Origin of the sequence: Solihabitans fulvus (assembly GCF_008386585.1) — a bacterium.
In the GTDB taxonomy this organism is placed as follows: Bacteria; Actinomycetota; Actinomycetes; order Mycobacteriales; family Pseudonocardiaceae; genus Solihabitans; species Solihabitans fulvus.
This window is the reverse complement of the sequence record NZ_VUOB01000052.1, coordinates 38,643-96,313: the sequence shown is the minus strand read 5'-3', so window position 1 is coordinate 96,313 and position 57,671 is coordinate 38,643. Positions and strand designations below refer to the sequence as shown.

Annotated in this window: 45 protein-coding genes (1 of these 45 only partly in view); 16 read left to right on the top strand and 29 right to left on the bottom strand. The window is 72.1% G+C overall.

Annotation, left to right across the window (positions count from 1 at the left end):
- From F0L68_RS26760 to F0L68_RS26695, 13 genes are all read right to left on the bottom strand, one after another.
- Positions 1–237, bottom strand: partial view of an argininosuccinate synthase gene (locus tag F0L68_RS26760; RefSeq protein WP_149852569.1) — the 5' portion only. Its footprint begins 969 nt before the window's first position; the window shows 237 of its 1,206 coding nt (coding positions 1–237); its start codon is at positions 235–237; the stop codon falls past the left edge of the window.
- 14 nt (positions 238–251) lie between these two features.
- Positions 252–782, bottom strand: coding sequence for an arginine repressor (locus F0L68_RS26755; protein WP_149852568.1), 531 nt, complete (start codon positions 780–782; stop codon positions 252–254).
- Positions 779–1,720 carry an ornithine carbamoyltransferase gene (gene argF / locus F0L68_RS26750; RefSeq protein ID WP_149852567.1) on the bottom strand — a complete coding sequence of 314 codons (942 nt, stop codon included), beginning with the start codon at positions 1,718–1,720 and terminating at the stop codon, positions 779–781. The genes F0L68_RS26755 and argF overlap by 4 nt, the downstream gene beginning before the upstream one ends.
- A gap of 1 nt (position 1,721) precedes the next feature.
- On the bottom strand, positions 1,722–2,957 hold the full coding sequence (locus F0L68_RS26745; protein ID WP_223199160.1) for an acetylornithine transaminase: 1,236 nt from the start codon (positions 2,955–2,957) through the stop codon (positions 1,722–1,724).
- Complete coding sequence (gene argB, locus F0L68_RS26740; RefSeq protein WP_149852566.1) at positions 2,954–3,889, bottom strand: acetylglutamate kinase; 936 nt, start codon at positions 3,887–3,889, stop codon at positions 2,954–2,956. The genes F0L68_RS26745 and argB overlap by 4 nt, the downstream gene beginning before the upstream one ends.
- Entirely contained in the window at positions 3,886–5,103 is a 1,218-nt protein-coding gene (gene argJ, locus F0L68_RS26735; protein ID WP_149852565.1) for a bifunctional glutamate N-acetyltransferase/amino-acid acetyltransferase ArgJ, read from the bottom strand. The genes argB and argJ overlap by 4 nt, the downstream gene beginning before the upstream one ends.
- Positions 5,100–6,128: an N-acetyl-gamma-glutamyl-phosphate reductase gene (gene argC / locus F0L68_RS26730; RefSeq protein WP_149852564.1), complete on the bottom strand. Its 1,029-nt coding sequence runs from the start codon at positions 6,126–6,128 to the stop codon at positions 5,100–5,102. The genes argJ and argC overlap by 4 nt, the downstream gene beginning before the upstream one ends.
- Positions 6,129–6,303: 175 nt before the next feature.
- A complete protein-coding gene (locus F0L68_RS26725) occupies positions 6,304–6,942 on the bottom strand; it encodes a maleylpyruvate isomerase N-terminal domain-containing protein (protein ID WP_149852563.1) in 639 nt (212 codons plus the stop codon).
- Between the two features lie 48 nt (positions 6,943–6,990).
- A complete protein-coding gene (locus F0L68_RS26720; protein WP_149852562.1) occupies positions 6,991–7,638 on the bottom strand; it encodes an O-methyltransferase in 648 nt (215 codons plus the stop codon).
- Positions 7,639–7,889: 251 nt separating this feature from the next.
- Positions 7,890–8,831, bottom strand: a complete 942-nt coding sequence (locus F0L68_RS26710) for a glycoside hydrolase family 16 protein (RefSeq protein ID WP_149852561.1) — start codon at positions 8,829–8,831, stop codon at positions 7,890–7,892.
- Between the two features lie 11 nt (positions 8,832–8,842).
- Positions 8,843–10,957 (bottom strand): acyltransferase family protein, encoded by a 2,115-nt coding sequence (locus tag F0L68_RS26705; protein WP_223199159.1) that lies wholly within the window; start codon positions 10,955–10,957, stop codon positions 8,843–8,845.
- Positions 10,945–11,214 carry a hypothetical protein gene (locus tag F0L68_RS26700; protein ID WP_149852560.1) on the bottom strand — a complete coding sequence of 90 codons (270 nt, stop codon included), beginning with the start codon at positions 11,212–11,214 and terminating at the stop codon, positions 10,945–10,947. The genes F0L68_RS26705 and F0L68_RS26700 overlap by 13 nt, the downstream gene beginning before the upstream one ends.
- Complete coding sequence (locus F0L68_RS26695; protein ID WP_223199158.1) at positions 11,214–12,698, bottom strand: glycosyltransferase family 2 protein; 1,485 nt, start codon at positions 12,696–12,698, stop codon at positions 11,214–11,216. Before F0L68_RS26695 ends, F0L68_RS26700 begins: the two co-directional genes overlap by 1 nt.
- 507 nt (positions 12,699–13,205) lie before the next feature.
- Between F0L68_RS26695 and F0L68_RS26690 the strand changes: the two genes are divergently transcribed.
- A complete protein-coding gene (locus tag F0L68_RS26690; protein WP_223199157.1) occupies positions 13,206–13,919 on the top strand; it encodes a DNA alkylation repair protein in 714 nt (237 codons plus the stop codon).
- A gap of 135 nt (positions 13,920–14,054) precedes the next feature.
- Positions 14,055–14,996 carry a hypothetical protein gene (locus tag F0L68_RS26685; protein ID WP_149852558.1) on the top strand — a complete coding sequence of 314 codons (942 nt, stop codon included), beginning with the start codon at positions 14,055–14,057 and terminating at the stop codon, positions 14,994–14,996.
- A gap of 132 nt (positions 14,997–15,128) precedes the next feature.
- Here F0L68_RS26685 and pheT read toward each other — a convergent pair whose 3' ends face one another.
- Both pheT and pheS read right to left on the bottom strand, forming a co-directional pair.
- Positions 15,129–17,609: a phenylalanine--tRNA ligase subunit beta gene (gene pheT, locus F0L68_RS26680; RefSeq protein ID WP_149852557.1), complete on the bottom strand. Its 2,481-nt coding sequence runs from the start codon at positions 17,607–17,609 to the stop codon at positions 15,129–15,131.
- Between the two features lie 3 nt (positions 17,610–17,612).
- The gene (gene pheS, locus F0L68_RS26675; protein ID WP_149852556.1) at positions 17,613–18,680 is read right to left on the bottom strand and encodes a phenylalanine--tRNA ligase subunit alpha; all 1,068 of its coding nucleotides are present in this window, start codon (positions 18,678–18,680) and stop codon (positions 17,613–17,615) included.
- A gap of 258 nt (positions 18,681–18,938) precedes the next feature.
- Here pheS and F0L68_RS26670 point away from each other — a divergent pair, with 258 nt between their 5' ends.
- Entirely contained in the window at positions 18,939–21,584 is a 2,646-nt protein-coding gene (locus F0L68_RS26670) for a type 1 periplasmic-binding domain-containing protein (RefSeq protein WP_149852555.1), read from the top strand.
- Positions 21,585–21,597: 13 nt separating this feature from the next.
- Here F0L68_RS26670 and F0L68_RS42675 read toward each other — a convergent pair whose 3' ends face one another.
- From F0L68_RS42675 to infC, 5 genes are all read right to left on the bottom strand, one after another.
- Positions 21,598–22,938 (bottom strand): hypothetical protein, encoded by a 1,341-nt coding sequence (locus F0L68_RS42675; RefSeq protein WP_188316847.1) that lies wholly within the window; start codon positions 22,936–22,938, stop codon positions 21,598–21,600.
- A gap of 103 nt (positions 22,939–23,041) precedes the next feature.
- Complete coding sequence (locus F0L68_RS26660; protein ID WP_149852554.1) at positions 23,042–23,890, bottom strand: TrmH family RNA methyltransferase; 849 nt, start codon at positions 23,888–23,890, stop codon at positions 23,042–23,044.
- On the bottom strand, positions 23,887–24,258 hold the full coding sequence (gene rplT / locus F0L68_RS26655) for a 50S ribosomal protein L20 (RefSeq protein WP_149852553.1): 372 nt from the start codon (positions 24,256–24,258) through the stop codon (positions 23,887–23,889). Before rplT ends, F0L68_RS26660 begins: the two co-directional genes overlap by 4 nt.
- A gap of 94 nt (positions 24,259–24,352) precedes the next feature.
- Complete coding sequence (gene rpmI, locus F0L68_RS26650) at positions 24,353–24,547, bottom strand: 50S ribosomal protein L35 (RefSeq protein ID WP_149852552.1); 195 nt, start codon at positions 24,545–24,547, stop codon at positions 24,353–24,355.
- 79 nt (positions 24,548–24,626) lie between these two features.
- The gene (gene infC, locus F0L68_RS26645; protein WP_149852551.1) at positions 24,627–25,241 is read right to left on the bottom strand and encodes a translation initiation factor IF-3; all 615 of its coding nucleotides are present in this window, start codon (positions 25,239–25,241) and stop codon (positions 24,627–24,629) included.
- Positions 25,242–25,557: 316 nt separating this feature from the next.
- Between infC and F0L68_RS26640 the strand changes: the two genes are divergently transcribed.
- Entirely contained in the window at positions 25,558–25,911 is a 354-nt protein-coding gene (locus F0L68_RS26640) for a DUF1844 domain-containing protein (protein WP_149852550.1), read from the top strand.
- A gap of 78 nt (positions 25,912–25,989) precedes the next feature.
- On the opposite strand, the gene F0L68_RS26635 is transcribed toward F0L68_RS26640, so the two are convergent.
- The 5 genes from F0L68_RS26635 to F0L68_RS26615 all read right to left on the bottom strand — a co-directional run bounded on the left by F0L68_RS26635 (position 25,990) and on the right by F0L68_RS26615 (position 30,992).
- Positions 25,990–27,000 carry a glycoside hydrolase family 19 protein gene (locus F0L68_RS26635; RefSeq protein WP_223199156.1) on the bottom strand — a complete coding sequence of 337 codons (1,011 nt, stop codon included), beginning with the start codon at positions 26,998–27,000 and terminating at the stop codon, positions 25,990–25,992.
- Between the two features lie 262 nt (positions 27,001–27,262).
- Entirely contained in the window at positions 27,263–28,651 is a 1,389-nt protein-coding gene (locus tag F0L68_RS26630) for an amino acid permease (protein WP_149852549.1), read from the bottom strand.
- A gap of 56 nt (positions 28,652–28,707) precedes the next feature.
- Positions 28,708–29,091 (bottom strand): RidA family protein, encoded by a 384-nt coding sequence (locus F0L68_RS26625; RefSeq protein ID WP_149852548.1) that lies wholly within the window; start codon positions 29,089–29,091, stop codon positions 28,708–28,710.
- Positions 29,092–29,128: 37 nt separating this feature from the next.
- Entirely contained in the window at positions 29,129–29,887 is a 759-nt protein-coding gene (locus tag F0L68_RS26620; protein ID WP_149852547.1) for an IclR family transcriptional regulator, read from the bottom strand.
- 79 nt (positions 29,888–29,966) lie between these two features.
- Positions 29,967–30,992, bottom strand: a complete 1,026-nt coding sequence (locus F0L68_RS26615; protein WP_149852546.1) for a sugar kinase — start codon at positions 30,990–30,992, stop codon at positions 29,967–29,969.
- Positions 30,993–31,102: 110 nt separating this feature from the next.
- Between F0L68_RS26615 and F0L68_RS26610 the strand changes: the two genes are divergently transcribed.
- The 4 genes from F0L68_RS26610 (at position 31,103) to F0L68_RS26595 (ending at position 38,426) form a co-directional block, all read left to right on the top strand.
- Positions 31,103–32,398 (top strand): amino acid deaminase, encoded by a 1,296-nt coding sequence (locus tag F0L68_RS26610; RefSeq protein WP_149852545.1) that lies wholly within the window; start codon positions 31,103–31,105, stop codon positions 32,396–32,398.
- A gap of 35 nt (positions 32,399–32,433) precedes the next feature.
- On the top strand, positions 32,434–34,041 hold the full coding sequence (locus tag F0L68_RS26605) for an N-acyl-D-amino-acid deacylase family protein (RefSeq protein ID WP_149852544.1): 1,608 nt from the start codon (positions 32,434–32,436) through the stop codon (positions 34,039–34,041).
- 52 nt (positions 34,042–34,093) lie between these two features.
- A complete protein-coding gene (locus F0L68_RS26600) occupies positions 34,094–35,500 on the top strand; it encodes a GntP family permease (protein WP_149852543.1) in 1,407 nt (468 codons plus the stop codon).
- Positions 35,501–35,648: 148 nt separating this feature from the next.
- Positions 35,649–38,426 carry an AfsR/SARP family transcriptional regulator gene (locus tag F0L68_RS26595; protein WP_149852542.1) on the top strand — a complete coding sequence of 926 codons (2,778 nt, stop codon included), beginning with the start codon at positions 35,649–35,651 and terminating at the stop codon, positions 38,424–38,426.
- Between the two features lie 156 nt (positions 38,427–38,582).
- Here F0L68_RS26595 and F0L68_RS26590 read toward each other — a convergent pair whose 3' ends face one another.
- Together F0L68_RS26590 and F0L68_RS26585 are read right to left on the bottom strand one after the other, a co-directional pair.
- Positions 38,583–38,837 (bottom strand): DUF397 domain-containing protein, encoded by a 255-nt coding sequence (locus tag F0L68_RS26590; RefSeq protein WP_149852541.1) that lies wholly within the window; start codon positions 38,835–38,837, stop codon positions 38,583–38,585.
- Complete coding sequence (locus tag F0L68_RS26585; protein ID WP_188316846.1) at positions 38,837–39,703, bottom strand: helix-turn-helix domain-containing protein; 867 nt, start codon at positions 39,701–39,703, stop codon at positions 38,837–38,839. The genes F0L68_RS26590 and F0L68_RS26585 overlap by 1 nt, the downstream gene beginning before the upstream one ends.
- Before the next feature lie 389 nt (positions 39,704–40,092).
- Here F0L68_RS26585 and F0L68_RS26580 point away from each other — a divergent pair, with 389 nt between their 5' ends.
- Together F0L68_RS26580 and F0L68_RS26575 are read left to right on the top strand one after the other, a co-directional pair.
- Positions 40,093–43,095 (top strand): AfsR/SARP family transcriptional regulator, encoded by a 3,003-nt coding sequence (locus F0L68_RS26580; protein ID WP_188316845.1) that lies wholly within the window; start codon positions 40,093–40,095, stop codon positions 43,093–43,095.
- Positions 43,096–43,105: 10 nt separating this feature from the next.
- Positions 43,106–44,284: a class I SAM-dependent methyltransferase gene (locus F0L68_RS26575; protein WP_149852538.1), complete on the top strand. Its 1,179-nt coding sequence runs from the start codon at positions 43,106–43,108 to the stop codon at positions 44,282–44,284.
- A gap of 52 nt (positions 44,285–44,336) precedes the next feature.
- Here the strand turns inward: F0L68_RS26575 and F0L68_RS26570 are convergent, their stop codons facing one another.
- Entirely contained in the window at positions 44,337–45,269 is a 933-nt protein-coding gene (locus tag F0L68_RS26570; protein ID WP_188316849.1) for an LLM class F420-dependent oxidoreductase, read from the bottom strand.
- Positions 45,270–45,433: 164 nt separating this feature from the next.
- Between F0L68_RS26570 and F0L68_RS26565 the strand changes: the two genes are divergently transcribed.
- From F0L68_RS26565 to F0L68_RS26550, 4 genes are all read left to right on the top strand, one after another.
- Positions 45,434–48,217: an AfsR/SARP family transcriptional regulator gene (locus F0L68_RS26565; protein WP_223199155.1), complete on the top strand. Its 2,784-nt coding sequence runs from the start codon at positions 45,434–45,436 to the stop codon at positions 48,215–48,217.
- A 122-nt stretch (positions 48,218–48,339) separates the two neighbouring features.
- Entirely contained in the window at positions 48,340–49,200 is an 861-nt protein-coding gene (locus F0L68_RS26560) for a class I SAM-dependent methyltransferase (protein ID WP_149852535.1), read from the top strand.
- 91 nt (positions 49,201–49,291) lie between these two features.
- Positions 49,292–52,090, top strand: coding sequence for an AfsR/SARP family transcriptional regulator (locus F0L68_RS26555; RefSeq protein WP_149852534.1), 2,799 nt, complete (start codon positions 49,292–49,294; stop codon positions 52,088–52,090).
- Between the two features lie 114 nt (positions 52,091–52,204).
- Positions 52,205–55,216, top strand: coding sequence for an AfsR/SARP family transcriptional regulator (locus F0L68_RS26550; RefSeq protein ID WP_188316844.1), 3,012 nt, complete (start codon positions 52,205–52,207; stop codon positions 55,214–55,216).
- A 123-nt stretch (positions 55,217–55,339) separates the two neighbouring features.
- On the opposite strand, the gene F0L68_RS26545 is transcribed toward F0L68_RS26550, so the two are convergent.
- Positions 55,340–55,906 (bottom strand): hypothetical protein, encoded by a 567-nt coding sequence (locus F0L68_RS26545; protein ID WP_149852532.1) that lies wholly within the window; start codon positions 55,904–55,906, stop codon positions 55,340–55,342.
- Positions 55,907–56,335: 429 nt separating this feature from the next.
- On the opposite strand from F0L68_RS26545, the gene F0L68_RS26540 reads away from it, so the two are divergent.
- Positions 56,336–57,457: a M20 family metallopeptidase gene (locus F0L68_RS26540; protein WP_223199154.1), complete on the top strand. Its 1,122-nt coding sequence runs from the start codon at positions 56,336–56,338 to the stop codon at positions 57,455–57,457.
- A gap of 28 nt (positions 57,458–57,485) precedes the next feature.
- The gene (locus F0L68_RS42670; RefSeq protein ID WP_188316843.1) at positions 57,486–57,635 is read left to right on the top strand and encodes a hypothetical protein; all 150 of its coding nucleotides are present in this window, start codon (positions 57,486–57,488) and stop codon (positions 57,633–57,635) included.
- The last annotated feature ends 36 nt before the right edge of the window (positions 57,636–57,671 follow it).

Here is a 57,671-nt window from a genome sequence, read left to right as displayed (position 1 = left end):
GGCCTGGAGCGCCGGCAGGCAGTACTGCTCGGCGAACTCGTCGCGGGCGTCGGCGACCACGGCGTCGACCGCGCCGCAGTCCAGCGCCCGCTTGCGGATGGTGTCCAGGTCCTCGCCGCCCTGACCGAGGTCGACGGCGACGGCCACTACCTCGGCGCCGGTCTCCTCGGCGATCCAGCCGATGGCGACGGACGTGTCCAGCCCACCCGAGTAGGCGAGGACGACCCGTTCAGTCATGATCGTTCTCCTAGTTAGAACCCGATGTCGATCGGGTGTTGTGCGATGTACTGGTGTCCCGCGGCCAACGCGGTGAGCCGTTCGGCCAGTTCAGCGCCGGTCAGGGGGTCCCTCGCCACGACGAGGATGGTGTCGTCGCCGGCGATGGTGCCGACGATGTCGTGCAGTGCCGCCCTGTCCAGCGCGCTGGCCAGGAAGTGTGCGGCGCCAGGCGGAGTGCGCAGGACCGCCAGATTGGCCGAGTGGTCGGCGGAGACGAGCAGCTCGGCGAGCAGCCTGGCCAGCCGGGACGTGCCGCCCTCGACCGCGCGCACCGGGCTGCCGTCCTCCGGGATCACGTAGACGGGAGCCCCGCCGTCCGCGCCCCGGAGCTTGACCGCGCCGAGCTCGTCGAGATCCCGGGACAGGGTGGCCTGGGTGGTCTCGATGCCCTCGGCGGCCAGCAGCTTGGCGAGCTCGGACTGGCTGCGGATGGCGCGCTGGGAGACGAGCTGCACGATGCGGGCCTGCCGCGCCGCCCTGGTCGCCGCGCCGATGCTGGTCATCGTCGGTCCATCACCCCCTGGGACTGGATCAGCCAGGTGAGCAACGCCTTCTGCGCGTGCAGGCGGTTCTCGGCCTCGTCCCACACGGCGCTGGCCGGGCCGTCCATCACCTCGTCGGTGATCTCCCAGCCTCGGTGGGCCGGCAGGCAGTGCAGCACGGTCGAGGTGGTGCCGGTTGCGGCCAGCAGCTCGCGGTTGATCTGGTAGGGCCGGAACGGGCTGACCCGGTCCTTGCCGTCGTTCTCCTGGCCCATCGAGGTCCACGAGTCGGTGACCAGGACGTCGGAGCCCTCCGCCGCCTGGCGCGGCTCCCGCAGGATCGCCACCGAGCCGCCGGTCTCCGCGGCCCGCTGCTTGGCGGCGTCGAACACCCAGGGCAGCGGGTCGAAGCCCTCCGGCGCGGCGACGCGGACGTGCATGCCGGCGGTGGCGCCGCCCAACAGCAGGGAGTGCGCCATGTTGTTGGCGCCGTCGCCGAAGTAGGTGAGGGTCAGGCCGGCGAGCTTGCCGTGCCGCTCCCGGATGGTCTGGAGATCGGCGAGCACCTGGCACGGGTGGAACTCGTCGGTGAGCGCGTTGATCACGGGCACGCTGGAGGCCGAGGCCATCGCCTCGATCCTGGCGTGCGCGAAGGTGCGCCACACCACGGCGTGCACGTACCGGGACAGCACCCTGGAGGTGTCCGGGATGGTCTCCTCGCGGCCGAGCTGCATGGTGCGGCCGTCGACCACGACGGGGTGGCCGCCGAGCTGGGCGATGCCGATCTCGAAGGACAGCCGGGTGCGGGTCGAGTTCTTCTCGAAGATCACCGCGACGCCCTGGGGGCCGTGCAGCGGCCGCTGGGCGACCGGGTCGGCCTTCATCAGGTCGGCGAGGTCGAGGACGTCGCGCTGCTCGTCGGGGTTGAGGTCGTCGTCGCGCAGGAAGTGCCGTGGCATGTCACGCCTCCGGGTCGGTTGACGCGGCGGTGGCCGCGTCCAGGGCTGCGGGCAGCGCGGCGAGGAAGCCGTGGGCGTCCTCCCGGTCGAGCACGAGGGGCGGGGCCAGCCGGATGGTGTCCGGCTGCACGGGGTTGACGAGGTAGCCGGCCGAGGTCGCGGCGGCGGCCACGGCGGCCGACACCGGCTGGCGCAGGGTCAACCCGATCAGCAGGCCGGTGCCGCGCACGCCGGAGACCAGCGGGTGGTGCAGGTCCTCGACGCCGGTGGCGATCTCCTTGCCGAGCGCGGCGGCGTGGTCGCACAGCCCGTCCTCGGCGATGGTGCGCAGCACGGCTAGGCCGGCGGCGCAGCAGACCGGGTTGCCGCCGAAGGTGGTGCCGTGCTGGCCGGGGTGCAGCAGGTCGGCCGCCGCGCCGACGCCGATGCAGGCGCCGAGCGGCAGGCCGCCGCCGAGGCCCTTGGCGAGCGTGATGACGTCGGGCATGATGCCGGCCTGCTGGAAGGCGAACCACGTGCCGAGCCGGCCGATGCCGGTCTGCACCTCGTCGAGCACCAGCAGCGCGCCCGCCTTGGTGGTGATCTCCCGCGCCGCGTGCAGGTAGCCGTCGGGGGCCGGCACGACGCCGCCCTCGCCGAGCACCGGTTCGAGGAAGACCGCCGCGGTGTCCTGGTCGACGGCCGCCTCCAGCGCGGCGACGTCGCCGAACGGGATGTGCGTGACGCCGGGGACCAGCGGCTCGAACGGGGTGCGCTTGGCCGGCTGGCCGGTGAGCGCGAGCGCGCCCATGGTGCGGCCGTGGAAGGCGCCCTCGCAGGCGACGACCTTGCTGCGGCCGGTCAGCCGCGTCAGCTTGAACGCGGCCTCGTTGGCCTCGGCGCCGGAGTTGGTGAACAGCACCCGGCCGGTGCCGGTCAGGCCGGCAAGGTCGAGCAGCGCCTCGGCCAGCTCGACGGCCGGCTCGCTGATGTAGATGTTGGAGACGTGCCCAATCTTGGCGATCTGCTCGGTGACGGCGCTGACGATGGCGGGGTGGGCGTGGCCGAGCGCGTTGACGGCGATGCCGCCGAGCAGGTCGAGGTAGCGGTTGCCGTCGGCGTCCCAGACGTGCGCGCCCTCGCCGCGGACGAGGGCGATGGGCGGGGTGCCGTAGTTGTCCATCAGCGCGCCCTGCCAGCGTCGGCGACCGTCCGCGTTGGACTGGATGCCGACGCTGCCGACCATGGCCCCGCTCATTGTGTCGCTCCCTCTGGTTTGACCATCGTTCCCACGCCCCGGCTGGTGAAGACCTCCAGCAGCACCGAGTGCGCCAGGCGCCCGTCGATGACGTGCGCGCTCGGCACGCCGCCACGCACGGCCCGCAGGCATGCCTCCATCTTCGGCACCATGCCGCTGGCCAGGCCGGGCAGCATTCGTTCCAGTTCGTCCGCACCGACCTGCTTGAGCAGCGAGGACCGGTCCGGCCAGTCGGCGTAGAGGCCCTCGACGTCGGTGAGCACGACAAGCTTCTCCGCCTTCAGCGCGATCGCCAGCGCGCCTGCCGCGGTGTCCGCGTTCACGTTGTGCACCACGCCGTTGGCGTCCGGCGCGACCGTCGAGACGACCGGGATCCGGCCGGCGGCCACGATGTCCAGGACGGCGTCCGGGTTCACCGCGACGACGTCGCCGACCAGGCCGATGTCCACCGGCTCGCCGTCCACGATGGCCGGCCGCCGCTGGGCGGTGAACAGGTGGGCGTCCTCGCCGGAGATGCCGACGGCGTGCGGCCCGTGCACGTTGATCAGCCCGACCAGCTCGCGGCCGACCTGGCCGACCAGCACCATGCGGACCACGTCCATCGTCTCCGGGGTGGTCACCCGCAGGCCGCCGCGGAACTCGCCGGGGATGCCGAGCCGGTCGAGCATCGCGGTGATCTGCGGGCCGCCGCCGTGCACCACGACGGGCCGCAGCCCGGCCAGCCGCAGGAACACCATGTCCTGGGCGAAGGCGCGCTTGAGGTTCTCGTCGATCATCGCGTTGCCGCCGTACTTCACGACGACGAGCGCGCCGTGGAAGCGTTCGAGCCACGGCAGCGCCTCGACCAGCACCTCCGCCTTGACGATGGCCTCTGCCCGGTCGGCGGCGATGGTCTTGTCGAGGTCGGTGAGGTCGTCGGTCACGTCGGTCATGACGAGTACGCGCTGTTCTCTTCGACGTAGGCGTGCGAGAGGTCCGTGGTGAGAATGGTCGCCTCGGCGTCGCCGACGCGCAGGTCGATCACGATGTCGATGTCCCGGCCGGACAGGTCGGCGGCCGAGCGGTCCTGCGCCCTGGTGCCCCGGTCGAACAGCAGCGCGCCGTTGATCTGGATCGACAGCAGCTCGGCGTCCAGCTTTGCCTTGGCCCTGCCGATGGCCATCGCGATGCGGCCCCAGTTCGGGTCCGAGCCGAACAGCGCCGTCTTGACCAGGTTGTCCTCGGCGACGATGCGGCCGACCTCGACCGCGTCGGCCTCGGTGGCCGCGCCCCGCACGGTGATGGCGATCTCCTTGGTGACGCCCTCGGCGTCGCCCTGCAACTGCCGGACGAGGTCGCCGCTGACGGCCGTGAGCAGCGCGGTGAACTCCTCCCGCGATGGCGTGACACCGGACGCGCCGGAGGACAGGACCAGCACGGTGTCGTTGGTGGAGGTGCCGCCGTCCACGTCGAGGCGGTCGAAGGTGACGGTGGTCGCGGCGCGCAGCGCGGCGTCGAGCTGGTCGCCGTCGATGACCGCGTCGGTGGTCAGCACGCAGAGCATGGTGGCCAGGTTGGGCGCGAGCATGCCGGCGCCCTTGACGAAGCCGCCGACCGACCAGCCGGTCGGATGCGCGGCCCAGGCCTGCTTCGGGCGGCTGTCGGTGGTCAGCACGGCGGTGGCCGCGTCGAGCCCGGCCCGCTGGCCGCCGGCGAGCGCGGCCGCCGCGGTGTCCACACCGGACAGCACCCTGTCCATCGGCAGCCGCTCCCCGATCAGGCCGGTGGAGCAGACCGCGATGTCGACCGCGCCAGCGCCGAGCACCTCGGCGACCTTCTCCGCGGTGGTGTGCGTGTCCTGGAAGCCTTCTGGGCCAGTGCACGCGTTGGCGCCGCCGGAGTTGAGCACGACGGCCTTGAGCCTGCGCTGCTTGATCACCTGCTGGGACCAGAGGACCGGGGCGGCCTTCACCTTGTTGGTGGTGAAGACGCCCGCCGCGTCGTCCCGTGGGCCGTCGTTGACGACGAGGGCGAGGTCGGCCGCGCCGGACACCTTGATGCCGGCGGCGACACCGGCGGCGCGGAATCCGGCCGGCGCGGTGACGCTTCGCTCGCGGTCGACGGCCACCGTGGATCCGGCGGCGACGGAACCTGCTTCGGCGGTCATGGTGCGACTCCCACGGTGGACAGGCCGGTGGTCTCCGGCAGACCGAGTGCGATGTTCATCGACTGCACGGCACCGCCAGCGGTGCCCTTGGTGAGGTTGTCCTCGGCGGCGACCACGACCACGCGCTGCGTGTCGGTGTCGACGGTGACCTGGAGCTGGACCGAGTTGCTGCCGAGCACCGCGCCGGTGGTGGGCCACAGGCCCTCGGGCAGCACGTGCACGAACGGCTCGTCCCGGTACGCGGCGAGGTAGGTCTCGCGGACGGTCGCCGCGTCGACACCGGGCCGGAGCCGGGCGCTGCACGTGGCGAGGATGCCGCGCGGCATGGGCGCGAGCACCGGGGTGAAGGAGACCGCGACGGGTTCGCCTGCGGCGGCGGTGAGGTTCTGGATGATCTCGGGGGTGTGCCGGTGCGCGCCGCCGACGCCGTAGGCGCTGACCGAGCCCATCACCTCCGAGCCGAGCAGGTTGGGCTTGAGGCTCTTGCCGGCGCCCGAGGTGCCGGACACCGCGACGACCACAACCTCGGGCTCGACCAGTCCGGCGGCGACGGCCGGGACCAGCGCGAGCGAGCTGACCGTCGGGTAGCAGCCGGGGACGGCGATCCGCTTGGCGCCGCGCAGCGTCGAGCGCGCGCCGGGCAGCTCCGGCAGGCCGTAGGGCCAGCTGCCGGCGTGCGTGCCGCCGTACCAGCGCTGCCAGTCGGCCGGGTCGACCAGCCGGTGGTCCGCGCCGCAGTCGATCACCAGCGTGTCCGCGCCGAGCTGCGCGGCCAGCTCGGCCGAGTGGCCGTGCGGCAGGGCGAGGAAGACGACGTCGTGGCCGGCGAGCTGCTCCGGGGTGGTCTCGGCGAGCACGCGGTCCGCGAGCGGCAGCAGGTGCGGCTGGAGCTGGCCGAGCAGCGCGCCCGCGTTGCCGCCCGCCGTGAGCGTGCCGATCTCCACGTCGGCGTGCGCCAGCAGCAGCCGGAGGAGCTCTCCCCCGGCGTAGCCACTCGCGCCCGCGACCGCCACCCGAACCGTCATGTGCATGATTATGCACGGCCATGCAAACCCACTCAAGGACGATCACCCGGTCGAGTGCGGCAGGTCACAGGAGCCCTGCCCTGACCGGCGCGACCGGCGTGCTCGTCACGCACGAGCACGCCGGCCACCAGGACTTCACGGGCGGGTCGGCGACGTTCTAGATGGCGGCGACGATCTAGATGGCGGAGATCGAGGCCGGGGCGCGCTCGGCGCGGGTGAGGGCGCGCAGCACGTTGACCGCGCCGTGGCGGCGCAGCGCGATCCGGGACAGCAGATCGACGACGGTCTCGACGGCCTCGGCCGGCAGCTCCGGCGTCGGGACTCCCACGCTGTGGGCCAGATCGTCGCTGTGCACGACGACCTCCAGCAGCCGGCTCGTCACGAAGTCGTCCAGGCTGATCGACCACGGTCCCCAGGTTGGCCGCCGGACCGTCCGCGACGGCGCGGCGGGCAGCACGGTCCGCAACTCCTCCACGGTGGCCGCGACCCTGGCCGCCAGCGCCGCCGCACCGTCCGCCGCATCCTGTTCACCTCCGGTCCGGATCAGCACGTTGAACGGATCGTCGAGGTCGGATCCGATCCAGCTCACCCGCGCGTAGTACTCGTGGATCGAGATGGGCTGCTCGGTCGGCACCGGCTCGGCAAGCATCGCGGGGATGAAGAAGACCTGCCCGGCCAGATGCCCGGCGAGGCCCCGCACGCTGAGCTTCGGCAACGCGCTCGGCTCGTGCCACCTGGCGGCCACCTCCGGGGCGGCGAGCAGTTCCGCCGCCGCTGCGGCCGCGGTGAGGTAGAGATCCCTGGTTTGTGCCATGCCAGATCCAGCCGAGGGGTCTGCCGGGGTATTCCGTCCCCGGCGCGGTCAGCGCTTGCGGGCGAGCGTGACGCCATCGCGGACCGGCAGCATGACCGCGTCGACCCGCTCGTCGCGGACGATGGTCTCGTTCATCTTGCGCATGGCAATGTCGGCCTCGTGGTCGAAGGCCGGGTCGAGAACGCGGCCGCCGCGCAGCACGTTGTCCAGCACGATCAGGCCGCCGGGACGCAGGCGGCTGACCAGCTCCTCGTAGTAGACCGGGTAGCCGACCTTGTCCGCGTCGATGAAGGCGAAGTCGATCACCTGGTCGGTCGGCAGCGCGCGCAGCGTCTCGGTGGCCGGCGCGATGCGCAGCTCGATGCGGTCGGCGACGCCGGCCCTGTCCCAGTAGCGCCTGGCGACGGACGTCCACTCCTCGCTGACGTCGCACGCCAGCAGGTGGCCGTCGGCGGGCAGGCCGCGCGCGATGCAGATGGACGAGTAGCCGGTGAAGACCCCGACCTCGACGGCCCGCTTCGCGCCGACCAGCCGGACCAGCATGGTGAGGAACTCGCCCTCGTCGTGGCTGATCTGCATGCCGGCGGAGTCGCCGGTGGCCGCCCGCGTCTCGGCGGCGAGTTCGCGCAGCAGGTCGTCGGCGGGCGAGCTGTGGGCGAGCACGTACTCGTTGATCTGTGGGTTGACGATGTCCATCGGGTTCCCTCCAGTGCGGATCGACCGAACGAGCCGCCCGGTCGGGCACGATCTTCGCGCAGTCGGCGCGGCGGCGCTGCGCCGGCCGCCGCATCGCGCTGGAGCCGGGAAAAAGCGTTGACCAGCGAAGGCGGGTGCGGGTAAGTGCCGGTCGGCATGATCAGCGGGGCCGAGCTGACCCATCCGGACAAGGGCACCGAGATGTATGTCAACGAGCTGGCCGTCGCCGACAGCCATCAGCGGCGCGGCGGTCAGGTGGCCTTGGTGTACACCGCCACGTGGTCGACGAGCATCGGCCGGCCGGACACCGTTGTTGGGCCCGGTTCGCCGCCGTACGCCTTGGGGAACTGGCCGCCGATCGCGACGTTGAGGATCAGGAAGAAGCCGTGTTGGGTGGCGCGCTGCCAGGTGTCGGCGTCCACCTGGGCCGCCGTCACCGTGTGGAACTGCACGCCGTCGAGGTACCAGCGGACCTGCTGCGGGCTGGTCGAGTAGTCCAGCTCCGCCGCGAAGGTGTGGAAGCCCGGCGGGCTTGGGTGTTCCGGCGAGCCGAGGCCGCCGCCGACCTCCTTGCACGGCCCGTCCGGCAGCGAGCCGCAGTGCATGGCGGCGAACACCGACGGCCGGCCGTTCACGGACTCCATGACGTCCACCTCGCCGATCCCCGGCCAGCCCTGGTAGCCGTCGCGCAGCGCGGCGCCGAGCATCCAGAACGCCGGCCAGTAGCCCGCGCCGTCCGCGCCGACCTCGGGCAGCCGCAGCGCGGCCTCCACGCGAAGCGCGCCGCCGGGTGGCGGCTGGAAGTCGGCGCGGCGCGTCTCGATGCGGCCGGACGTCCAGTGGTCGCCCTCCCGCACCGGGGTGATGGCCAGGTGTCCGTTGCCGTCCATAGCGACGTTGGCGGTCGAGTCGGTCATCGTCTCGATCTCGCCGGTGCCCCACTGCTTGGCCGGGCAGCCCGGGTAGCAGGTGCCGGTGTCGTGGAGCCAGTTGGCGGTCGACGGCGGCGAGCCCGCTGGCCCGTCGAAGTCGTCCCGCCACACCTGGGTCCAGCCGGCGGGCGCCCGCGCGGTGCCGGCGGACGGGGCGGCGGCGGCCGAGCCGGCGGTTGGCGGGGTCGGCGGTGGTTGGGCGGCCGGTGTGGCACAGGACGTCAGGGCGGCGGCGATCAGCAACAGGACCGCGACGCGCATCGGCGAACTCCTCATGGCAGCACCGGAACCAGTCCCTGGACTTCGAGCGATCTGGCCACCCGTTGGGAGAGCAGGGCGGCGGCCGTGTTGGTGAGGTGCGCGTCGTCCCGGTACAGCAGGACTCCGTCGAGCACGGCGGGGCACCGGTCGCCCGGCGGGCACAGCACGTCGGTGACGTCGACCATGCGCAGCGCGGGACGGCGGCCCCACACGACGTCCTCGGCGAGCGGGTCGGCCAGCATGCCGTCCGTGCGTGGGAACGCGCACGCGGACCAGTTCGCCAGCTCGCCGGACAGGCAGGTGGGGATGTCCTTAGCCGCGAACGGCGTGTCCCGCAGGTACACCACGGGCGCCCCGGTGGCGCCGAGGCGGCCGAGCGAGTAGTCCCAGCCCCTGGCCAGCGCGGCGCGGTCGGCGGTGTAGCGGTTGAGCGCGGACATCACGATCAGCTCGGGTCGCGGGCCCGCCGCGACGCGGTCGAGCGCGGCGTCCCGCCAGGTGTCGCACTCGCGGTACTCCCGGCCCAACTGTGGGCTCTGCACGGTGATCCTCGGCAGCGGGCAACCCGACTTGGTGAGCACTTCCAGCGCCCAGCCTCGGCGCTTGGCCACCTCGGCGACGGCCGGGAACCACTGCGCCGCATGGGAGTCGCCGAGCAGCACGATCCGGTGCGCGCTGGTGGTGTCGCCGAACAGGCACTTCGGGCTGCTGATCGCCGGGGGCGGCACCTGGCAGTCGGCCAGTTGCGGGAAGTCCTCGCGCGCCGTGGCCGGTCCGGGGAACACCGGGCCGCCGGTCGCGCCGCCGCCCGGCCCGGCCAGCAGGGTGGGGCCCTCGGCCGCGCCGACCAACGCCTGGCCGACGGTCGTCGGCGAGTCCGTGCCCATCGAGTGGGCGGCGCCGCTGCCGAGCAGCAGGCCGGCCGCGACGGGCAGCATCATCGCCGTGACGCCGGTGGCCAGGCCGCGGCTCGGCCGGGCGGCCACGGCGGCGGAGAACCGCAGCGGGCGTTCGACCAGGCGCATGGTCAGCCAGGCCGGCAGCGCCGAAGCGAGCACCAGGGCCAGCTTTGCGGGCCACGGCAGCGGCCCGAGCCGCGCCTCGGCGAGGATCAGCACCGGCCAGTGCCACAGGTACCAGGCGAAGGACAGCCTGCCGATCGCGCGGATCGGGGCGAGGCCGAGGAACCGGCCGATGCCGGCGGCGTCGGGGCTGGTGTCGCCCGCGGTGCCGGCGAGGATCACCGCGGCCGCGCCGAGTGTCGGGAGCAGGGCCGCGGTGCCGGGAAACGGCGTGCCCGGCCCGAAGGTGACGGTGGACCAGGCGATGGCGGCCGCGCCTGCCCAGCCGAGGACCCGGCGGACCACCAGGCCGGCCGGGCGGGCGAACCGGCCGGCCGCCGCCGGGGCGACGAGCGCGACGGCGGCCCCGACGCCGAACTGCCAGGCCCGCGACGGCGAGCCGAGGTAGGCCAGCGGCCGGCTCTCCCCCGTCCAGTACACCGACAGCGCGAAGGAGCCGAGGGTGATCGCGGCGACCGCGCCGACGACGAGCGGGAACGGCGAGCGGCGCAGCCTGCGAGCCAGCAGCACCAGCCCGAGCAGCAGCGGGGCCCAGAGCAGATAGAACTGTTCCTCGACGCCGAGGGACCAGTAGTGCAGCAGCGGGCTCGGATCGGTGTTCGCGGCGAGATAGTCGGTCTGGTTCGCGACGAACCGCCAGTTCCCGAGATTGAGCGCGGCCGCGATCGTGTCGTAGGCGAGGTCGCGTTGCCGCAGCGGCGGCAACAACAGCAAACCACCAATTGCGGTGACAACCAGCACGACACCGGCGGCCGGCAGAATTCGCCGCGCCCTGCGCGCGTAGAAATCCTTCAACCTGATAACGCCTCGGTCCGCGACCGAGCCGAGCAGCAGTCCGGAGATGAGGAATCCGGAAATGACGAAGAACAGGTCCACGCCGACATAGCCGCCGGTGCAGAACGGGACGGCGGCGTGAAAGCCGAGCACGGTGAGCACGGCGACCGCGCGCAGTCCCTCGATGTCGGGTCGGAAACCGAGCCGGTACCGGCCTTGTCGCGCGATTGGCGCGACCGGTCGGTCGAGCGCGGCGGTCACCGGGTCCACGGCAGCATCGCGTCGACCCAGCCCGAGGCCAGCAGGCCGAGAACGGCGAGGACGGCGGTGAGGGCGAGTGCCTCGGCACGGCCGAGGCTGGCCGGGGAGCGCGGGATCCGGACGGCTAGGTCGACCGGCGCGGTCGCGGAAGCGGTGGCGGCGGCCGGGACGGTCACGTCGGTCGGGGCCGGCGCGGCGGTGTCCGGACCGCCGGCGATCGGGTCGGCGGTGTCGGTCTCGGCGGTGCGGAGGTCCGTTGCGGTCATCAGGCTTGCGCCTCCCTCGGAAGGATCGGTTGGCGGGGCCTGGCCGGCGCGAGCGTGCGCAGCGCGTCGCGCACGAGCGGCAGGCCGAGGTAGGCGTTGGCGAGCACGAATCCCGCAGTGGCCCAGTAGTTCGCGAAGCCGTACCGCGCGACGGCCATAGCGAGGCCGAGCCAGCTCGCGGCGATGGTGAGCGTCAGCGACACCACGGCGAGCCAGCTCACCGTGCGGGCCAGCGGGGACCGGACCGCCGCGGCGCCGGTGGGCACCCAGGTGGCGGCGCGGCGCTGGAAGACGTGCACGATCGCCACGGCGTGCACGAAGCTGTAGAGCAGCTGCGCCCTGGTGACCTCGAACCGCCACCGGGTCCGCGACACCGCCGGCAGCAGCACCAGCCAGATCCAGACCGGCGCGAGGAACGGCAGCATGTGCCACGGCCGCACGTCCTGCGGGTACACGAACAGCATGACGATCAGCGGCAGCGGCACCGTGAAGGCGTTGACCGCGTTGACGAAGTAGCTGACGAAGCCGTTCCAGAAGCCGAGCCGCATCCGCCACGGCAGCTCCATGCGGTGGAACTCGCGGCTGAGCAGCAGTTCGAGATTGCCCATGCACCAGCGGTACTGCTGGTTCACGAACGAGGTCAGCGTGTCCGGCGAGAGGCCCTTGGCCAGCAGCACCGGGACGTAGCGGGTGCGGTACCCGCGCTTGCGCATCTCGATGCCGGTGAACATGTCCTCGCTGTGCGACAGCTTGGGAAAGCCGTCGATGGCGGCGAGCGCGCCGCGCCGGTAGATCGCGTTGGTGCCGCAGCAGATCGCCGCGTCGTCGGCGTCGCGGGAGGGTTGCAGCCAGCGGAAGAACAGCTCCTGCGCGGCCCCGGCGGCACGCTCGACCCAGTTCATCGCCGGCTCGGTGTCGAAGCACTGCGGGCTCTGCACGATGCCGGTGCTCGGATCTTCCAGGTAGGGCACCAGCTGCCGGAGGAAGTCGGGTCGGGGCACGAAGTCCGCGTCCAGGATGGCGATCACGTCGCCGTCGCTCTCGCGGAGCCCGAAGTTGAGGTTGCCGGCCTTCTTGAGGTGGCCCCGGTCGGGACGCGTGCGGTACTCGAAGCCGAACGACTCGGCCAGCGCGCGCACCTCGTCCCGCGCCGAGTCGTCGAGCACCCACACGAGCAGCCGGCCGGACCAGCTCAGCCGGGACACGTGTTCGTAGGTGTTGCGCAGGATGGCGAGCTGTTCGCCCGCGGTCGGCAGGAAGACGTCGACGCTCGGCACGGCCAGCGGCCGCCAGGAGCGGACCAGCAGCTCGTGCGACTGGCGCGTCACGCGGCGCTGCCGCTGCCCGTCGAACAGCGACAACGACCACGCCACGATGTTTATCCCGAGCACGCCGAGAAATATCCACAATGCGGGATGGCGCAGCGAGAACAGAAACAACGTGACCGCGGTCGCGGTGTAGGACAGCGAGACACAGAGCAGCACCCAGCGACGTTGCGGGCCGAAATACCAGTACAACTCGTCTTCGTCGGGCGGTGTCGGCAAATACGGAACGGGATCAGCCTCAACGGACACTGCGGCGGGCAGCATGATTGAACAGAACTCCAGGTGGTAACCAGTGTCAAATACCGGCCCCTACGGGGCCCACCCCGGCAGGCATCGACCACATGGCGGCGCTGCCGTTTCGATGACACAGCGGTGTCTTCTCAAATCTAATCAGTTCGAGGCGAATCCGAAAGGCGAACGGTCAAGATCACATTCGCACTCGGAAAACTTGTTGAAAACTATTCTACCCGAAAGTAGTGGGCCATTCGGCGCGCACCCGTTCGATGGCACAAAAGCGTCAAACGGAGCATTACATCCCAGCCTGTGACGCTGGGCACGGCCATCATCGTCAGGCATGCCCCAAGTTGGTGACCCCGACAGGCGGGCGAATGTCGGTGCGGGGGCATACCGTGCCGCCATGACACTCCCGCTCACGGTGAGCGTGCCGTGATCGACACGGCGTTGGTGGACTCCGCACTCGTCGACGCGGCCCTGGTCCACGCCGCCCGCAACGGGCTCGCCGAGCTGGCCGATCCGGCCAAGGCGCCGCAGATGCAGGCCTACATGAAGTCGACGATGCCGTTCCGGGGCGTGGCCAACCCGGAGCGACGGGCGATGACCCGCAGGCTCTTCGCCGAGCATCCACTGTCCGATGTGGACACTCTGGTCGGCACCGCGCTCGAACTGTGGCGGGGCGCGACCCACCGCGAGGAGCGGTACGTCGCCATCGATCTCACCGGACACCGCGCGTACGCGGCCTGGCAGACCCCGGCCCTGCTGCCGCTGTACGAGGAGATGGTGGTCACCGGCGCGTGGTGGGACTTCGTCGACGAGATCGCCGCGCGGCGGATCGGGCCGCTGCTGCGGGCCAGCCCCGAGGCGCTGACCGAGTCGATGCGGCAGTGGGCGCGCGACGAGGACCGGTGGAAGCGGCGCACGTCGGTGATCTGCCAGCTCGGCGCGAAGGAGGCCACGGACACCGCGCTGCTCGCCGAGTGCGTCACGGCGAACATCGAGGACCAGGACTTCTTCCTGCGCAAGGGCATCGGCTGGGCGCTGCGGCAGCACGCGCGGACCGACCCTCGGTGGGTCCTCGACTTCGTCGCCGCGCATCCCGCGCTGTCGCCGCTGTCGCGCCGGGAGGCGCTCAAGCACCTCTGAGCTCGGATCCGCCGACGACCATCCGCCGGGCGACAGCAAGATGCGGCACACCGCGCTCGCGCGCGAACGGTAGTCGATTACGGTGCCCGGATGAGGTTGTTCCGCCGGCTGAGACCCAGGCGCCAGGTGCCGGAGATGATCATTGATCGCACCTTCCGGGACCCGGTGCTCGACGCGGCCGTCGCCGAGGTTCGCGACGGCCACCTGCGGGCCGCGACGACCGTGCTGGCCGAGTGCCGGGACCAGCCCGAGCTGCGGGCGCTGCGGGCCGAGGTGCTCAGCGACGAGCTCATCGGCCAGGCGCAGAAGATCGCCGCGAGCGCGACGGAGAACGAGGACCCCGACCTCGCGCTGCTGGCCGGGCGCGCGTTCATCGCGGAGGCGTGGGCGGTGCGCGGTGGCGGATGGGCCACCAGCGTCGGCGAGGACCGGTTCAAGGTGTTCCACTCGACGCTGCGGCGGGCGGTGCAGCCGCTGCACGAGGCCGCGGCCCTGCTGCCGCACGATCCGGCGCCGTGGGCGAACCTGCTCGCCGTCGGGATGGGACTTCAGGTGGACCGCGAGCAGATCGACAAGATCTGGCGCGAGGTGACCGACCGGTGCGGCACGTTCTACCCGGCGCACTGGTATTCGGTGCAGATCAGGGCCGCGAAGTGGCACGGGTCCGACGCGGAGATGCTGGCCTTCGCCCGCGAACGGGTCGCCAGGGCGCCGATGGGCCACCCCCTCGCGGCGATGGTGCCGCTGGCGCACTTCGAGATCTTCCTGTCCCGGCGGCAGGAAGCCGCGCAGCGGCACGACCGGCGCGCGGCCGCCCGGTTGGGCGGCAAGTACTTCGGCGAGGTGCACGGCGAGATCGCCGACGCGTCGGACCGCTGGCTGGTCGAGCCGAGGCCGCACCCGAGGAGCCTCCAGGCGCACAACCTGTTCGCGGCCGCGTTCTGCCTGGCCGGCGACGCGGCGCGGGCCCACACCCACCTGCGCGGGATGGGCGATCGGCTGCATTCCGTGCCGTGGGGCTACCTCGGGGAGAACGCGGCTGCGGAGTACCAGCGGGTGGCCGAGCAGTACCACTGAACCCAGCCGCCCCGACCGACCCGACTGGCCCCGCGAACACTTTCGGCCACACGAACACCGTCGAATGCCGCACAAACACCACGGACCCAGCGCGTGGTGCGCCGGGTCCGTGATCCGTTCCAGTAGCCGAGGTCAGGCGCGCAGCGTCGCGCCGTGCCGCTCGCTGGCGGCAGCCACCGCCGTGTCCCTTGCGGCGGTCGCCTCCTCCAGGGTGAGGGTCCGGTCAGGGGCACGGAACCGCAGCGAGTACGCCACCGACCGCTTGCCCTCGCCGACCTGCTCGCCGGTGTAGTCGTCGAACAGCCGGATCTCCTCCAGCAGGTCGCCGCCACCGCCGCGCAGCGTCTCGGTCAGCTCGCCGGCCGGCACCTTCGCGTCCACCACGAGCGCCACGTCCAGCAGCACCGGCGGGTACGGCGACACGACCGGGGCCGGTCGCTGGTCCGACAGCGGCAGGGCGTCCAGGTCCAGCTCCATCACGCAGGTGCGCTTGGGCAGGCCCAACGCCTCGACGACCTTCGGGTGCAGTTCGCCAGCGTGGCCGACGGGCCAGTCACCCACCCGCAGCTCGGCGCAGCGGCCGGGGTGCCACGGCGCCAGGTCCGAGGCCACCACGGTCAGCGTGACGCCGTACGCGGCGGCCGCCGTGCGGGCGGCCTCGACCGCGTCCGCCCAGGTCGCCTGGCGACCCTCGCCCCACCAGCCGGCCTGCTCGCGGTGGCCGGTCAGCAGCGCGGCCGCGTGTAGCGGCTGCTGTGGCAGGGCCGCGAGGGCCGTGGCCAGCTCGGCCTCGGACGGCCGGCCCTCGGTGCCGAGATCGGGCACGGGAACCTGCTGCGCCCTCGGCAGCGTCACCTGGCCGAGGTGGAACAGCGCCAGATCGCGCTGGCCGCGCGAGAGGTTGCGCTGCGCCGCGTCGATGAGGCCGGGCAGCAGCGTGGTGGCCAACTGGTCGCGCTCGGCTTCGAGCGGGTTGAGCACCGTGACCGCGTTGCGCCGGACATCGTCGGCGTCCAGGCCGAACGCGTCCCAGACGGCCGGCGAGGTGAACGGGAACGGCAGCACCTCGACGAACCCGGACTCGGCCAGCGCCCGCGACGCCGTGCGCCTGCGCCGCTGCGTCTCCGTCAGGCCGCGACCGGCCGGGGCGGGCGGCAGCGTGGACGGGATCGAGTCCAGCCCCTCCAGCCGCAGCACCTCCTCGACCAGGTCGGCGGGCTGCACCAGGTCCGAGCGCCAGGTCGGCGGCACGGCCGTGATGAACGTGGTGCCGTCGTCGCCCGTGGTGACCTCGACCCGGCAACCGATCTGGCCGAGCCGCCGCGCCGTTACGCCGCGCGCGTAGTGCACGCCCGCGACGCGGTCGGGCAGGTCGATCGGCATGGACACCGGGCCGGGCAGCTCGGGCAGGCCGACGTCGGTGCGACCGGGCAGGATGCTGCCGTCGCCGTACTGGTGCAGCAGCTTCGCGGCCCGCTCCAGCGCCATCGGCGCCAGCGCGGGGTCGATGGTCCGCTCGAACCGCTTCGCCGCCTCGCTCGGCAGCTTGTGCCGGCGCACGGTCCGCGCGATCGACGCCGGGTCCCAGACCGCGGCCTCGAGCAGGATGTCCGTGCTCTCGCCGGTGATCTCCGTGCTCTCGCCGCCCATGGTGCCGGCGAGCGAGATCGGGCCGGTCTCATCGCAGATGACGATGTCGTCGGGGTCGAGCGCCCGCTCGACGCCGTCCAGCGTGGTCAGCTTCTCCCCCGCCGTCGCCCTGCGCACGACGAGGCCGCCCTTGATGGCGTTCGCGTCGAACGCGTGCAGCGGCTGGCCGAGCTCCAGCATCACGTAGTTGGTGACGTCGACGGCCAGCGAGATCGACCGGACGCCGGCCAGCATCAGCCTGCGCCGCATGAACCACGGCGTCGGCGCGCTGGCGTCCACACCCGTGACGCGCCTGGCCACGAACCGCGAACAGCCGTCGCGGTCCTCGATGTGCACGGGGTGCACCTCGCCCTCGGCCTCGGGCACCTCGGTCGCGAACGCCGGGTCGCCGAAGGGCACGTCGAACGCGCAGGCCAGCTCGCGGCCGAGGCCCCGGACGGAGAAGCAGTAGCCGCGGTCGGGGGTCGGCGTCAGCTCCATGACCGTGTCGTCGAGGCCGAGCAGCGCCATCGCGTCGTCGCCGGGGCTGGCCTCGCCGCCGGGCAGCACCAGGATGCCGGAGTGGTCGTCGCCGAGGCCAAGCTCGCTGGCGGAGCAGATCATGCCGTTGCTGGTGCGGCCGTAGGTCTTGCGCGCCGAGATGGTGAAGTCGCCGGGCAGCACGGCGCCGGGCAGCGCGACGACCACGAGGTCGCCCTCGACGAAGTTCGTCGCGCCGCAGACGATCCCGCTCGGCTCGTCGCCGCCGACCTCGACCTTGCAGTACCGGATCGGCTTCTTGAACTCGGCCAGCTCCTCGATCTCGGCGACGCGGCCGACCACCAGCGGGCCGGTGACGGTGCCGAGCGGACTGACGTCATCGACCTCGATACCGATCCGCACGAACGCGTCGGCGAGCTGGTCGGGTGTTGGCGCCTCGTCGAACTCGAGGTGCTCGGTCAACCAGGTAACCGGGATACGCACGGATCAGGCCTCCGTTCCGAAGGGCAGGGTGAAGCGGACGTCGCCCTCGATCATGTCCCGCATGTCGGACAGGCCGTTGCGGAACTGCAAGGTGCGTTCCAGGCCCATACCGAAGGCGAAGCCCGAGTAGACCTCGGGGTCGACGCCGCAGGCGCGCAGCACGTTGGGGTTGACCATGCCGCAGCCGCCCCATTCCACCCAGCCCGCGCCGCCCTTCTTCTCCGGGAACCACACGTCCACCTCGGCGGACGGCTCGGTGAACGGGAAGAAGTGCGGGCGCAGCCTGGTGCGCGACTGCTCGCCGAACATGGCGCGGGCGAACGCGTCGAGCGTGCCCTTGAGGTGGGCCATGGTGATGCCCTTGTCCACGGCGAGGCCCTCGACCTGGTGGAACACCGGGGTGTGCGTGGCGTCCAGCTCGTCGGTGCGGAAGGTGCGGCCGGGGCAGACCACGTACACGGGCAGGTCGCGGTCCAGCAGCGCGCGCACCTGCACCGGGGAGGTGTGCGTGCGCAGCACCAGCCCGGAGTCCTTCGGCCCGATGTAGAAGGTGTCCGACATCGTGCGGGCCGGGTGGTCCTTGCCGAAGTTCAACGCGTCGAAGTTGAACCACTCGGTCTCCAGCTCGGGACCCTCGGCCACCTCGTAGCCCATGGCCACGAACACGTCGCCGACGCGCTCGGCGAGCGTGGTGATGGGGTGGCGCGCGCCACGCGGGATCCGGTCCCATGGCAGCGTCACGTCGACGGTCTCGTCGCGCAGCACCCGCTCGTCGCGCTCGATCTGGAGCTCGGCTCGCCGCTCGTCGAACACGGACTTGATGGCGTGCTGCGCCTCGTTGACCCGCTTGCCGGCCTCGGCCTTGGCGGCGGGCGGCAGCGCGCCGATCTCGCGGCGCGCGGTCAGCAGCGGCGAACGGTCACCGAGGTGAGCCGGCTTGACGCCGGCCAGCGCGTCGAGGTCGGTCGCGGCTGCGAACGCCTCTCGGGCCTTCCGCACGGCCTCCTGGAGGGCCTCCGGCTTGAGGGCCGCGACCTCCTTGGGGTCGTACACGTCGTTGGCTCCGGACATGGTTGGTGGACAGCTCCCGAGGTGGGCGATGACGTCATGGCAGGCCGCCCGGCGTGTCGGACGGCGGGCATCGGACCGATCCTAGGCGATCGGCCAATCGGACATCAGCCGAGTAACGGTTCGAGGCCCGGGCCTGGCCGGACGCCGCCGGCCAGGACACCGACGCCCCGGCTGATCCAATCCGGTTATGTCGGGTAACTCGCTGTGCCGAGAGGACGACCATACGTGTACCCGAGGCACCGAGGGAGAGCGCCCGCCATGGCCGATGGTCCCGTCCGGCAACCCTTCGAGGGCGCACGCGAGTTCATGCGGCTGTTCGCCGCGCTGGTCGCCCGGCCGCGCAAGGGCGACCGGGACCTGCCGATGCTGCGACTGGTCATGCCGCAGGACGGCGGCGCGCTGCTGGCGGCGCTGGACGACCGGCTGGCGGCCGTGCCGCACGCACTCGTGGACGCGGCGGGAGCCGACGACGTGCAGGAGTTGCTGCGTGCGCTGTGCCAGCAGCTGGCCATGGACCGGTTCCGGCTGCCGCCGCTGCGGTTTCGCCGCTTCCTGCTGGCCGACTGGCTGACCGGCCACGACGACCTGAGCCACCTGGACGGCGTGGCCGCGCGCCGCGAGCTGGCCCGCAGACTGCGCGCCAGGCTGGGCCGCTGGGGCGAGGAGCTGCTCGCGGAGGGCGACCGGCAGCTCACCGGCCCGATGCAGCGGCTCGCGCTGTGGTTGTGGCGGCTGCTGATCCCGACGGCGGTGTTCCGGGCCAGGGTCAGCGGGCGGATTCCCGGTTTCGGGCGGGAGTTCCGCTGGTTTATGCACCAGCAGTACCTCGCGCCCCGGCTGTCGCGGACGTTCATCGGGTTCGCCCAGCGGCTCACCTCGGGACCGCGCGCCAAGGAGAACGCGGAGCAGGTGGACAAGCTGCTGGTGCACGCGTTCCTTGAGGACCTGCGGCGGGCCTACGACCGGCGGCGGCCGTGGCGGCTGCGGGGCTGGCGGCGCACGGTGTACCCGGTCGCGCTGCTGGACGACGTCGGCGCGGCCGGCGCGGGCGAGGAGCTGCTGCGGCTGGTCAACGACGTGCGCAACGGCACCGGCCAGTTCGATCCGCTGCTGATCGTCGCCGCCGGCGCCTCGCCGCCGACGGCGCAGGCCGCGACGGCCGAGGCCCAGGCGCCGGACGCGCTGGCCGTGCTGGCCGCCGACGTGGCGGACTCCGGCCTGCCCACCTGGCGGGCCGCGCTGGCGGCGTCGCGGCTGCGCAGGGACGGCACGACCTGGCAGCTGACGGTCACGGTGCCGGCCGTCACCGGGCCGCACCCGACGGTCGACGAGGCGATCGTGCCGGCCAGGCCGCGCTGGTGGGCGGGCCGCGCCGCCGTTGCCGGCCTCGTGCTGGCGTTGGTGGCCGGCGTCGCGACCGTCGGGGCCGTCGAGGTCGGCGACCATCTGCACTGCTTCGGCGGGCTCACCGGGGAGCGGGTGTCGGTGCGGCTGATCAGCGGCAGCTGCGTCGGGTTCTCCGACAGCCGCGACTACGTGTTCAGCTCGGGCGACGTCCGGCTGCGCGAGGCGCAGGAGCGGATCTTCGACCAGAACCGCAGGGCGGAGCAGCTGCACGACCAGCAGCCAGCGCGGCCGTTCGTCTCGGCGATCTACCTCGGCCAGCTGACCGACCTGCCCTCGTTCACCGCCCAGAGCGAGGACCTCGAGGGCATCGCGGCGGCGCAGCGCGAGCGGCTCAACGAGAACAGCGGGGTCACCACGGCTCCCCTGCTGCGGGTGATCGTGGCCAACGAGGGCCCGCAGATCGTCGAGGGCAGGGACGTGGTGGACATGCTGCGGCCGGTGATCCAGGGCGATTCCGGCGTCGTCGGGGCGATCGGGTTGGACGAGAGCCGGCAGGCGACCGTGGAGGTGATCCAGGAGCTGACCGCCCTCGGGCTGCCGATCCTCGCGCCGAGCCTGTCCGCCGACGAGCTGTTCCAGGCGTCGCCGACGTACTTCCAGATCGCGCCGCCCAACACGCAGCAGGCCCAGCTGATCGCCGCCTACACCAGGACGACGGCGCCCGCGGGCAGCCGGGCCTACCTCTACTACCACCCCGACGACTCCGACCTCTACACGCGGACGCTGTCCGACGACCTCGCGAAGGCGCTGCCCTCGGCCGGGATCTCCGTCGGCTACCAGGGCGAGTGGAACAAACCGGCCGAGTCGGCGGGGTCGATCGCCCGGATGTGCGCGGAGCGGCCGACGCCGACCGTGTTCTACGCGGGCCGGTCGCTCGACTTCGACCCGTTCATCACGATGCTGGAGGAGACCTGCGGGGACGTGGTGCCGACGGTCATCGCGGACGACTCGGTGAACCGGTACATCGCGGACCCGAGGCTGCGGGAGCAGCCGCGCAACAACCGGCCGCTGCTGTACGTGGCGAAGTCGACGCTGGTGTCCTGCCAGAACCGAGGCGGGGCCAACGTCTTCCGGCAGCGCTTCTTCGACCTGATCTCCGCGCGGGACGATCCGTGGCGGCCCTGCGCGCCCGACTCGACGCACCCGCTCGGCGAGCGGGCGGTGCTTGGCTACGACGCGAGCACGGCGCTGCTGCGCGCGGTCGAGCGGCTGGTCGCCGTCGACACCGGGCCGCCGGACCCGAACCACCCGGCGAAGTGGCGGCGACCGGTGCCCGTGACACCCGCCGCCGTGTGGGCGCAGTTGCGCGGGATGCGGTTCGACGGCGTCACCGGGGCGATCGACTTCACCGCGGGGCAGGAGCCGAAGAACAAGCGGCTGGCGATCTTCGGCGTCGGCCGGATCAACAACGTCGACGCCCCGCCCACGATGCGGTTCGTCTGCGGGGCCGCCGCGGACGCCGAGCCGGAGAGCCAGGGATGCCCGCCCGCAGGCTAAGAACGCCTGCGGGCTAAGAAGGTTGGCCCTTGAAGACCCACGCGTCGGCGGCCAGGCCGTGCAGGGCCGCCTCGGTCTCGGTGACCAGGGCGTAGCCGTCGTCGGAGACCGCGACCGGCGAGGTCCGCAGGTCGTGGTCGAGGACCTTGCCGTTGGCGTCCACCGCGGTGGCGTTGGACCCGCTCGCGGAGCCGTAGCACGCCCCGGCGACGGCGATCCTCGGCTTGAAGACCGCGTCCTGTTCGCCCTGCTGCCACAGCGGTTGGCCCGTTTTGAGGTCGAACGTCATGGCGACCGGGACGTGTTTGGCGTTGCTGCCGCTGAAGGTGAGCGCGCCGGTCGTGCGGTCGTAGGTCGGGTTGTCCGGGCGCGGCCAGCTCAACGTCGACGTTGGCCAGTTGTGCACGACGGGGGTGGTGGCCAGCACGCGTCCCGTCGCGAGATCGTGCACGGTGAACTGGACGGGTTCCAGGCCGAAGGCGTCCGTGCCGCCGGGCCGCCAGCCGAGCACGACCTTGTGGTCGAACACGCCGACGAGCCCGGCCGCCGCGGTCAGGCCGGCAGGCGCGACCGTGCCGGCGCGCCAGGCGGGGGCGGTCGGCTTGCTCAGGTCGTACACGTCGACATCGACGCCGCCGCCCGACTGGTCCTGGCCGAGGATCGCGAACCCGCCGACGATGGTCGGCGTGAAGTCCAGCCCCTGCTCCCTGCTGTTCTTCGTCGGCGCGCCGAACAGTTGCTGCCCCTTCGCGTCGAACACAATTTCCTGTGCGTCGGTGCGCTGCGTCCAGAAACCGTTCTGCCACAACAGCGAGTCGGCGTAGTGCGCGACCTTGGGGCGGTCGGTGTGCACGACGGCGACGCCGTGCGCGTCATACCCGTCGTAGCTGTCGACGACCGTGTCCGGGCTCAGCCCGTCGCCCTTGGTGGTCTTCCCGCCGCGCAGGTACAGCACCGGCTTGCCGAGGTACTCGCCGGTGGATGCGGGGGTGGCGAAGGTGGTGGAGCCGCTGTCGAGCGGGTCCGGCACGGTGCCGACGACCTGGCCGGTGGCCGCGGCCCGGAAGGTGTAGGCGTGGCTGCCCGATCTGCCGGTGTGGAAGACGAACGAGTCGCCGACCGCCCACACCGGGATGCTGTGGGCATTCGAATCCACTGTCGGGTCGAGTCCCCACGCGGGTTGACCGGCTAGCCGAGGCAGGGCCTGTCCCTGGTACGGGTGCGGCGGAAGCGCGGCGGCGGACGCACTCTCCGACGCGGCGGTGACCGGCTGCGGCGACGGGCCGCCGCCTGCGCAGCCGGCGAGCGCGAGCAGCGCGACGCCGAGAACCGGGACGAGTAACTGGCGCGACATCCGGGGCCTCCAGTGGATCAAGGAAACCGTCGGATCGTAGGCGGGCCGGTGGCCGCGTGTGGCGACTTTCGACAGGATCGTCCGGACGGACGCCCGGTGCGGGTCAGGCGCGCTGCGCGCGTGCGGTGGCGTAGAGGCAGACGGCGGCGGCGGTCGCCAGGTTCAGGCTCTCCGCGCCCCCGTAGATCGGCACCCGCAGCGCGGTGTCCAGCTCGGCGAGCACCGCGTCGGGCAGGCCGTGCGCCTCGCTGCCGAACACCCACGCGGTCGGCTCGGCGAGGTCGCCGCGCAGCGCGGCGGTGTCCAGGTCGGCCTCGGCGTAGCCGTCGGCCCCGACCAGTCGCAGCCCGGCGGCGCGGCAGGCGGCCAGCACCTCGTCGATCTCGCGGGAGCGGGCCAGCGGCAGGTGGAACACGCTGCCGGTGGACGCGCGCACGCACTTGCCGTTGTGCGGGTCGACGGTGTCGCCTGCGAACAGCACGGCGTCCGCGCCCGCCGCGTCGGCGACCCTGGTGACGGTGCCGGCGTTGCCGGGGTCGGCCACCCCGACCAGCACGGCGACCAACCGGGGCGTGCCGGCCAGCGCGTCGGCGAGCGGCACGTCCAGCGGGTCGCAGGACGCGACGACGCCCTGCGGGCTGACCGTCTCGGACAGGCCCGCGGCGGCCTTCTCGGTGACCTCGTTGACCGGCACACCCGCGTGCACGGCCCGGTCGACCAGCTCGGGGTTGCGGGCCGCGGCGGCCTGGGTGACGAACAGCTCGTGCACGCGACCGTGACCGGCGTCCGCCCAGGCCAGGGCCTCGCGGACGGCCTGAACGCCCTCGGCGAGGAACCGCTCCGCGCGCTCCCGGCCCGCCCGCCTGGTCAGTCGCCGAGCAGCAACGACCCGGGGGGTCCGTTCGGTGAACGGACCGTCCCCGGGTCGTGGTGCGCGAGAGTCGGCGCTCAGGCGTTGTCCTCGGCGGGCACGTTCTGACGCGACAGCTCGACCAGCGCGGCGAACGCGGCCGGGTCGTTGACAGCCAGCTCGGCCATGATCTTGCGGTCGACCTCGACACCGGCGATCTTGAGACCCTGGATGAACCGGTTGTAGGTCATGCCGTTCTGGCGCGCCGCGGCGTTGATGCGGGTGATCCAGAGCTTGCGGAAGTCACCCTTGCGGGCACGGCGGTCCCGGTAGGCGTAGCCGAGCGAGTGGAGCACCTGCTCCTTGGCCTTGCGGTACAGCCGCGAGCGCTGGCCGCGGTAACCGCTCGCCAGCTCAAGGGTCGTGCGGCGCTTCTTTTGGGCGTTGACCGCCCTCTTGACGCGTGCCACGGGTCCGTCCTGTCGATCTCGTGGGGCAAGTGGATCGCCCCTGTGTTCAAGGGATTACGGGGTCGGCAGCCGGCTAGGCGGCGCCTGCGCCGGACTAGAGGCCGAGCAGCTTCTTCATCCGCGGCACGTCGCTCTTGGCGACATCGGTGGTGCCGGCGAGACGACGGGTGAGCGTGCTGGGCTTCACCTCAAGGCGGTGGCGCATGCCGGTCTTCTGACGGACCAGCTTGCCGCTTCCAGTCACCTTGATGCGCTTGGAAGTCCCCTTGTGGGTCTTGTTCTTCGGCATTTCCATCCTCGTCTCGTGCGGCCGCCGGGTGAAGGCGGCGGTGCGTCCTCGGTGCCGGATTCTTAGCCCCGGCCGGGGATCACTCCCCGATCGACTCGTCCGTGCCGGAATCGAGGTCCGAGTCCGACGCGGTCTTCTGCGGACGCGTCTTCGTTGTCTTGTGCGGCGCCAACACCATGATCATGTTGCGGCCGTCCTGCTTCGGGTTGGACTCGACGAAGCCCAGCTCGGCGACGTCTTCGGCCAGTCGCTGCAACAACCGGTACCCCAGCTCGGGACGCGACTGCTCACGACCACGGAACATGATGGTCACCTTGACCTTGTTCCCGTGCGAGAGGAATCGGGCCACGTGGCCCTTCTTCGTCTCGTAGTCGTGCGGGTCGATCTTCGGCCGGAGCTTCTGCTCCTTGATGACCGTGAGCTGCTGGTTGCGGCGTGACTCGCGGGCCTTCTGCGCGCTCTCGTACTTGAACTTGCCGTAGTCCATGAGCTTGCACACCGGCGGACGCGCCTGTGGAGCCACCTCAACGAGGTCCAGATCCGCTTCCTGCGCGAGTCGGAGCGCGTCCTCGATGCGGACGATGCCGACCTGTTCGCCGTTCGGCCCGACCAGGCGGACCTCCGGCACGCGGATGCGGTCGTTGATGCGCGGCTCGGAGCTGACCGGAGCTCCTCGGTTCGAGGGACTTGTCATTCACGTCCTTTGTGGCTCGGTTGCGCCCCAGAAACAGCAAGAGCCCCGGCGTCGTGATGACGCGGGGCCCGCCTCCAACCGATCACCCGACGTGTTGACGTCGAGAACTCCAGAGCATCAGCGAGCTGATCCCTGGGACCGGACCCGGCTACCTTGACGGTGGCTCGGGTGGGAGCGGGGCTCCACTTGCCGCCCCCGCACTCACGGGGGCTGGTCGCGCCATACATCGTAGCAGACCGTTACCGGTGCCCCGCGCAGGACGAGGATCACGCCCCGGCTGGCGGATTGCCCCGGAGGCTCCCGCGATAATGACACCGTGAACGACCCCCAGGTAGCCGAGACCGACGACAGCGTCCGCGAGCTCGGCGAGGTGCCCAGCGTCGAGGTCATCAGCAGGGCCGCGGTGATGCTGATGTCCTCGGCGGCCGAGCGGCTCGGGCTGGCCGACCCCGACCCCGACAGCAGCCCGCTGCGCGACCTGGACGAGGCCCGCCGCCTGATCACCGCGCTCGCCGGCCTGATCACCGCGTCGGTGGAGTACCTCGGCCCGCACGCCGGTCCGCTGCGCGAGGGCCTCCAGGCGCTGCAACGCGCGTTCCGCGAGGCCTCGGCCGTGCCGGACGAGCCCGGTGCCGGACCGGGCGAGAAGTACACCGGCCCCGTCTACTGACGGCTCGCCCGGCGCCAGACACGCGACGGCCGCGTCCCGGGTGCGCACCCGGGGCGCGGCCGTCGGCCGTCGACGCGGTCAGCAGTACAGGTTGCCGCCCGGCGTCGTGCCGAGGATCTGGGTGAACCGCTGGTAGGCGTCGACCCGGCTCTGCACCTGTGCGGGGTTGCCGCCGTTGCACTCCAGGCTGCCGTTGATGCTGCGGATCGTCTCGCCGAACCCGGCGCCGTTGACCATCGCGTTGTGCGGGGTCATCGTGCCGGGGCCGTTCTGCGTGTTCCAGTACCAGAGGCCGGTCTTCCAGGCCACCGCCGGGTCCTGCTCCACCAGGTACGGATTGTCGAGCAGGTCGATGCCGAGCGAGTCGCCCGCGGCCTTGTAGTTGAAGTTCCAGCTCAGCTGGATCGGCCCCCGGCCGTAGTAGGCGGCCGTGCCGGCTGGGCAGCCGTAGGGCTGGCTGGTGTCGCAGTAGTGCGGGTAGTTCGACGTGTTCTGCTCCACCACGTACACCAGCCCGCCGGTCTCGTGGCTGACGTTGGCCAGGAACGCGGCCGCCTCCTGCTTCTGCACCGTGTCGCTGCCGGTGGTGGCGAAACCGGGGTACGCACTGAGCGCCGCGGTCAGGCCGCTGTAGGTGTAGAAGGAACTGCGGCTGGGGAACATCTGGTCGAACTGGGCCTCGCTGACGACGAAGCCCGATCCGCCTCCCGGCGGCGTCGATCCGCAGGTGTACGGGTCCCAGTACCAGGTGCTGATGGTCGGGTCGTAGCCGGGATTGTCGTGCGACGCCTTGTAGTACCCGCCGTTGCTGTACCGGACGATGTCGCCCGCGACGTAGGACCTGCCGGCGACCCAGTCCGGGTAGCTACAGCTCCCGCCTCCGCCGCCACCGCCGGAACCGCAGGCGCCCGCGTCGCCCCACACGCTCGCGACACCGGGGGTTTCGTTCTGGGTCCACCATTTCGCGGACCAGTTGTGACCGTTGTAGGACGCGGACATTCCGCCGGTGTAGACCGCCGACGCGGTCCAGGCGCTCGCGCAGGTGTCCGCCGTGGACACTCCGCCGGACCACGGCGCGAAGATCGCCATCGTGCCGGCGATCGCCGCCGCGGCGACGAGGGCCAGGACTCTCCTCAGGGGACTACGACTCGGGGACCTTCGACTCAGGGACTTTGGACTCAGGGGCATGCGACTGGTGGACATGCGGCAACTCCTTTGGGCAGCAACGAATGCAGGGGCTGTCCCGTTCGCCACGGCCCACCGGGGGCCGGTGACCCTCACCACTCAATCTGATTGGTCTAGTCCAGTCAAGAGGTCACTGCGTTCCGGTGAACGCCTACGCCGGAACGGTCTACCGACGGTTCGCTCGCCGTCGGACGGCCGGATAGGACAGCGCGACCAGCAGCAGGAACGGCACCCCGGCGGCGAGCGCCGGCGCGAACTGCCTGGTGAAGCCCAGGGTCACCAGCACGGCCAGCACGAACGCCATCGCCAGCACCGTCGTCGACGGCGCGCCGGGCAGCCGGATCGGCGACGGCGACAGGCCCTCGGCGGCGCGACTGCGGCGGAACGCGAGCTGCGAGGCGAAGATGAGCAGCCAGGTGACCAGCGCGCCGAACAGCGCGATCCCCACCAGCAGCGCGAAGGCACCGTCCGGGGCGGCCACGGCGAGCACGGCGGCCAGCGTCAGGCCGAGCGCCGAGAGCAGCAGGGCGTTGCGGGGCGTGCCGCGCGCGTCGACCCTGGCCAGGGCCTTCGGCGCGTAGCCGTCCCTGGCCAGCGAGTACGCCATGCGCGCGCTCACGTACAGGTTGGTGCTCATCGCGGACAGCGCGGCGGTGAGCACCACGAAGTTCATGATCCCCGCCGCGGCCGGGACGCCGGCCGCCGTGAACAGCCGCACGAACGGGCTCTGCGCGACGCCGTCCGCCACCGCGGCCTCCGGCCACGGCACGATCGCCACCACCACGGAGATGCCGAGCAGGTAGAACAGCCCGAGCCGGAACACCATCCGGCGGGCGGCCCTCGGCACGTCGCGGGCGGGGTCGCGGGACTCGGCGGCGGTCAGCGCCACCGCCTCGGTGCCGAGGTAGCTGAAGGTGACCACCGTCATCGCCAGCCACAGGCCGGCCACCCCGCCCGGCGCGAAGCCGCCGTGCTCGGTCAGCGCGCCGAGACCGGTCGCCGGGCGGCCGGGCAGGCCGACGGTGACGTAGACGAGGCCGAGCGCGACGAACACCACGATCGTGACGACCTTGATCATCGCGAACCAGTACTCGAACTCGCCGAAGAACCGGACCGACGCCGCGTTCACCAGCAGCATCACCACAGAGAACGCGGTGACCGGCACCCACAGCGGCAGCTGCGACCACCAGAACCGCACGTACAGGCCGGCTGCGGTGACCTCGCTGCCGATGTTCACCACCTGCGCGACCCAGTAAGTCCAGCGCTGTACGAAGCCGGCCAACGGGCCGAGGTAGCGGTGCGCGATGGCCCCGAACCCGCCGGCCTCCGGGTGCACGACCGTCATCTCGGCCAGCGCGTAGGCCAGCGCGAGGGCGAGCACGCCGCCGACCGCGTAGGCGATGATCACCGATGGCCCGGCCAGCGAGATCGCCAGCCCGGAGCCGAGGAACAGGCCGGTGCCGATCGCGCCGCCGATCGCGATCATGCCGATCTGCCGGCCGCTGAGTTCTCGGCGCAGGCCGGGTTCGTCCACTGTGCTCTGTCCTCTTGACACACGAAGGGGGCTTTCGGAGTACCAAGAGATACCCGAAAGCCCCCTTCCCGGCGAAATCAGTCGCCGAGGACGGCCAGCGCGTCGATCTCCACCAGCAGGTCGCCGGGCAGGCCGACGTACACGGTGGTGCGGCCGGGGAACGGCGCGGCGACGAACTCGCTGTAGGCCTCGTTCATCGCGTCGAAGTGCGCCTTGTCGGTGAGGTAGACGCGCATCATCACCACGTCGTCGAAGGTCGCGCCCGCCTCCTTGAGCACGGTCTCGATGTTGCGCATGGTCTGGCGGGTCTGCTCGCCGACACCGCCGGCGACGGTCTCGTCGGTCGCCGCGTCGATGCCGACCTGACCGGCCAGTTGCAGGATGTTGCCCTTGCGGACGGCCTGCGAGTAGGCGGCGACGGGGGCGGGCGCCTTGTCGGTGCTGATGGCGATCTTGGGCATGCTGCCTGTCCTCCAGTGGTGGTTGAGTGTGGTGCGGTCAGGGACGTTCGGTTGGCGGCGACCAGCCGCACTCGACGGACGCGGCGGCCGCGGTGCGCTGGAGATCAGGCACCAGGGCCATCAGGCCGTCGAAGTCGAGCAGCACCTTGGGCACCGACAGCGAGACGGCGGCCAGCGTCTCGCCGCGCGCGCCCCGGATCGGCGCGGCGATGCAGTGGATGAAGTCCTCGTGCTCGGCGTTGTCCATGGCGAACCCGCGCGCCCGCACGCGGTCCAGCTCGGCGAGGTAGTCGGTCGGGTTGGTGATGGTGTTCGCCGTGAGCCTCGGATACTCCATCGACTCGACGATCTGCCGGCACGCGGCCGCCGGCATCGCGGACAGCAGCACCTTGGCGACGGCCGTGCAGTGCAGCGGGGCCCGCCTGCCGATGCGCGAGTACATCCGCATCGGGTGCGTGCTGTCGTACTTGTCGATGTAGATGACCTCGCCGCCCTCGTAGCTGGCGAGGTGCACGGTGTAACCGGTGCGGCCGTTGAGGTCGCGCAGCGCGGCCTCGGCGCTGCGCCGCACGTCGCGGTCCTCCAGCGCCCGGTTGGCCAAGTCGAACAGGGCGGTGCCGAGGCGGTAGTAGCGGACGCCGTCGCGCTGCACGAACCGGTGCGACTCCAGGGTGCGCAGCAGGCGGAGGGCGGTCGACTTGTGCACGTCGACCGTGCCGGCGAGCTGGTCGAGCGTTTTGGGGCCCTCGGAGAGGCCGGCCAACATCGTCAGCGCGCGGTCCAGACTCTGGCTCATGCCGTCTCCTCGCTGACGCTCATCGAGGGCATGAGCCGGCGGTGCGGCGCTGTGTCGAATGATTCGCTCGCACGCTCGCTCACACCGTCTCTCCTTCCGCTAGGGACACAATGATTCCTGACGTGGAAAGGTGCGCCGTCGACCAGGTCAGTTGATCGGCGTCGATCAACGCGGCGGTCACCTCGGCCGGCAGGGGCGTGCCGACGTCCTCGCTGGTGAGCAGGGTGGCGGCGGCCTGGAGGTGTCCGGCGCGCAGTCGTTGCCGCGCCGACGCGCCGGCCAGGGTTGCGGCGAGGAAGCCGGCCGCGAACGCGTCGCCCGCGCCGACGGGCTCCACCACGTCGACGCGCAGCGCCGGCTCGAACACGCGGGTGCCGGCCTCGTCCAGGGTCGCGCCGCGCTCGCCCTGCTTGACCACGATGGTGGCCGGGTTGGGCAGCAGCTCGCGCAGGGCGTCGGGCTCGCCGGTGCCCCAGACGGCCTCGGCCTCGTCGGAGCCGACCAGCACGAGGTCCGCGCTGTCGGCCAGGTCGCGCAGCACGCCGGAGTCCCTGTCGCGCCACAGGGTCGGCCGCCAGTTGAGGTCGAAGGAGACCAGGCGGCCCCGCCTCGGGGCGGCGAGCAGGGCGCGGAGCAGGGCAAGGCAGTTGTCCGATAGGGCGGCGGTGATGCCGCTCAGGTGCACCAGCCGGATGCCGGTGAGGTCGAGGTCGGCGAGCAGCTCGGGCCCCATGGCCGAGGCCGCCGAGCCCTCCCGGTAGTAGCGGGCCGGGCTGCCGGCCGCGTTGGCCTCCTTGACGTAGAGGCCGGTCGGCCGGGCCGGGTCGAACCGCACGGCCGAGACGTCCACCCCGGCGGCGCGGATGTCGGCGAGCACCGCGCGGCCGAAGGCGTCCCGGCCGAGCGCGCTCACCCACCTGCTCGGCACGCCGAGGCGGGCGAGGTGGCAGGCCACGTTGGACTCGGCGCCGCCGACGGTCCTGGTCCACGTGCGGACCTCGTGCACCGGGCCGGGCTCCGCCGGCACGAGCACCGCCATCGACTCGCCGAGGCATAACACCTCGGCGGCGAGCGGTGTCCCGACGTCAATCTGGTCGAACCGCATGCATTCCTCCGACAGTCCTTCCGTTGACGGCGGGCGACCGGAATGCTACACACCTCCGCATCACATCGTGCAACCATCGTTGCAGGTGACGCAACCGGAAGGGGATCGACGTGCAGCCCAGCAGCATCGACCGGGACGCGGTCGCCGGGATCCGGACCGAGCGGATCGACTGGCGGTTCAAGGGCCTGCCCGCGACGACCTTCGGCGCCACCCTCGGCGAGGTCGCCGAGCGCGGGCTGGACCTGTTCGCCGACGGCTTCGTCGGCCCGCTGGTGGTGCTCGACTCGGCGGCGCTGGAGCACAACCTCGCCACCATGGCGCGCTGGTGCGCGCAGCGGGGCGTCCGGCTCGCGCCGCACGGCAAGACCACGATGGCACCGCAGCTGTTCCAGCGGCAGCTCGACCTCGGCGCGTGGGGCATGACGGCGGCCAACGCGAGTCAGCTGCGCGTGTACCGGGCGTTCGGTGTCGCGCGGGTGCTGCTGGCCAACCAGCTGCTCGACCCCGCGGCGCTGCGCTGGCTGGCCGCCGAACTCGACGCGGACCCGGGGTTCGCGTTCTCCAGCTGGGTCGACTCCGTGCGCGGGGTCGAGCTGATGACCGAGGCGCTGCGCGCGGCCGCGCCGAGCCGGCCGGTGGACGTGCTGGTGGAACTGGGCGCGCCCGGCGGCAGGACCGGCGCGCGCGACCGGGCCACGGCGGTGGCGGTCGCCGAGGCCGTCGCCGCAAGCCCGGTGCTGCGACTGGCCGGCGTCGCCGGCTACGAGGGCGCGCTGGCGCACGACGCCTCCACAGGCGCACTGTCCACAGTGGACTTGTATGTGAGCGACCTGCGGGCGCTGACCCTGACGCTGGCCGACTCCGGGCACTTCGACGGGCTGACCGAGGTGATCGTCACCGCGGGCGGCAGCGCCTACTTCGACCAGGTGGCGGCGGCCATCGCCGGGCCGTGGCCCGAGTCGCTGCCCGTGGTCCCGGTGCTGCGCAGCGGCGCGTACGTGACCCACGACGACGGTTTCTACCGGGGCATCTCGCCGTTCGGCCGGGGCGCGGGCGACGCGCCGTTCCGCCCGGCGCTGCGGGCGTGGGCGCAGGTCACCTCGCGGCCGCAGCCGGACCTGGCCCTGCTGACGATCGGCAAGCGGGACGCGTCCTTCGACGAGGGCCTGCCCGAGCCGCAGTTGTTGCGCGGCAAGGACGGCACGGTGTCGCCGCTGACCGACTGCCGCGTCACCGCGCTCAACGACCAGCACGCGTTCCTCGCGCTGGACAGGGCGAACGCGGTCGAGGTCGGCGACTGGATCGGGCTCGGCCTTTCGCACCCCTGCACGGTGTTCGACAAGTGGCAGCTCCTGCCGGTGGTCGACGGCACCGTCGTCGTCGACCTCGTCCGCACCTACTTCTGACCTCCCGTTCCCAGCCAAGAAGGGCGGTCCACCACGTGGACATCGTGTTCGCGGGCGCGCTGGTCGTCGACGGCACCGGCGCGCCCGCCTACCGGGCCGACGTCGGTGTGCGGCACGGCCGGATCGCCGCGATCGACCGGGACCGGCGGCTCGGCGGCGCGCGCGTCGTCGACGCGGCCGGGCTCGCGCTCGCGCCGGGGTTCATCGACATGCACTCGCACTCCGACCTCCAGATCCTCGCGCGTCCCGACCACCTCGCCAAGGTGTCCCAGGGCGTGACGTGCGAGGTGCTCGGCCAGGACGGCCTGTCCTACGCGCCGGTCGACGACGCCGTGCTGGCCGCGCTGCGCGGCCAGCTCGCCGGCTGGAACGACGATCCGGCCGGCTTCGACTGGGACTGGCGTTCGGTCGGCGAGTACCTGGACCGGCTGGACCGGGGCGTCGCCGTGAACGCCGCCTACCTGGTGCCGCAGGGCACGCTGCGGATGCTCTGCCTCGGTTGGGAGGCAAGGAAAGCCACTCCGGCCGAGCTGGACGCCATGCGCGCCGTGCTGGCGGACTCCCTCGCGCAGGGCGCGCTCGGGCTGTCCTCTGGCCTGACCTACACGCCGGGCATGTACGCCGACACCGACGAACTGGTGGCGCTGTGCGAGGTCGTCGCCGCGCGCGGCGGCTACTACAGCCCGCACCACCGCAGCTACGGCGCTGGCGCGGTGGCGGCGTACGCGGAGATGGTCGAGGTGTCCCGGCGCTCTGGCTGCCCGCTGCACCTCGCGCACGCCACCATGAACTTCCCCGTGAACGCCGGTCGAGCCGGGGAGATGTTGGCGCTGCTGGACGACGCGCTCGCGGACGGCTGCGACATCACGCTGGACAGCTACCCGTACCTGCCCGGCGCGACCTACCTGTCCGCGCTGCTGCCGAGCTGGGCCACCGAGGGTGGTCAGGACGCGACCGTCGCTCGACTGTCCGATGTGGACGTTCGCGAACGGATCCGCGGCGAGATTGAGGAGACCGGCTCCGACGGCTGCCACGGTGTGCCGGTCGACTGGGACAGCATCGAGATCAACGGCGTTCGGCTGGCGGACAACACGCACCTGGTCGGCCACAGCGTCGCCGAGTCGGCACGGCGCACCGGTAGCACCCCGGCCGAGCTGTACTTCTCCGTGCTGGTCTCGGAACGGCTCGGCACGTCCTGCCTGATGCACGTCGGCCACGAGGACAACGTGCGGGCGATCATGCGACACCCCGCGCACACCGGCGGCAGCGACGGGCTGTTGGTCGGCGACCGCCCGCATCCGCGCGCGTGGGGCACGTTCCCCCGCTACCTCGGGCACTACGTGCGCGAACTCGGCGTGCTCGGGCTGGAGGAGTGCGTCGCGCACCTCACCGGGCGGGCCGCGCGGCGGCTCCGGCTGACCGACCGGGGCCTGGTCCGCGAGGGCTACGCGGCCGACCTGGTCCTGTTCGATCCCGAGACGGTCGCGGACACCGCCACCTTCGACGAGCCGAGGCAGCAGGCCGTCGGCATCCCCCACGTGCTGGTCAACGGAGTGCCGGTGATCGACGACGGAGCGCACACCGGCGCGCTGCCAGGCCGGTCGGTGCGCAACACCCTCGCGAGTGGACAGCGGCTCTCCTAGCCTCACTGTTCCACCCGCAAGGTCCTCCTCCCCCTGGACCCAGGAGCCGCTCGTGCCCGGATTCACGCACTGGTTACAACACGACACCGCCGGACTGCTGACGTTGTCGGCGGTCGGCATCGCCCTGCTACTCCTGCTCATCATCAAGTACAAGGTCGAGCCGTTCATCTCGCTGCTCATCGTCGGCCTGCTCGTCGCGCTGGCCGCCGGCCTGCCGGTGGAGAAGATCGTCGGCTCGGCGCAGAAGAGCTCCTCGTCGCTGCTGGAGGGCGGCTTCGGCGGCATCCTCGGGCACATCGCCGCGATCATCGGGCTCGGCACGCTGCTCGGCGCGATCCTGGAGGCGTCCGGCGGGGCGCAGGTGCTGACCAGGTCGCTGCTGCGGGCGTTCGGCGAACGGCGCGCGCCGCTCGCGATGGGCCTGTCCGGGTTGATCTTCGGCATCCCGGTGTTCTTCGACATCGGCATCTTCGTGCTGGCGCCGCTGGTCTACGTCGCCGCGAAGCAGGGCGGCAGGTCGATCGTGCTGTACAGCATGCCGTTGCTGGCGGGCCTCTCGGTGATGCACGCGTTCATGCCGCCGCACCCCGGTCCGGTCGCGGTGGCCGGGCTGCTCGGCGTGAGCCTCGGCTGGATCATCATCATGGGCCTGGCGTGCGCGCTGCCGGCGTGGTTCGTCGGCGGTGTCCTGTTCTCGTCGTGGATCGGCAAGCGGATCGACCTGCCGGTGCCGGCGGAGATGCTGGCCGCGGCGGAGAAGGCCAAGGAGCAGGGCGAGGACCGACCCGAGCCGTCGCTCGGCCTGGTGTCGACGATCATCGGGATCCCGCTGGTGCTGATCCTGCTCGGCACCTTCGGCAGCATCGCGCTGCCCAAGGGTTCGGCGGTGGTCGGCGTGACGACGTTCCTCGGCACGCCGGCGGTCGCGCTGACAATCGCGGTGCTGTTGGCGTTCTGGCTGCTTGGCTTCCGGCGGGGGCTGAGCCGCAAGGACATCGCCGAGCTGTCGGCGGCTTCGCTGCGCCCGGTCGCGATGATCCTGTTGGTGGTCGGCGCTGGCGGCTTCTTCGGCGCGGTGCTCTCGGCGACCGGCGTTGGCAAGGCGTTGGCGGACACGCTGTCCTCGGCAGGGCTCCCGGTGATCGCGTTGGCGTACGTGATCAGCTGTGGGCTGCGGATCGCGCAGGGCTCGGCGACGGTCGCGATCGTCACCACGGGCGGGATCGTCGCGCCGCTGGTGGTGGACCACGGCTACTCGCAGCCGCAGCTGGCGCTGATCGCGGTGTCCATCGCGGCGGGGTCGATCATCGCCTCGCACGTCAACGACGGCGGGTTCTGGATCGTGTCGCGGTACTTCGGCATTCCGGTGAAGGAGACGCTGAAGAGCTGGACCGCGCTGGAGACCATCCTGTCGCTGGTCGGCTTCGGGATGGCGGCGCTGTTGAGCGTGGTGGTCTAGGTGTAGCGACCTGGGACGCAACCCGTGGGTCGGAGTGCCGGCATGGACCCGTGCTGGCACTCCGACGGGCGGATACAGTGGCGCGGTCGGTCGAGGGTTCGGGACGCGGCATGCCGAGGCGACCGGTCGGGCGCACCGGAGGGCGGCCATGGAGTTTCGGATCCTGGGTTCGGTCGAGGTGTCCGGAACGGCCGGCACCGCCCGCCTGGCCGGATCGAGGCAGCTCACGCTGTTGTCGACGCTCCTGTTGCACGCCAATCATGTGGTGCCGGTCGACCAGCTCACCGACGCCCTCTGGCACGACGCCCCGCCCGCCAACGCCGCCGCCGCGCTGCGGACCTACGTCTTCCGGCTGCGACGCGTCCTCGCGGCCACGGAACCGGGCGCCGATCGGCGCATCACCTTCACCGCAGGCTACCGACTACGCACCGAGGCCGGTGAGCTTGACCTCGAGGTGTTCCGTGACCACGTCCGGCGTGCCCGTGCCGCGGACCGACCATCCGACGCCGCCGAGGAGTTCCGGTCGGCGTTGGCCCTGTGGCGGGGACCGGCGTGCGGAGGAGTGGCGAGCCGACAGGTCCGAACGCGGGCCGCCCGGCTCGAGGAGGAACGACTCACCGCGCTCGAAGCACGTATCGACACAGACCTCGCGCTCGGTCGGCACGCCGAACTCGTGCCCGAGCTGCGCGACCTGGTCGCCGCGCACCGATTTCGGGAACGACTGCACGGCGACCTGATACTGGCCCTGCACGGTTCGGGCCGGCGCGCCGAGGCGCTGCACGCCTTTCGGACCGTCCAGCAGACACTGGTGGAGGAACTGGGCGTCGACCCGGGGACGCAGCTACGGGAACTCCACCAACGGATCCTGCGACGCGACCCGGAGCTGACGGCATCGCCGTCCGCCGATCCGCCGTTGCGCCGCAACGACCTACCCCACGACATCATCGACTTCACCGGCCGCGACACGGACCTGGCGGGTCTGCTCGCCGTGCTGCCCGAGGACGACGCCTCCGGAGCGGCCGTCGTCATCCAGGCCATCGACGGCATGGCGGGGATCGGCAAGACCGCGCTGGCCATCCACGCCGCGCACCACCTCGCCGGCCGCTACCCCGACGCCCAGTTGTTCATCGACCTGCACGGCCACACGCCGGACCACCGCGCGACCGAACCGGTGACCGCTCTGGACGCCCTGCTCCGGGCCGTCGGCGTGCCGGGCAGCAGGATCCCGCAGGACCTCGACGAGCGGTCGGCCCTGTGGCGATCCGAGCTGGCCGAGCGGAAAGCGTTGGTAGTGCTGGACAATGCCGCCACGGCGGCCCAGGTCCGGCCCCTCCTCCTCGGCGCCTCGGGATGCCTGGTCCTGGTGACCAGCCGACGCCGGCTCTCCGACCTCGACGCCGCGAGCGTCGTCTCTTTGGACGTGCTCCCGGTGGACGACGCGACGGACCTGTTCGCTCGCGTGGTCGGACACGATCGGGCCGCGGCCGAGCCAGAGCAGGTCCGCGCGGTCGTGGCGCTGTGCGGCCAGCTGCCGCTGGCGATCCGCATCGCCGCCGCCCGCCTCCGCAATCGCCCTGCCTGGACGGTCGCGCACCTTGCTCACCGGTTGTCTGAACGACGGCAGCGACTGACTGAGCTGACGATCGAGGACAGTGGCGTGACCACGGCGTTCGAGCTGTCCTACCACCAGCTCACCGCCGAGCAGCGGCGGCTGTTCCGGCTGCTCGGCCTCGTCCCTGGCGCGGATTTCGACGCCTGCGTCGCCGCCGCCCTCACCGGCACTGGCCAGGAGGACGCCGAACGGCTGCTGGAGGAGTTGGTCGACATGCACCTGCTCCAGCAGGACATCCCCGGCCGGTACCGGTTCCATGACCTGCTCCGCCAGCACGCCGCCGACTGCGCCGACCGTGACGAGCCCGAGCAGGGCCGAACGGATGCGCTGCGACTCGCGTTCGAGTGGTGTCTCCATTCGGCGAGTGCCGCCGACCGGGCTCTCACCATGCGACCCCGGCGCCGTTTCGTCCAACTCGCCCCGCCGCGCGGAGCCTGCCCGCCGATGGCCTTCGCGTCCCGGGACCGGGCGCTGGACTGGTGCGAGGTCGAGCGCGCCAACCTCGTCGCCGCGATCGGCCGCGCCGCCGAACTCGACGAGCACGAGACCGTGGGGAAACTCGCGCTGCTGCTGTCGGGATTCTTCAACCTGCGCAAGCACTGGGACGACTGGATCAGCACGCACGGCCTCGCGCTGACCGCGTTCCGGCGGCTGGGCGACCGCGAGCGCGAGGCCCTTGTCCTTGGCAAGCTCGGGATCGCCTACGAGGACCTGAGACAGTTCGACAGGGCGCTGGACTGCCTAGGACAGGCCAAGGACATCGCTCGCGCGACGGGCGATCGCTGGACCGAGGGCGCCACACTGGTCAATCTCGGCCGCCTCTATCACGGCCTCGGGCAGGTCGACCAGGCCCTCGATCACCACAGGCTGGCGCTGGTCGCCTGCCGCGAGACCAACGACGTGCATGGCGAGGCCGCGACGTTGAACAACATCGGTGACTGCCTGCGAGAACTGCGAAGGTATCCGGAAGCGGTCGACTATCTGCACCAGGCGCTGACTTTGGCGCGCGACACCGACAACCGCTACATCGAGGGCTTCGCGCTGCACAACCTCGGCGAGGCACACCACCATCTGCGCCGGTTCCCCGAGGCGGTCGGCTATCTGCGACGGGCGTTGGACGTCTTCCGCCAGAGCGACAACCGCTACCTGGAAGCCTTCTCGCTGCACATCCTTGGCGCGGTCCTGCGCGCGACCGGACGGCAGGACTCCGCCAGGGAGGCATGGCTCAAGGCGGTCACCATCTTCGAGGACCTCGGCGCGCCGGAGACCGAAGACGTGCGAGCCAGTCTCGCCGGCCTCGACAGCCCCGAGTAGCCGAGCGCCCTTGGTCTAGTGCGGTGTCCAGAAACGCTCGCCAGGTCCTTCCGACAACATTCCAGGACACCGCTCTAGCCAGCTCCACCACACAGGGCGGTCTTCTTCGTGATCAAGGCGACTCGCCGCTGACACCGTCAACAACGTCGCAGGTCACTACAGCCAGCGGGGCAGGTCGAACTCGCAGGACTTCGCCCCGGCCAGGAACGCGTTCCACCGGGCCGGGGCGAAGGTCATCGCCGGGCCGGCGTGGTTCTTGGAGTCCCGAACGCCGACGGCGGTCGCGGACAACCGCACCTCGACGCAGTTGTCGCTGCCGGCCGAGCTGTGGCTGCTCTTGAACCACACCGCGACACGGTTGTCGCCGCCGCCCGAACCGCGGCTGCTCTTGAACCACCCGGCGTCCGACATCAGATCTCCCTGAGGATCGTCTCGGTCAGCGTTCGCGACTGCTCAGGTGCCAATGCGCGTTGGCTCGCCGCAGCGAACAGCCGCGTCAGAACTGTGGTGTCAGGTTCCTCGTCGAAGTATAGGGACGGACCGTAGATCACCGAGGAGTAACCGATCGGGTCCGCCCTGTCACCGAAGTCGAAAAGCGTCAAACCGCCACCGCGGGCAGGGTTGACGGTCGCCGTGCGCGGCAACACCTGCACGACCAGGCCGGGACGCTCCTGCACCAACCGGAGAATGTGCAGCAGCTGCTCCCGCATGACATCGGGCGATCCGACAACGGCGCGTAGCGCGTCTTCCGCCACCACAATGTGCAGGCCCTTCGGCCCTTCGACACCCAGGGTCCTGGCCTGCCGCGCGAGCCGGAACGACATTCGCTCCTCCGACTCGGCCGCCGAGGACGCCGGCCAGACGTCGTCCCATTCGCCGAGCGCGGCGCGAACATAGTCAGGCGACTGAAGCACACCGGGGACGATGCTCTGTTCGAAACTGCTGACGGTGCACGCATTCGCCTCGAGGTCGGCGAACCGCTGGAACGAACCGGGCAGCAGGTCGGTGTGAATGCGTTTTCGCTGCCGCGTCCGCGCCTGCGCGCCGAGCGCGAAGACCGTTTCCCGCTCGTCTCCGGTCACCCCGTAGCAGTCCAGTAACCTGGTCAGATCCTCCTGCGTCGCGGTCGCCGTGCCGTCCTCAAGGGCCACGACCCTGGAGCGCACCTTGCCGATCGCGTCGGCGGCGACCTGTTGGGGCAGGGCCGCCTTGACCCGCAACCGACGCAGCGTCAGCCCGAGCTGTCTGCGCTCCAGAGTCTGGCGAGCCTGTCCCATGCGTTGTCCTCCAACGATTCTCATCTTGCCGGGATTATTGTTCGCGCCCGACTGCCCGGTGAATCAGATTAGGCCGACAGTCAGACTCAAAGACATGCCAAGTCGGTTCAACACCTTAACCAACAACACCGACAGAGTCCGGGGAATGGCATTTGCCGCAGTTCCCCGGTGTCCGTGGTGTCGTGGGTGAAATAGCACCGAATGTCACCATGCGGCACGAGGCCGACTGCCCGACCGGCCGGTCCTCGATGTCGGCAGCGTTGTTCGCGCGCGGTGATCGGCCGGCGACCTCGCGTCGTCGCATGCGCCGCGCGCATCGCTACAGTGGTCCGGTAGTCCTGTCGTCCGGGGGGCGCAGCCCCGCCGGGTCACGCACACCGGGGGCGGCGATGCAGTTTCGGGTCCTTGGTCCGGTCGAGGTGTCGGGGGTCAACGGGCCGGCGCACCTGGCCGGATCGCGGCAACTCGCGTTGCTGTCGACCCTGCTGCTGCACGCGAACCGCGTGGTGTCGGTCGACCAGCTCACCGACGCCGTCTGGGCGGACGCCCCGCCTGCGCACGCCTCCGCCGCGCTCCAGACCTACGTCTTCCGGCTCAGGCGGACCCTGTCGGCCGCGGAGCCCGGCGCCGATCAGCGCATCGCCTTCACCTCCGGCTATCGGCTGCGCGTCGAGCCGGGCGAGCTGGACCTCCAGGAGTTCCGCGACCACGTGCAGCGCGCCCGCGCCGCCGGCGACCCCGCCATCGCCGGCGAGGAGCTCCGGTCCGCGCTCAAGCTGTGGCGGGGGCCCGCCTACACGGGCGTCGCGAGCCGACCGGTCAGGACGCAGGCCGCCCGTCTCGACGAGGAACGCCTTGCCGCGCTTGAGGAGCGCATCGACGCGGACCTGACGCTCGGCCGGCACGCCGAACTCGTCGCCGAGCTGCACGACCTCGCCGCCGAGCACCCGTTGCGGGAACGCCTGCGCGGCAACCTGATGCTGGCCCTGCACCGCTCGGGGCGGCACGCCGAGGCGCTCCAGGCGTTCCAGGACATCCGGACGGCCCTGGTCGAGGAACTCGGTGTCGACCCCGGCGCCGAACTGACGGAGCTGCACAGGAAGATCCTGGCCCGCGACCCCGAGCTGACCAACCCGCGGCCTGCCGCGACCGCGGTGCGGCGCAACGACCTTCCCCGCGACATCATCGACTTCACCGGCCGGGAACGGGAGATGGCGCGCCTGCTCGCCGCGCTCCCCACCGACACCACGGCGGGCGCCGCCGTGGTGATCGAGGCCATCGACGGGATGGCCGGGGTCGGCAAGACCACGTTGGCCGTGCACGCGGCACACCAGCTCGCCGACCGCTATCCCGACGCCCAGCTGTTCATCGACCTGCACGGCCACACCCCCGACCACCAGGCCACCGAGCCGATCACCGCGCTTGACGCGCTGCTGCGTGCCGTCGGCGTGCCCGGCGAGAAGATCCCGCAGGACCTGGACGCCAGATCGGCGCTGTGGCGGGCCGAACTCGCCGAGCGGCGCGCCCTGGTGGTGTTGGACAACGCGGCCAACGCGGCCCAGATCCAGCCGCTGCTGCCCGGCGCGTCCGGCTGCCTCGCGCTGATCACCAGCCGGCGGCGGCTGGCCGACCTCGACACCACCAGGACCCTGTCCCTGGACGTGCTGCCGTCGGCCGACGCGCTCGCGCTGTTCGCGCGGATCGCCGGGGAGCGCAGGCTCGCGGACGAGCCAGCCGCGGCCGCCGAACTCGTTGCGCTGTGCGGATATCTGCCGTTGGCGATCCGGATCGCCGCCGCGCGGCTGCGCACCCGCGCGTCCTGGACCGCGGCCCACCTGGTGCAGCGGCTGCGCGAGGGACAGCGGCGGCTCACTGAGCTGACCACCGGGGACCGCAGCGTCGCCTCGGCGTTCACGCTGTCCTACGAACACCTCACCGCCGCGCAGCAGCGGCTGTTCCGGCTGCTCGGGCTGGTGCCCGGCCCCGACTTCGACGCCTACGCCGCCGCCGCGCTGACCGGCGCCGGCCTGGCCGAGACGGACCAGCTGTTGGAAGACCTCGTGGACATGCACCTGCTGGAACAGCACGCCCCCGGCCGGTACCGGTTCCACGACCTGCTCCGCCAGCACGCCAACAGCACCGCCGTCGCCACCGACGCGGAGACCGACCGGCGCGAGGCCGTCACCGGCCTGTTGGACTACTACCTCTACACCACAAGGCTCGCCACCGGACGGTTCAACCCCGGTGCCGCGGTGATCGCGATCAACCTCGCGCACCCGCCGAAGCACGTTCCCGACCTGCCCGACTTCGACCGGGCGAACTCCTGGATGGAGGCCGAGCACGCCGGCCTGCTCGCCGCCGTCCCCTACGCCGCCGACAACGGCTGGCTCACGCACACCTGGCAGCTCACCAAGGTCCTCGGGCACTACGCCCAACGGCGCGGCGACCTTCGGCCGTGGATCGACAACTGCACGCGCGGCCTCGCAGCCGCACGGCAGCTCGGCGACCTGACCGGGCAGGGCGAGATGCACAGGCAGCTCGGCGTGGCCTACCGCCAGTCCGGCCAGTACGCCGAGGCGATCGACCACAGCACCCAGAGCCTCGGCTACTTCCGCAAGTTGGGCGACCGACTCAGCGAGGGCAACCTGCTCAACAACATCGCGCTGCTGCACCGGGTGCTCGGGCGGTACACCGAGGCGCTGGAATACTTCCAGCTCGCGATCGCGGTGGCCGAGGACATCGACGACCCGCTGCTGCTCGGTTTCACGCTGGCCAACCTGGGGACCGCCTACTTCCGGCTGGGGCGGCACGACGAGGCGTTGGACTGCCAGCTGCGCGCGCTCGCGGCACTGCGGCAGGTCGGCCACCGGCAGGGCGAGGGACACGTGCTCAACGATCTCGGCCACATCTATCGGGCGCTCGGCGACCAGGTCAGGGCGCTCGACCACGTCCAACGCGCCCTCGCGCTGCGCCACGAGTTCGGGGATCGGTGGGGCGTGGCAACGACACTGACCAATCTCGGCAACGTCGAACGCGAGTCGGGACAGTACGAGCTGGCCGTCCAGCACCACGAGCAGGCCCTCGCCGGCATCCGCGAACTGGTCGACCCAGGGGCCGAGTGCGAGATGCTCAACGATCTCGCCGAGACGCACGGCGCGGCGGGCGACACCGAGCGGTCCCGGCTCGCCTTCGAGGGCGCGCTCCGGCTGGCGCAGCAGGTGCACGACCGCTACCAGGAGGCCCGCGCACACAACGGCATCGCGGGTGTTCTGCGACTCACCGACCCGGTCGGCGCTAGCGAGCACTGGCGAAAATCCTTGATCATCTACACGGAACTCGGTGTGCCCCAGGCGGACGAGGTCCGGGCGCACCTCGAAACGCAGCAGCCGTGAGGAGAACACCATGACCCTGGCCGGGGATGACGTTCTGGTCGCCGACCTGCTCGACATCGCCGAGCGGTCCGACGCGGAGGCCTCCGCCGCGATCGCCGGACTCGACCCGGAACGCGTCGCCGTCGCGGTCCTTCGCGAGATCGCGGCAAGAGCCAGGCTGCGCCCCGAGCCACCCGACCCGGTCACCGTCGCGCTGGACCTCGGGTTCGCGGACCGGCGGCTCGGCTTCGCCATCACGCTGGGCGCGGGAAAGGCCGAGGTCGCGGTCGGTGGGGACGCCGAAGCGCCGGTGCTGATCCGGCAGAACCTGGTGGAGCTGCTGCGGGCCGTGTTCGGACCGGCCGGCCGGCACGACGCGAGCCGGGAACTCGTAGTCGAGCACGTGCCTGGCCCCGGCGCGGCCGAGGCGGACGCGGCGAACCGGCGGGTGTCGCTCGGGGTCCTCGCGGCCAACCAGCTCGTCGGCGCCGTGTCCGGGCGGCCCGCCGACCTGACCGAACTCGCGGTGCGGTTCCAGTCCGACAAATGGGGCAGCCACTGGTACACGCCGAACTACGAGCGCTACTTCGCGCCGTACCGGGACGCCAGGGTGAAGATCCTGGAGATCGGCATCGGCGGCTACGGCGACCCGCAGGCGGGCGGCGCGTCGCTGCGGATGTGGAAGCACTACTTCCGGCGCGGTCTGGTGTACGGCATGGACATCCACGAGAAGACCGGCATCGACGAGCCACGGCTGCGGACCATCGTCGGCGACCAGTCAGACGCGGCGCTGCTCGACTCGCTCGGCGCGTCGCTCGGGCCGTTCGACATCATCATCGACGACGGCAGCCACCTCAACGAGCACGTCATCACGTCGTTCCACGCGCTGTTCCCGCACGTGCGGCCCGGCGGCCTCTACGTCATCGAGGACACGCAGACGTCCTACTGGCCGGGCTGGGGCGGCAGCAGCACCGAGCTGGACCGGCCGGACACGTCGATGAACCTGGTCAAGTCGTTGGTGGACGGGCTCAACCACCGGGAGTTCGTGCGCAACGGCGACGCCGAGCCGTCCGCGACCGACCTGGCGGTGACGTCGGTCCACGTGCACCACAACATGGCGGTGATCGAGAAGGGCGTCAACACCGAGCAGAGCGCGCCGCCGTGGATCCCGCGCACGGAGGACGAGATGACGGCGTTCCGCGCGCCGTAGGGGCTGGCTGGGTCGAGGACGCCGGCGGTTCGCCGACGTCCTCGACCGGTGCCTAGAGTTGGGGCACGATGTCGGCGGCGACCAGCTCGAGGTGATCGAGGTCGTGCAGGTCGAGCGTCTCCAGGTAGAGCCGGCTGATCCCGGTGCGCTCCCGCCAGCGGCCCACGAGATCGACCACCTCGTTCGGCGTGCCGGCGAGGCCGACGGCACGAAGCTCGCCGACATCCCGGCCGATCGCCTCGGCCCGCCGCGCGATCTCCGCCTCGGTCCGGCCGACGCACAGCACCAGGGCGACGGACTTGGGCAGTCCCAACGGGTCGCGGCCGATCGCGGCGCACGCCTCGTCCACCCTGGCGAACTGCGCCGACGCCGTGTCCTGGTCGACGAACGGGAGGTTGAACTCGTCGGCGAACCTGGCGGCCAGCGCGGGAGTGCGCCTGCGGCCACCACCGCCGACCAGCACCGGCGGCCCCGTTGGCTGGAGTGGCTTGGGCAGCGCGGGCGAGTCGGTCAGCGTGTAGTGCTTGCCCTGGAAGGAATACGACTGGCCGACCGGGGTCCGCCACAAACCGGTGATGATCTCCAGCTGCTCGGCGAACCGGTCGAACCGCTCCCCCAGGTCAGGAAACGGGATGCCGTACGCGGCGTGCTCGGCCTCGAACCAGCCGGTGCCGAGGCCGAACTCCACTCGACCGCCGGACATCTGGTCGACCTGGGCGACGGCGATGGCCAGCGGGCCGGGGTGGCGGAAGGTCGCGGCCGTGACCAGCGTGCCGAGCCGGATGGTGGCGGTGTCCCTGGCCAGGCCCGCCAGCGTGATCCACGCATCGGTCGGGCCGGGCAGCCCGTCTCCTGGCGTGATCCGCAGGTAGTGGTCCGACCGAAAGAACGCGTCGTAGCCGGCCGCCTCCGCGCACCGGGCCGCCCTGAGCACGTCGTCGTAGGTGGCGCCCTGGTGGGGATCGGTGAAGATGCGAAGCCGCAGATCGTTGGTCACCAACGTGACGCTAGTGATCATTTGACGGTTGTTCGACCGGATTCGGTGGCCCGTCGGGCCGTTGCACCATCGGTGTGCACCTCCACGGAGAACACCCGACCGACCGGGCATTGCCGGCTACAGTGCCGGCTGGTCGTCGGCTGGAGGCGGACGTGGAGTTTCGGATCCTTGGACCGGTCCAGGTGTCGGGCTCCCTCGGCTCCGCGCGGGTGGTCGGGGCGCGGCAGCTCGCCGTGCTCGTCGCGCTGTTGTTGCGGGCCAACCGGGTCGTGCCGGTCGAGCAGCTCATCGACGCGATCTGGGGCGACGCGCCGCCCGGCGACACGACCACCGCGTTACAGGCGTGCGTGTCGCGGCTGCGGCGCGCGCTCGACTCGGTCGAGGACGGCGCCGGCAGGCGGATCGTGTTCGCCACCGGCTACCGGCTCGACGTCGAACCGGGTGAACTGGACCTCGACGTGTTCCGCGAGCACGTGCAGCGAGCCAGGACCGCGGCGTCCGCCGACCGGTTGGACGAGGCCGCCAAGGAGTACCGGTCGGCCATCGGGGCGTGGCGGGGGGCGCCGCTGGCCGACGCGCCGGGATCGCACTTCGCGGCGGACGCGGCCAGGCTCGCCGAGGAGCACCTGGTCGCCGTCGAGGAGCGGATCGCCGTCGAACTCGACCTCGGCCGGCACGGCGAGATCCTGCCGGAGCTGCGTGATCTCGTGGTCGCGCAACCGTTGCGCGCCAGGCCACGCGGCCAGCTGATGCTCGCGCTGCACCGGTCGGGCAGCCGCGACGACGCGCTCGCCGTGTTCGAGGACGTCCGCAGGACCCTGGCGGACGAGCTCGGCATCGACCCGAGCCCCGAGCTGCACGAGCTGCGCCAACGGATCCTGCGCGCCGACCCGGCCCTCGCCGCGCCGGCGCCGAGGGCACGGCCGGGCACCCGCAACGACCTGCCCGGCGACCTCATCGACTTCACCGGCCGGGACGAGGAGCTGCGGCGGCTGCTCGCCGCGCTGCCGGCCGGGCACGGTGGCGGCACGGTGGTCATCGAGGCGATCGACGGCATGGCGGGCATCGGCAAGACCGCGCTCGCCGTGCACACCGCGCACCGGCTGGTCGGCCGCTACCCCGACGCGCAGCTGTTCATCGACCTGCACGGGCACACCCCGGACCAGGACGCCACCGATCCGGCGGACGCGCTGGACACGCTGCTGCGGGCGCTCGGCGTCGCCGGCAGGGAGATCCCGGCGGCCGTTGACCAGCGGTCGGCGCTGTGGCGGGCCGAGCTGGCCGGCCGGAAGGTGTTGGTGGTGCTGGACAACGCGGCCGACGCGGCGCAGGTGCGGCCGCTGCTGCCCGGCACCTCCGCGTCCCTGGTGCTGGTGACCAGCCGCCGCAGGCTCGCCGACCTCGACGCGGCGCGGACGCTGTCGCTGGACGTGCTGCCACTGGCGGACGCGGTCGCGCTGTTCCGGCAGGTCGTGCGGGACGAGCGCCCGGACGCCGAGCGCGAGGCCGTCGAGGAGGTGCTGCGGCTGTGCGGCTACCTGCCGTTGGCGATCCGCATCGCGGCGGCCCGGCTGCGCACCCGGCCGGCCTGGACGGTCGCGCACCTGCTGCGCAGGCTGGCCGAGGACGGCAGGCGGCTTGGCGAGCTGGCCACCGAGGACCGCAGCGTCGCCGCGGCGTTCTCGTTGTCCTACCAGCATCTCGACGCGGCCCAGCAACGCCTGTTCCGGCTGCTCGGCCGGCATCCCGGCCCGGACTTCGACGCGCACGCCGCCGCCGCGCTCGGCGGCATCGGCCACGCGGACGCCGACCGGCTGCTCGGCGAGCTGACCGACGTCAACCTGGTGCAGGAGCCGACCGCTGGCCGCTACCGGTTCCACGACCTGTTGTGGCGGCACGCCATGGCCACCGACCGCGAGGCGGGTGCCGAACAGGACGATCCGGTGGCGCGGCTGGTCGACTACTACCTGCGCACCGCGCACTCGGGCGAACGGCTGCTCGACCCGAACCGGCCGCCGATCGACCTCGGCGAGCCGGTCGCCGGCACGGAGCCGAGGACGCTGCCGGATCAGCTCGCCGCGTTGGCCTGGTTCGACACCGAGTACCCGTGCCTCGTGGCGGTGCGGCGGCTGGCCGCGCAGCGCGGCTGGCACCCGGCGGTGGCGCGGCTGGTGTGGTCGACGGACAACTTCCACATCCGACGCGGCCACCACCAGGACCATCTCGAGGCACGGCGGGCCGCGCTCGAGGCGATGCGGCAGCTCGGCGACCCGACTCGGTACGCCGAGGCGCACCGGTTCCTCGGCCACGCCTGCGCGCGTGCCGGCAACTACGCCGAGGCCGTCGACCAGCTCCAGCAAGCGCTTGCGCTGGCCGAGCAGGCCGGCGACGTGCTCGGCCAGGCGCACGCGCACGGCACGCTGGCGTGGACGTGGGAGCAGCAGGGCGAGGACGAGCTGGCGCTGCCGCACACCAGCGAGGCGCTGCGGCTGTTCCGGTTGCTGCGCAACCCGATCTGGGAGGCGGCGGCGCTCAACGCGTTGGGCTGGCTGTACGGCAGGCTCGGCCGGCACGACGAGGCGCTGCGGCACTGCGAGCAGGCGCTCGCGCTGTGCCGGCAGGAGGGCGAGCAGAGCCTGGAGGGCGCGACCCTGGACAGCCTCGGGTACCTCGCGCATCGGGCGGGCCGGCACGAGGAGGCGCTCAGCCACTACCGGCACGCCGTCGCGCTGCGGCGCACGATCGGCAACAGCTACGGCGAGGCGGACACGCTGTCCCGGCTGGCCGAGGTGCTCGCCGCGCTCGGCAGGCGCGCGGAGGCCGATCAGGCGCTGCGGCAGGCGCTGGACCTGTACCGAGCCCAGCACCGCACGGCCGAGGTCGAGCGGGTGACCCAGGAGTTGCGAGAACGCTCTCAGGATCTCGACACAGCTTGAGGTCCGTGCTAGCGACCAATACGGGTTTCTTAGGGCAACGAAGGGTGTCCGCGAGCGCCGTAGCTGCGTGAACAACGAAACAAAGCGGGTTTGATTCCTGGACCCCGGGGCAGAATCCAGCCATGAGCGCCCCTCCCCCCGACGGCCAGCGGACTGCGACGCTCAAGCGCCACGTCGCCGAGCTCTTCGACCGGGCAGCGCCGACCTACGACCGCGTCGGCGTGGAATTCTTCTCCCCGCACGGCACGCGGCTCGTCGAACTCGCCGAGATCAAGCCGGGCCAACGGGTGCTGGACCTCGGTTTCGGCCGGGGCGCGTGCCTGTTCCCCGCCGCCGACGCGGTCGGCCCGACCGGCCGGGTCGTCGGCATCGACATCTCGCCGACCATGCTCGACCGCACCAGCGCCGAGGTCGCCGAGCGCGGGTTGAGCCAGGTGCGGCTCGGGCTCGGCGACGCCGAGCGGCCCGACTTCCCCGAAGGCAGCTTCGACACGGTCACCTGCGGCCACGTCATGTCGTTCCTGCCGAGCCCGGCGGCCGCGGTGGCCGGCGCGCACCGGATGCTGCGGCCGGGCGGGTCGTTCGCGCTGAGCACCCTGGGACGCGCCGACGCCGACGCCCGCTGGCAGCCCGTTTTCGGGGCTGTGGTGGCGTATCTGCCGCCCGACGCGTTCCTGCCGCAGGCGATCAACCAGGACGCGCCGATCCGGGGCGTGCCGGCCTGGGAGGCCGCGCTGCGCGACGCCGGCTTCGGCTCCGTCCGCACGGTCACCGAGCGACACCGGACCAGGTTCGCCTCGGCCGAGGACTGGTGGGCGTTCGGCTGGTCGCACGGCCAACGCCTGGTGTGGGAACAGATCCCCGAGGAGTCGCTCGAGCCGGCGAGGCACGCCACGTTCACCGCACTGGCCGAGATCAGCGGGCCCAACGGCTGCCTCACCTGGGACACCGACGTGCACTACACGATCGGCGAACGCACCTAGGCCGTATCACGCATTAGCGTTGCCGCCCAATGGATCCAGGCGTCGGCGCGGCAGGTTGACTACAGTGGTTCCTCGCGATCGGGGAGCGGCCATGCGGTTTCGGATCCTTGGGTCGATCGAGGCACACGGCACTGCCGGCAGGGCGCGCCTGGCCGGCGCCAGGCAGCTCGCGCTGCTGTCGACCCTGTTGCTCAACACCGACTCCGTCGTGCCGACGGACGAACTCGTGGACGCCGTCTGGGGCGACGCGCCGCCGAACAACGCGACCTCGGCGCTGCACACCTACGTCTCCCGGCTGCGGCGGGTGCTCGGCGCCGCCGAGCCGGACGCCGAGGCGCGGCTCACCTTCGGCGCCGGCTACCGGCTGCGGGTCGCGCCCGACGAGCTGGACGTGGTGGTGTTCCGGGAGCTGGTCGCCAGGGCCCGCGCCGCGTCGGCGGACCACCCGTCGGACGCCGCCGCCGACCTCAGGGCCGCGCTGGCGCTGTGGCGCGGACCCGCGCTCGCCGGGCTGTCTGGTCGGGTGCTGCGAGCGCACGCGGCCAGGCTCGCCGAGGAGCACACCGCCGCGCTTGAGGAGCGGATCGCGGTCGACCTCGCGCTGGGCAGCGCGGCGGAACTCGTCGAGGAGCTGCGCGAACTCGTTGCGGCGCAACCACTGCGGGAGCGGCCCCGCGGGCAGCTCATGCTCGCGCTGTACCGCTGCGGGCGGCAGGCCGAGGCGCTGCGGGCGTATCGGGACGGCCGCGAACTGCTCGGCGCCGAGCTGGGCATCGAGCCGGGCGCCGACCTGCGGGAGCTGCACGAACAGATCCTGCGCGGCGCACCGGAACTGACCCTCGCCCGGCGGGCGCCCCGCACCGCCTGCCGCAACGACCTGCCGCGCGACGTGCCCGACTTCACCGGCCGCACCGACGAACTCCGCCGCCTGCTCGCCGTCCTCCCGGCGCGACACGGCATCGACGCCGACCCGGCGCGGCGCGGCGGCGCGGCCGTGGTCATCGAGGCGATCGACGGGATGGCGGGCGTCGGCAAGACCGCACTCGCCGTGCACGCGGCGCACCGGCTCGCCGAGCACTACCCGGACGCGCAGCTGTTCGTCGACCTGCACGGGCACACCACCGCGCAGGCGGCGCTCGACCCGTCGGCCGCCCTCGACCTCCTGCTGCGCGCGATCGGCGTGCCCGGCGACCGGATCCCCGTCGACCCCGACGAGCGGGCCGCGCTGTGGCGGGCCTCGCTCGCCGAGCGCAGGGCGCTGGTGGTGCTCGACAACGCGGCCGACACCGCGCAGGTCCGGCCGCTGCTGCCGGGCGCGCCGGGCTGTCTCGCGCTGATCACCAGCAGGCGCAGGCTGGCCGGCCTGGAGACCGCAGCCGTGCTCTCCCTCGACGTGCTGCCGCAGGCGGACGCGGTCGGCCTGTTCGGCAGCGTCGCCGGCCGCAACCGGACCGCGCGGGAACCCGAGGCGACCCGCGAGGTCACGGCGCTGTGCGGGCAGCTGCCGCTGGCGGTCCGCATCGCCGCGGCCCGGCTGCGCACCCGGCCGGCCTGGTCCGTCGCGCACCTGGCCGACCGGCTGCGCGCCGGGCGCACCGAACTGTCCACAGAGGACAGCAGCGTCACCGTCGCGTTCTCCCTGTCCTACCGGCAGCTCTCCGACGACCAGCAGCGCCTGTTCCGGCTGCTGGGCCTGGTCACCGGGCCGGACGTCGACGCGCACGCGGTCGCCGCCCTCGCCGACCTCGACCCGCGCGCCGCCGACCGGCTGCTGGAGGACCTGGTCGACGTGCACCTGCTCCAGGAACGCACGCCCGGCCGGTATCGCTTCCACGACCTGCTGCGCCGGCACGCCGAGGCGATCGTCGCGCGGTCCGTCCCCGAGGTGGAGCGCCGCGCCGCGCTGGCCAGGCTGGTCGACTTCTACCTGCACACCGCGCACGCGGCCGACCTGCTGCTGTACCCGCAGCGGCCGGCCATCGAACCCGACCTGACGACCGCGGCCGTCCGGGTCCGCACGCTCGCGGACGAGACCGCCGCCCTCGCCTGGTTCGACGCCGAACGGCCCTGCCTGCTTGCCGCGCAGCGGGTCGCCGTCGAGGCCGGCAGGCCGGCGCAGGTGTGGCGGCTCGCGTGGGCGATGAACACCTTCTGCCAGCGGCGCGGGCACCTGGCCGACAACCTCGAAATCTGGCGGGCCGGCCTGGCCGCCGCGGTGGAACTCGGCGACCTGGCCACCCAGGCGCTGGCCCATCGGCTGCTCGGGCACGCCTGCGCGCGGGTCGGGCGGCACGACCAGGCGTTGGCGCACCTCGGGCAGGCGCTGAGCCTGGCGGAGCGGACCGGGGACGTGCAGGACCAGGCACACACCCACCGCATCCTCACCGCGGCGTGGGCGGAGCAGGGCGACGAGCGCCGGGCGTTGGGCCACGCCGTCGAGGCGCTGCGCATCTACCGCGCGGTCGGCAATCCCGTGTGGGAGGCCATGGCGCGCAATGCGGCGGGCTGGCTGCACGCCCGCCTCGGCGAGCACGACGCGGCTCGGCCGCTGTGCGAACAGGCGCTCGCCATGTTCCGGCAGCACCTGCACCGGGAAGGCGAGGCGACCGCGCTGGACAGCCTCGGCTACATCGCGCACCACACCGGGTGGCACGCGGACGCCGTCACGCGGTACGAGCACGCCCTCGCGCTGTTGCGCGAACTCGGCAACTCCTACGAGGAGGCGCACACCCTGGCCCGCCTCGGCGAGGCGTACGCCGCGCTGCGTCGGCCTGCCGAGGCGAGCGAGGCGTGGCGGCAGGCGTCGACGCTCTACCGCGCCCAGGGCCGGGCCGCCGAGCTGGCCGAGACACTGCGTCGGCTCGACTCGATCGGGCAACAGACGGGCTGACCACGGCTTCTGCATGCCCAGGGTCCGTCACGAAGTCGATAGAGTGCTACCTGCCGGTGGTGTTGGGGGCCAGCAGACCGTCGGGTGCCGAGGCGAGCGCGCCAGGGAGCCGTGGTGGAGTTTCGGATCTTGGGTCCGGTCGAGGCCTGGGGCTCGGCCGGCCAGGCGAGGTTGGCCGGCGCCAAGCAGGTCGCGCTGCTGTCGACCCTGCTCCTGCACGCCAACCAGGTGGTGTCGGTGGATCGGCTGGTCGACGCGGTCTGGGCGGACGAACCGCCGGTCACCGTGACCGCCGCGCTACAGACCTACGTGTTCCGGCTGCGGCGCACGCTGTCGGCCGTCGAGCCGGACGCGGGCCTCCGTCTCACCTTCACCTCCGGCTACCGGCTGCGGGTCGAGCCGGACGAACTGGACCTCGAGGCCTTCCGGGCGCATGTGGACAACGGCCGCGCCGCCCTGGCCGCCGGCCGGCTCGACGAGGCGTCCAAGGAGCTGCACACCGGGCTGAGCCTGTGGCGGGGCACGCCGCTGACCGGCACGTCCGGCCGCTACTTCGAGGCGCAGGCAGCCCGGCTGGCCGAGGAACGCCTCTCCGCCGTCGAGGAGCGCGTCGAGGTCGACCTCGCCAGGGGCCGGGCCGCCGAGCTGGTGCCGGAACTGCACGACCTGACCTCAGCCAACCCGTTGCGGGAGCGGCTGCGCGGGCAGCTGATGGTCGCGCTGTTCCGCGCGGGCCGCCAGGCCGAGGCGCTACAGGCGTTCCAGGACGCCCGCGCCGTCCTGGTCGAGGAGCTCGGCGTCGACCCTGGGCCCGAGCTGGCCGAGCTGCACCAGCGGATCCTGCGCGGCGACGCCGAGCTGGCCGCCCCGCCGCCGCCGTCGACCCGCGCCGCCGCGCGCAACGACCTGCCGGGCGACATCATCGACTTCACCGGCCGCGAACCGGAGATGACCAGACTGCTCGCGGCGCTGCCGGCCAAGGACAGCCCGGCGTCGGCCGTGGTCATCGAGGCGATCGACGGGATGGCCGGCGTCGGCAAGACCACGCTCGCCGTGCACGCCGCCCACCACCTCACCGACCGCTACCCCGACGCCCAGTTGTTCATCGACCTGCACGGCCACACCACCGAACACGAGGCGACCGACCCCGCCGCCGCGCTGGACACGCTGCTGCGCGCCCTCGGCGTCGCTGGCGACCAGATCCCCGACGAGCTCGACCAGCGCGCCGCGCTGTGGCGCGCGCAGCTCGCCGACCGCAGGGCGTTGGTGGTGCTGGACAACGCGGCCAGCGCCACGCAGGTCCGGCCGCTGCTGCCGGGCAACCCGGCCTGCCTGACCCTGATCACCAGCCGACGCAGGCTGTCGGACCTCGACGCCGCCCGCATCCTGTCCATCGACCCGCTGCCGGTCGCCGACGCCGTCACGCTGTTCGCCCGCATCGCCGGGGCCGACCGGGCTGGCGACTCCGCCGCCGTCCGCGAGGTCGTTGAGCTGTGCGGATTCCTGCCGCTGGCCATCCGGATCGCGGCGGCCCGGCTGCGCACCCGGCCGGCCTGGACCGTCGCGCACCTGACCGGGCGGCTGCACGAGGGCCAGCGCAGGCTGTCCGAGCTGACCATCGGCGACCGCAGCGTCGCGGCCACGTTCGCCCTGTCCTACCAGCATCTCTCCCCCGACCAGCAGCGCCTGTTCCGGCTGCTCGGGCTCGCGCCAGGCGCCGAGTTCGACGCCTACGCGGCCGCCGCGCTCGCCGACCTCGACCTGGACGACGCGGACCAGCTGCTCGAGGAGCTGGTCGACATCCACCTGCTCCAGCAGCCGACTCCCGGCCGGTACCGGTTCCACGACCTGCTCCGCCAGCACGCCGCCGCGACCGCGCTGGCCGCCGACTCCGAGCAGGACCGGCGGACCGCGGTCGTCCGGCTGTTGGACTACTACCTGCACGCGGCCTCGCTGGCGACGCGGCCGCTGAATCCCGGCGCGACGCCGCCGGCCGTCGACGTGCGCTGTCCGCCCGCGCACACGCCCGACGTCGCCGAGTACGGCGCGGCGATGCGGTGGCTGGACAGCGAACACGCCAACATCACCGCGTCGATCGCCTACGCGGCCGACCACGGTCTGCACGCGCACACCTGGCAGCTGCCGCAGGTCGCCGGGAACTTCTTCCTGATCAGGGGCCACCTCCAGGAGTGGATCGGCAGCGGCAGGCTCGCGCTCACCGCGGCGCGGACGCTGGGCGACGCGCACGCCGAGGCCGACACGCTCAAGCATCTCGGGGTCGCGCACTGGCAGGTCGGCCGGTATGAGCTCGCCGAGCAGAACTACCGCGAGGCGCTCGTGCTCTACCGGCAGCTCGGGGACAGGGAGGGCGAGGCGAGCACGCTGAACAACCTCGCGCTGATCAACCGGTTGCAGGGCCGCTACGCGGAGGCGTTGGAGCATTTCCTGTTGTCCCACGAGGTTTCCAGGGAGATCGGAGACCGCAGGGGCGAGGCCGTGGTGCTGGCGAACCTCGGCACCGTGCACTACCGGCTCGGCCGCTACGACCAGGCCCTTGACGACCTCATCCGCTCGCTCGCCGTGATGCGCGAACTGGCGCACCGACGCGGCGAGGGACACGTGCTCAACGACCTGGGCAACGTCTACCGGGCGCTCGGCCGGCACGACGAGGCGTTCGAGCACGTCGAGCGGGCGCTCGCGGTGCGCAGGGATCTCGGCGACAGGTGGGGCGAGGCGACCACGCTGACCAACCTCGGCAACGTGCTCCGGGGCCAGGGGCGCTTCGAGGAAGCCGTTGCGCGGCACGACGAGGCGCTCGCGTTGATCCGCGAGATCGGCGACCCCGGCGCGGAGGGCGAGATGCGCAACGACCTCGCCGACACGCACCGCGCGGCGGGCGACGCCGACCGCGCGCTCGGCGGCTACCGGGCGGCGCTCACGCTGGCCGAGCAGGTGAAGGACCGCTACCAGCAGGCCCGCGCGCACGAGGGCATCGGACGCCTGCTGCGCGAGCGCGATCCGGCGCAGGCGCGCCAACACTGGCAGCTGGCCCTGGAAATCCTCACCGAACTCGGCTTCCCGCAGGCCGACGAGGTCAGGGCCGAGCTCGACGAGCTGGACAACTGACCGGTTCCCCTTGCCACGCAACGGCTTCCTCGCCCCGAGGGAGAATCTCCCTCGGGGACAGGCAAAACCCGGCCCCGGCGCGCCGACCGGTGCACCAGGACCGGGAAAAGTCGTTGGCAGGTATCAGTATCCGTAGCCCGTGCCGGCGCTCGGGCTCGGGCTCGCGGCGGTCTCGACCGCCTTCTTGCCCTGCGGCGTCGCGGCGAACCAGGTGCCGCCGACGCCCTGCCCCTTGGCGTCGCCCGCGGCGGTGTCCTTGGCGAACCGGTACAGCGGCCAGCCGTTCAGGGTGACCTGCGCGGTGCCGTCCTTTCGGGTCACGGTGCCCAGCAGCGACGTGTCGATGCCCTTCGTCTGCACATCGCCCGAGCCGGCGAGCACCGGCGGCCACGCCTTCGCGCAGTCGCCGTCGCAGTTGCTTGCGGACGGCTTCGCGGTGTCCTTGTCGAAGCGGTACAGGGTGAAGCCGGTGGTGTCCGTGACGACCTGGCCGAGTCGGCCAACGTTGTTTGCTGTCAAGCGAAGCGCGGTCTTCGAGCCGGCTTCCTGCGGCTGCGACGCGGCCTGCTGCGAGCTGGGCGTGCTGGCGGGCGCGGCGCCGTAGGAACCGCTGCCGCAGGCGGACAACAGGGTCAGGCCGAGGGCGGCGGTGGCGGCGAGGACGAGGGCGCCGGTGCGAGTGCGGGTCATGACTACCTCCTTGGGGTGCGGCCCCGCTCCCTGCGGTGACCGATGAACACTCCACACACGAGCGCCCGGCGAGAGCGGTTCAACGCAGTTTCTCGGCGGGGAACACCACGGATTCCAGGCGGGAACACCACGGACCGCAGGATCGTTGATAGGTTGAAGATTCAATCTGTGCTCGTGATCACGTTACGTGACCGACACACCACGACATTGCGCCAGCTTGGTGGTTTTGCCTTGTTCCAAGGACAGCGAAGCCGTTGCGCTGCACTACTTAGCCATTGGCGCAGGACCACGGCACCTCGGTGCCCTACCGGCGCGTGACGGGAGACCCCCAGCTCCCCGATTGCGCCACAGCCGGATGCGGGAGGCGGACCCGACTGCCTCCCGCGTCCGGCCCGGCTGGCCCGGCCCGGCCGGCCCAGACCTGCGGGCATGGACCGACGGAAGCAGGATGGCGGCATGGACCTTGACGCGTTCCTCGGTGTGGCCACGGAACTGCTCGCGGTGCCGTCCACCGCCGACCGGCCCGAGGACCTGCGCAAGGCCCTCGACCTCGTGCTCGACTTCGTCGGCCCCGGCCACACCGTCGAACGGTTCGAGTCCGCCGGCAAGCCGAGCGCGCTGGTCTACCCCGGCCCCACCCGGCCGCGCTTCCGGGTCATCCTCAACGGCCACCTCGACGTCGTACCGGCCCCGCCGGAACTGTTCCGGCCGCACCGCGACGGCGACCGGCTGCACGCGCGCGGCGCGCAGGACATGAAGGTGTCGGCGCTCGTGCAGGCGCAGGTGTTCCGCGAGCTGGCCGGCGTCCTGCCCTACCCGATCGGCCTACAACTGGTCACCGACGAGGAGATCGGCGGCCGCAACGGCACCGCACACCAACTGGCGCAGGGCGTCGCGGCCGAGTTCGTGGTGATCGGCGAGCACAGCGGGCTGCGGATCGTCACCGAGTCCAAGGGCCTCGTGGTCGCGCGCCTGCTCGCCACCGGCCGCGCCGCGCACAGCGCCTACCAGTGGCTCGGCGACAACGCCGTGCTGAAGCTGATCAGGAGCATCGACGCCGTGCTGGCTCGCTACCCGGTCGCCGCCGAGGAAGCGTGGCGCAGCACGGTGAACGTCGCCAGGATCGAGACGTCCAACACGGCATACAACCAGGTGCCCGCCGACGCGCTCGGCTGGCTGGACATCCGTTACCCCGCAGCGGATCCGGACTTCGCCGGCCGGACCCCGGCGGAGGTCGCCGCGCACCTGGCCGGGCTGTGCGAACCGGGGGTCGAGGTCCACGTCGCCAACGTCGACCCGCCGCACCGCGCCGAGCCCGACAGCGTGGAGGTGCTCGCGCTGCAACGGGCGGCGCGAGAACAGGGCTACTCGGGAGAGCTGCTGCGCAAGCACGGTGCCGCCGACGCGCGCTTTTTCCACCAGCGCGGAATCGACGCGGTCATCTTCGGTATTGGCGGCGACGGGCAGCACGGCCCCGACGAGTACGCCGACGTGACCACGATCGTGCCCTATCACCGCGCCCTCACCGGGTTTCTGCGCGCGTTGACCTGAGTGGTTGGCGCACGCCTAGGCTGGCCAGATGTCTCGAACGCTGCGACTGGCCGTCGCGCAGACCACCGTGCCGGAGGATCCCGGCGACCGACGCGCGCTGCACGCCAGCGGGACGGAGATCCGCGACCTGATGCGGCGGGCGGCCGCAGCCGGGGTGCGGCTCGTGCAGTTCCCCTAAGAGCTCCTAACACGATGGCGTTCGATCAGGGAGCGG

Bases quoted from the DNA above. Each gene is read 5' to 3' on its own strand.
- argC (WP_149852564.1), bottom strand. From the start codon at position 6,128: ATGACGGTTCGGGTGGCGGTCGCGGGCGCGAGTGGCTACGCCGGGGGA.
- F0L68_RS26755 (WP_149852568.1), bottom strand. From the start codon at position 782: ATGACCAGCATCGGCGCGGCGACCAGGGCGGCGCGGCAGGCCCGCATC.
- F0L68_RS26555 (WP_149852534.1), top strand. From the start codon at position 49,292: ATGCGGTTTCGGATCCTTGGGTCGATCGAGGCACACGGCACTGCCGGC.
- F0L68_RS26590 (WP_149852541.1), bottom strand. From the start codon at position 38,837: ATGTCGGACGCCGGGTGGTTCAAGAGCAGCCGCGGTTCGGGCGGCGGC.
- F0L68_RS26685 (WP_149852558.1), top strand. From the start codon at position 14,055: ATGATCATTGATCGCACCTTCCGGGACCCGGTGCTCGACGCGGCCGTC.
- F0L68_RS26620 (WP_149852547.1), bottom strand. From the start codon at position 29,887: ATGAGCCAGAGTCTGGACCGCGCGCTGACGATGTTGGCCGGCCTCTCC.
- F0L68_RS26580 (WP_188316845.1), top strand. From the start codon at position 40,093: ATGCAGTTTCGGGTCCTTGGTCCGGTCGAGGTGTCGGGGGTCAACGGG.
- infC (WP_149852551.1), bottom strand. From the start codon at position 25,241: ATGACAAGTCCCTCGAACCGAGGAGCTCCGGTCAGCTCCGAGCCGCGC.
- F0L68_RS42670 (WP_188316843.1), top strand. From the start codon at position 57,486: ATGTCTCGAACGCTGCGACTGGCCGTCGCGCAGACCACCGTGCCGGAG.
- F0L68_RS26700 (WP_149852560.1), bottom strand. From the start codon at position 11,214: ATGACCGCAACGGACCTCCGCACCGCCGAGACCGACACCGCCGACCCG.
- F0L68_RS26635 (WP_223199156.1), bottom strand. From the start codon at position 27,000: ATGGCGATCTTCGCGCCGTGGTCCGGCGGAGTGTCCACGGCGGACACC.
- F0L68_RS26615 (WP_149852546.1), bottom strand. From the start codon at position 30,992: ATGCGGTTCGACCAGATTGACGTCGGGACACCGCTCGCCGCCGAGGTG.
- argB (WP_149852566.1), bottom strand. From the start codon at position 3,889: ATGACCGACGTGACCGACGACCTCACCGACCTCGACAAGACCATCGCC.
- argF (WP_149852567.1), bottom strand. From the start codon at position 1,720: ATGCCACGGCACTTCCTGCGCGACGACGACCTCAACCCCGACGAGCAG.
- F0L68_RS26595 (WP_149852542.1), top strand. From the start codon at position 35,649: ATGGAGTTTCGGATCCTGGGTTCGGTCGAGGTGTCCGGAACGGCCGGC.
- F0L68_RS26725 (WP_149852563.1), bottom strand. From the start codon at position 6,942: ATGGCACAAACCAGGGATCTCTACCTCACCGCGGCCGCAGCGGCGGCG.
- F0L68_RS26560 (WP_149852535.1), top strand. From the start codon at position 48,340: ATGAGCGCCCCTCCCCCCGACGGCCAGCGGACTGCGACGCTCAAGCGC.
- F0L68_RS26545 (WP_149852532.1), bottom strand. From the start codon at position 55,906: ATGACCCGCACTCGCACCGGCGCCCTCGTCCTCGCCGCCACCGCCGCC.
- F0L68_RS26625 (WP_149852548.1), bottom strand. From the start codon at position 29,091: ATGCCCAAGATCGCCATCAGCACCGACAAGGCGCCCGCCCCCGTCGCC.
- F0L68_RS26585 (WP_188316846.1), bottom strand. From the start codon at position 39,703: ATGGGACAGGCTCGCCAGACTCTGGAGCGCAGACAGCTCGGGCTGACG.
- F0L68_RS26670 (WP_149852555.1), top strand. From the start codon at position 18,939: ATGGCCGATGGTCCCGTCCGGCAACCCTTCGAGGGCGCACGCGAGTTC.
- F0L68_RS42675 (WP_188316847.1), bottom strand. From the start codon at position 22,938: ATGTCGCGCCAGTTACTCGTCCCGGTTCTCGGCGTCGCGCTGCTCGCG.
- F0L68_RS26575 (WP_149852538.1), top strand. From the start codon at position 43,106: ATGACCCTGGCCGGGGATGACGTTCTGGTCGCCGACCTGCTCGACATC.
- pheS (WP_149852556.1), bottom strand. From the start codon at position 18,680: ATGTCCGGAGCCAACGACGTGTACGACCCCAAGGAGGTCGCGGCCCTC.
- argJ (WP_149852565.1), bottom strand. From the start codon at position 5,103: ATGACCGCCGAAGCAGGTTCCGTCGCCGCCGGATCCACGGTGGCCGTC.
- F0L68_RS26540 (WP_223199154.1), top strand. From the start codon at position 56,336: ATGGACCGACGGAAGCAGGATGGCGGCATGGACCTTGACGCGTTCCTC.
- F0L68_RS26710 (WP_149852561.1), bottom strand. From the start codon at position 8,831: ATGCGCGTCGCGGTCCTGTTGCTGATCGCCGCCGCCCTGACGTCCTGT.
- rpmI (WP_149852552.1), bottom strand. From the start codon at position 24,547: ATGCCGAAGAACAAGACCCACAAGGGGACTTCCAAGCGCATCAAGGTG.
- F0L68_RS26745 (WP_223199160.1), bottom strand. From the start codon at position 2,957: ATGAGCGGGGCCATGGTCGGCAGCGTCGGCATCCAGTCCAACGCGGAC.
- F0L68_RS26720 (WP_149852562.1), bottom strand. From the start codon at position 7,638: ATGGACATCGTCAACCCACAGATCAACGAGTACGTGCTCGCCCACAGC.